Here is a 57,140-nt window from a genome sequence, read left to right as displayed (position 1 = left end):
ATCACCTCGCCAGAAAAGGCCCGTGTGGTGTTGAACGCCACTGGAGCCGACGGCCTGTTGATCGGCCGGGCTGCCCAAGGGCGGCCATGGATCTTTCGCGAGATCGAGCATTACCTGCGCACCGGCGAAACCTTGCCGGCACCGCAGTTGGATGAAGTGGAACGAATTCTGCTGGAGCACCTGGCCGCGCTGCACGCCTTCTATGGCGATGTGATGGGCGTACGCATTGCCCGCAAGCATGTCGGCTGGTATCTGGCAACGCTGCCGGGCGCCAAGGAGTTTCGCGCCCAGTTCAATCGTTTGGACGATACGCAAGCGCAGTGCGCCCACGTTCACGCCTTTTTCCGTGAACGTGAACAAAGCCTTGAGACAGAGGACGGACAAGGGGTGGCCGCATGACGATGATGACCGAGACTTTAGTGAGTGGAACAACGCCCGTGAGCGACAACGTCAACCTGAAACAGCACCTCAACACCCCGAGCGAAGAGGGCCAGACCCTTCGCGGGAGCGTGGAGAAGGCGCTGCACAACTACTTCGCGCACCTCGAGGGTGCTGCCGTCACGGACGTGTACAACCTGGTGCTCTCGGAAGTCGAAGCGCCGTTGCTCGAAAGCGTGATGAACTACGTCAAGGGCAACCAGACCAAAGCCAGTGAACTGCTCGGGCTCAACCGTGGCACGCTGCGCAAGAAACTCAAGCAGTACGACCTGCTCTAAGCATGAATCCAAACCAGAAAAGGCGGCTCCCATTCGATGAGGTCGCCTTTTTTGCTGAAACCACCGCGTTATGGAATCTGAAATGACCGACCAGACCACCCGCCTGCCGATCCGCCGCGCCTTGATCAGCGTTTCCGACAAGACCGGGATCCTTGAATTCGCCCGCGAACTGGAACAACTCGGTGTCGAGATCCTGTCCACCGGCGGCACCTTCAAGCTGCTCCGGGACAACGGCGTTGCTGCAGTCGAAGTCGCCGACTACACCGGCTTCGCTGAAATGATGGACGGCCGGGTCAAGACCCTGCACCCGAAAATCCACGGCGGTATCCTCGGTCGTCGCGGTACCGACGATGCGATCATGGAACAGCACGGGATCAAACCGATCGATCTGGTCGCGGTCAACCTCTACCCCTTCGAAGCCACCATCACCAAGCCAGGTTGCGACCTGCCGACCGCTATCGAGAACATCGACATCGGCGGCCCGACCATGGTGCGTTCGGCGGCCAAGAACCACAAAGACGTCGCCATCGTGGTTAACGCCAGCGATTACGCCAGCGTCCTGGAAAACCTCAAGGCCGGCGGCCTGACATACGCTCAGCGTTTCGACCTGATGCTCAAGGCCTTCGAGCACACCGCAGCCTACGACGGCATGATTGCCAACTACATGGGCACCATCAACCAGTCGGCGCAAACCCTGACCACCGAAGGCCGCAGCGAATTCCCGCGCACCTTCAACAGCCAGTTCGTAAAAGCCCAGGAAATGCGCTACGGCGAGAACCCGCACCAGAGCGCGGCGTTCTACGTTGAAGCCAAGCCAGCCGAAGCCAGCATCTCGACGGCCGTACAGCTGCAAGGCAAAGAGCTGTCGTACAACAACGTGGCCGACACCGACGCCGCGCTGGAGTGCGTGAAGAGCTTCGTCAAGCCGGCCTGCGTCATCGTCAAGCACGCCAACCCGTGCGGCGTGGCTGTCAGCCCTGAGGGCGGTATTCGCCAGGCCTACGAACTGGCCTACGCCACCGACACCGAGTCGGCCTTCGGCGGCATCATCGCCTTCAACCGCGAGCTGGACGGCGAAACCGCCAAAGCCATCGTCGAGCGTCAGTTCGTCGAAGTGATCATCGCCCCAAGCGTCAGCGACGAAGCCCGCGCCGTGGTTGCAGCCAAAGCCAACGTGCGCCTGCTGACCTGCGGCGAATGGCCTGCCGAGCGCGCTGCCGCCTGGGACTACAAGCGCGTCAACGGCGGCCTGCTGGTGCAGAGCCGCGACAATGGCATGATCTCGGCCAACGACCTGAAAGTCGTGACCAAGCGCGCGCCGACCGAACAGGAAATCAACGACCTGATCTTCGCCTGGAAAGTGGCCAAGTTCGTCAAGTCCAACGCGATCGTCTACGCCAAGAACCGTCAGACCATCGGTGTTGGCGCAGGCCAGATGAGCCGCGTCAACTCCGCGCGCATTGCTGCGATCAAAGCTGAGCACGCCGGCCTGCAGGTGCAGGGTGCGGTCATGGCCTCGGACGCGTTCTTCCCGTTCCGTGACGGCATCGATAATGCAGCTAAAGTGGGTATCACTGCCGTGATCCAGCCAGGCGGCTCGATGCGCGATGCAGAAGTCATTGCTGCCGCTGACGAAGCCGGCATTGCAATGGTCTTCACCGGCATGCGCCACTTCCGCCACTAAGCGCTCAGGCGCCGGCGTTGTCAGCGATACAGGCCGCGTGCAGTCCCCAGGGCTGCAGCGCGCCCATCGCCACAACGCTGGCTCCCGCAGTTTCCAGAATTAGCGTCATCGAGGTTTTGACATGAAGGTTTTGATTATTGGCAGCGGCGGTCGTGAACACGCCCTGGCCTGGAAAGTTGCCCAGGACCCACGCGTCGAGAAAGTCTTCGTCGCCCCAGGCAACGCCGGTACCGCTACCGAAGCCAAGTGCGAGAACGTCGCCATCGACGTCACCGCGCTGGAGCAGTTGGCTGACTTCGCCGAGAAAAACGTCACCCTGACCATCGTCGGCCCGGAAGGCCCGCTGGTCGCTGGCGTCGTCGATCTGTTCCGCAGCCGTGGTCTGGACTGCTTCGGCCCAACCAAGGGTGCCGCCCAACTGGAAGGCTCCAAGGCGTTCACCAAGGACTTCCTGGCACGCCACAAGATTCCGACCGCCGATTACCAGAACTTCACTGAAATCGAACCGGCACTGGCCTACCTGCGCGAAAAAGGCGCACCGATCGTGATCAAGGCCGACGGCCTGGCCGCGGGCAAAGGCGTGATCGTTGCCATGACCCTGGCAGAAGCCGAAGACGCCGTACGCGACATGCTCGCCGGCAACGCCTTCGGTGAAGCCGGTTCGCGCGTAGTGATCGAGGAATTCCTCGATGGCGAAGAAGCCAGCTTCATCGTCATGGTCGACGGCAATAATGTGCTGCCGATGGCCACCAGCCAGGACCACAAGCGCGTCGGCGACGGCGATACAGGCCCGAACACCGGCGGCATGGGTGCCTACTCGCCAGCACCGGTCGTAACCGCCGAGGTGCATCAGCGGGTCATGGACCAGGTGATCTGGCCGACCGTTCGCGGCATGGCCGAGGAAGGCAATGTCTACACGGGCTTCCTCTATGCCGGTCTGATGATCGACAAAGCGGGCAACCCGAAGGTCATCGAGTTCAACTGCCGTTTCGGCGACCCGGAGACCCAGCCCGTCATGCTGCGCCTGGAGTCGAGCCTGGTGCTGCTGATCGAAGCCGCATTCGCCAAGGCGTTGGACAAGGTCGAAGCACAGTGGAACCCGCAGCCAAGCCTGGGCGTGGTCTTGGCAGCTGGCGGCTACCCGGGCGACTACACCAAAGGTGCACCGATCCACGGCCTGGACGCTGCTGCCCAACTGACCGGCAAGGTGTTCCACGCGGGTACCGCACTCAAGGATGGCGCAATCGTCGCCACCGGCGGTCGTGTACTCTGTGCCACAGCGCTGGGCGAAACCGTTGAAGCCGCACAGCAGCAAGCGTACCGCCTGGCCCGTGAAATCAGCTGGGAAGGCAGCTTCTACCGCAACGACATTGGCTACCGTGCCATTGCCCGTGAGCGCGGTGAACATCAGCAGTAAAACGAGACCACGGGTACGCCTGGCGTACCCGACCAGACGACAAGGCCCCGCGCGGGCCTTGCCTTCGTCTCGGCCCGCCGCGCATAGTGGTACCCCGGCATTCAGCTAAGGAAGGGATTTCGTCGTGCGTTGGCTCAGGATTGCCATTGGCCTCACCGTCAGCCTGCTGACCCTGTTCTGCCTGTTTCCGGCGTCTGCCGAACATAGCGGTGGATGGGCCGTTTTGCTTGACGAGCAAGCCAACCTGCAACTGAGCGATGTACGCTCCGAACGCTACCGAAACCAGTTCAGTCCTATCCAGATCAGCCGACTCAACGCTGCCGCCCCCAATCACGCACTGTGGTTGCACTATCGGCTACCCCCGGGCGAGAACGAACAACTGTTGCGTGTCTTCGCTCCGGACTTGTCCAGCCTTGATCTGTATGTGCTGGATGGCAACGTGCTGCTCAAGCAGTCTCTCAACGGCCGCGTCGGTGACACCAGCGAACCCGTGCTGCGTAGCAGTGACCACTTGTTACGACTGCCCAACAGTGCAAAGCCACTGGATGTCTATCTACGGCTGGTTTCCGAACACCAGTTGCGCCCCGACATAACCCTGCAACCTGCTGCCGAAGCCGCCGCCGACCAGCGTGAAGCCGTAATGTTCGGCCTGCTGTTCGGTTGCATTGGCATGCTGATACTGCACAACCTCGCCCGTTTCGCCTATTCACGCTCAACCACCAGCCTGGCACTGGCCGCGTATCAGGGCCTGATGCTGTTCAGCGCACTGATTCTGCTGAACCTCGGCAGCCCCTGGATCAACCTCTGGCATTCTGCCCAAACCCCTGCGGCGTACCTGACAGCGCTGTTGGCAACGCTGTGCGGCCTGGTCTTTACCGCTCGTTTTTTCAATGGCTTCGATCAGCCTCGCCTGACTCGCCTGCTGCAGGCAGACCTGCTCCTGATCAGCCTCTGCGGCCTGGTGCTGCTGTTTGTCGATACCCTGCCGCTGAACCTGATGACCTACGCCCTGATGGCGTTAGGCAGCCTGAGCATGCTGTTGGTGGCCAGCTATCAATGCTACAAGGGGTATGCGCCAGCCAGGCTGCTCACCCTGGCCATGCTGGTGTTCAACATCGGCTGCCTGGTTGTGCTCCCGGCCCTGCTGGTGCTCACACGTACGCCGACCCAATGGTTACTGTTCATCCTGCTCGGGCTGACCGCGCTCAGTGGCTTGCTGCTGAACATGGCCGTCAGTGAGCGCTTGCGTACCATCAGAGAAGCGCGCTTCAGTGCCAGCCGCGCATTGGCCGCGAGCAATGCAGAGGTCAACGCCAAGGCCGAGTTTCTCGCCAGGATCAGCCATGAAATCCGCACGCCCATGAACGGTGTGCTGGGCATGACTGAACTGCTGCTGGGCACTCCGCTGTCGGTCAAGCAACGTGACTACGTACAAACCATTCATAGCGCCGGCAACGAACTGCTTACCCTGATCAACGAAATCCTCGACATCTCCAAGTTGGAGTCCGGGCAGATCGAACTCGACGACGTGCAGTTCGACCTCAATGCCCTGATCGAAGATTGCCTGGGTATCTTCAGGGCCAAGGCCGAACAGCAGAATGTGGAGTTGATCAGCTTCACCCAGCCGCAAGTTCCCCGGGTTATCAGTGGCGATCCGACACGCCTGCGCCAGGCCCTGCTGGGCCTGTTGGAGAATGCGCTGAAGACGGTCGATCAGGGCGAAATTCTACTGGTGATCGCCCTGGACCAACGTACTGACACTCCTCGCTTGCGCATTGCCGTACAGGACAGCGGCCAACCGATGGCCGACAGTGATCGCGATGCCTTGCTGCAAGCCGAGCTGAACAGCCGGCACTACCTCTCCGAAAGCAAGCTGGGCGGGCATCTGGGCCTGGTCATCGCCAAGCAGTTGGTCACCTTGATGCACGGCGAGTTCGGCATCAAGACCAGCCCCAATCAGGGCAACACCCTCTGGATAACCCTGCCGCTGGATCCGCAGCGCCTGGAACAACCCGCCGCCGACCTGGACGGCCCGTTGCGTGACGCCCGCGTGCTGGTGGTGGATGACAACGACACTTGCCGAAAAGTACTGGTACAGCAGTGCAGTGCCTGGGGCATGAACGTCAGTGCCGTGCCATCAGGCAAGGAAGCACTGGCCCTGCTGCGCACCAAGGCCCACCTGCGGGACTACTTCGATGCAGTACTGCTCGACCAGAACATGCCAGGCATGACCGGGATGCAACTTGCCGCCAAAATCAAGGAAGACCCGAGCCTGAACCACGACATCCTGTTGATCATGCTCACCGGCATCAGCAATGCGCCAAGCAAGATCATCGCGCGCAACGCCGGGGTCAAGCGGATCCTGGCCAAGCCTGTGGCCGGCTATACCCTCAAGACGACCCTGGCCGAGGAACTCAGCCAGCGGGCCAAAGGGCCACACCTGCCGCACGCCGCATCGTTCAGCCATCAGCCACTCCAGATGCCCAGCGACTTTCGCATCCTGGTTGCCGAAGACAACAGCATTTCGACCAAGGTCATTCGGGGCATGCTGGGCAAGCTCAACCTGGAGCCCGATACGGCCAGCAATGGTGAAGAGGCTTTGGCGGCAATGAAAGCGCAGCGCTATGACCTGGTCCTGATGGATTGCGAAATGCCCGTGCTGGACGGTTTTTCCGCCACCCAGCAGTTACGCGCCTGGGAAGCCAACACCCAACGCAAACGCACGCCAGTGGTCGCCCTGACCGCGCATATCCTTGCCGAACACAAGGAACGTGCACGCCTGTCGGGCATGGACGGGCATATGGCCAAGCCCGTTGAGCTGTCACAACTGCGTGAACTGATCGAACAATGGGTGGCCCGCCGAGAACAAGAGGCCAGCCAGGCGACAGGCACTGATACACTTCGTTGAGTCCATCAGCCGCGAGCCCACGCCATGCTTCATGAGTTGTTCAGCGTTTACCTGAAAATGCTCGTGCTCTACAGCCCGTTCTTTGTTCTGTCCTGTTTCATCAGCCTGACCCGTGGCTACTCCAGCAAGGAGCGCAAGCACCTGGCCTGGAAAGTCGCCATTGGCGTGCTCGTCTCCAGCGTTCTGCTGTACCTGTTCGGACGGGTAATCTTCGGCATCTTCGGTATCACCGCCGATGCCTTTCGCATTGGTGCGGGCAGCGTGCTGTTCATTTCCGCACTGGGCATGGCACAGGGCAAGTCTGCGGTGCAGACCGACAGCGTGCAGCAGGACGTCACCATCGTGCCACTGACCATACCGCTGACGGTCGGCCCTGGCACCATTGGTGCGCTGCTGGTGATGGGGGTTGGTCAACCGCACTGGGACGACAAACTGCTGGCCATCGTCAGTATCGCTGCAGCCAGCCTCACGGTCGGCCTGGTGCTCTACCTGTCCAACCGCATCGAACGCCTGCTCGGCGACCAGGGCCTGCAGATCGTCAGCCGGTTGATGGGGCTGTTCGTCTGCGCCCTGGCGGCGCAAATCATCTTTACCGGGATAAAGGGCTACCTGTTACCCGGCTGAGACTGACCGCGCACAAGCATGATGTACTGCCGAGATGCTTCCGCCATTTTGCGAGCGACAACAGCGCGTCGCTCCTGCCGGAACAAGCGGGTATTGAACCGCACCAACTCGACACGCGGTTGAAAAACCTCGACCAAGCTGGAACGCTGCAGAAAGAGAAACCCCTGCTGCTTTTGCGGCACCCGGATTTCCTGATGAAAGAGCACCAAGTCGACCTGCCCAGCTTTGCTCTGCATACAGGGCAGCAGTTGAAAGCGCACCTCATCACGGGAACGGGCACTGCTTTCGAACAAGGTAAGCGCCTTGTCATCATTGGCAAGCCGCTTCACTGCAAGATCGCAAGCCTGTGCATAGTGCTCGCGCCCATCCTGACCGATCATGGCCAGCGCCGCGTCCACCACTCGCTCACGGTCCGGGCCAGGCAGCGGGGTATCTGCAGGGGGCGTAGCGTCCCACCCGAGGTACTTGAGCGTGTTCTTGTAATAGGCAAACCAGTCCTCGATCTGACCTTTGTTGAAAAGATCCCGAGTCACCCGCTGCGCATACAAGTTAGCCAGCAGGACGTCCTCCCGATCATCGCCCATAACGCCTGGCAGAAACGTTGCTACGCTTCCGTCCACCACGACGGCGCTATCCTCTCGCTTATCCAGCATGTTCATACTCCCATCCTTGTGAAGTACCGTTAGACGTCTATCGACGTCATTGAGCTATCGCGTTCCGAACGCATCATCATGGCCAAGTCTTCCCGGATCGTTGCAAAGGTGCTCTCGTGAAGCTCAGCCGTGTAAAGCGACGTGTGGATGCTGCCCTTCAAGAGCCCCAAACACAGGTCTTGAAAGGTTTGAGAACTCTCCAGGAGCAAGTTGCCTCCAAGCAGAACAGGCCCAGGTTCGACAACCACAATGCCCAGCGCCAACTGGCTGCAACCCTTCGTTGATTGACTGCCTGAACGGATTAGCGACTGCTTGACGTGGTGTTGAGTCGGTAACTCGATAAAGCGCTGTAGCACGTCCCTGACGCGGCACCTTGATAAGGTCGAAACGAGCGCTACCAGCGCCTCCGTAAAGTCCTCGACAGGCTTGGATACACCGCAGTAGACATCCCTCTCGATGCGATAGCGCTGCGCTGATACAAGCCAGCCTAACGCTGATTGCGCCTCTCGATGTACCGCTAGCCAGCCTTCATAGTCGAGAAACATCGAGCACTCGCTGTCGGCCTTTAACCGGGCAAAAAGCTGCGTATCCAGCACATCACTGCGTTCTTGCTTCGACAACGCGCGGGACAGCAGCAACAACGTACTACCACAGAGAAACTCTTCGTACTCTATTTGCATGTCAGCGCTCCCTGCTAACAAGGAGGGGGGCAATACGTCCCCCCCTCCGTTGGCGGATATCAACGCTTGAGCTTGAGGCTCAACAGGGTTTTCCGGGCGTTGTCAGCTACCTCACCCTCGACCACGTCTTTGTTACGCTCATACAGCGAGCGGTGGAAAGTGAAAGCAGCAGAACCGGTATACGTCTCGGCATTGCTGCCGCTCCAGCTGAAAAACAGCAAGCCGGTTTTCTTGTCTGGCGTTTGGTTTACCTGCACGGCACCAACGGTCATGATCACCTCACCGTTAGGCTGCTCCATGCAAGACGCCACACTCAGGCTGGTACCTTGCTTGCTCACCGCATTACGGGAAATCACACTGATAGCCTCGTCAGCCTTGTCCAGTGCCTTCAGGGCATTGCCTGCAACAACCGGCAAAACAGAAGCACTGGTACCGCCGGAGCCCAGAAGGCTCACAGCACCCGCCAGAGCGTGAACCATAAGACCATCCATGGTGAACTCACGGTTGCTGGACTTCTCCTTGCTGTAGGTGTACTTGATCGAAACCCAGCCGCAGGCCTGCATGGTTTGAATGTAAACCTCAAACCACTTCTGCCCTTCCTCATTCGGGTGATGAGCGGCGGTGGCTGCCTGGCTTGCAAACAGATGGCAGTACTTGGCTGCTTCGCGGTTGCTCAGCGACATGCCTTTGACAAACGAAAGTACTTCTCCACTTGCTACTTCTGCAACATCGCTGGAGGTGTCCAAGATTGGGTTGTTCATGATTGATTCGTCCTTGATCGTTAGTGGTAACAGAGCCAGTGGTGACTCTGCGCCCACACTAAGACAACGATCCAGGTCATTCAGGACAGAAACACTTCCCGGGTGATCCCGCTCAGCTAGCTGGCTTGTCGCCATACCAGCGTGGCGTGTACACCCATTGGCCGCCCTCAGGACGAGGGAACACGCAGGTGGTGGACGACCCCACCAACACCATGGTGCGCATGTCCACCTGCTCAGGGGTCAGCTCCCCCAGGGTAATGGCGCGCAATGTTTGCCCCGGCCTACCGATATCACGGCCAAGGACTACAGGCGTCTGCGCCGTACGGTGCTGACGTACGATTTCCAGGGCACGCCCCAGTTGCCAAGGCCGCGAACGCGAAATCGGGTTATAGAAAGCCAGCGCCAGATCTGCCTGAGCCGCCAGGTCGAGGCGTTTCTCGATAATCGACCACGGCTTGAGGTTGTCCGACAGCGACAGTACACAGAAGTCATGGCCCAATGGCGCACCCGCTTGAGCGGCGGTGGCCAGCGAGGCTGAAACCCCCGGCAGGATCTCCAGGTCAACCGCATGCCAGGCCGGGTCGTCTGACTCATGAAGGGCTTCCAGTACCGCTGAGGCCATGGCGAACACGCCGGGGTCACCCGACGATACCACCACCACCGAACGGCCCTGGACCGCCAACTCGAACGCGTGACGCGCGCGCTGCATCTCTTCGCGGTTATCGGTGCAATGCAGCACCTGATCGTCGCGGAACGGGCCGGCCATACGCACGTAGGTCTCGTACCCCAGCACATCGTTGGCGCGGGCCAACTCGGCCTTGACCGCCGGCACCATGAACTGCGCAGCACCTGGCCCCAGGCCAATCACCGCCAGTCGACCACGGGCACGGCCGATCGACTGAACGTCGATAGGCTGACTGGCCACGGCAATCGCAATGCCGTCACCCATCGCCTGAGGCAGCAGCAGTTGAGGCAGGGCCTGTGCCGCCAGTGCCACAACACTGTCAGCCGCCGGGGCGAAACGCAAGGCAACGCCCAACTCAGCCGCGGCATCACGCAGCGCCGGGCTGCTCATCTCGCTGTCTGCCGCCAACAGGCAGGCCAGCGCGGGCTCGGCAATCTTCGCCGCCTGCAGGGCAGCGCGCACGGCCTGAGCCGGTTCAGGCACTGTTGCGCTGATTGCCACCAATACGCAGCGCGGATGGATCAACAGCTCATGGGGCGAAGGCTCACGGGCTTCACAGCCGACATGGATCGAACGCTGCGCCTGTTCATCGTGCGGCAGTTGGGCTTGAGCCAACCAAGGCGCCGCCCCTTCAATACGCACCGGCTCACCAGCCAGCAGGTCGGAGACAAAGCGCTTACCCAGCTCAAGATCAGCCAAGGCATAACCACTGGGCGGGTTGAGCAGGCAGGTGCCAAAGCGCAACTCTCCACTGGTGGTGATCGCCGCCGCAACGCCCAGGCCGGCGGCAATTTCACGGGCCATTACGTTGACGCCACCCAGCCCCCCCAGCAACGGCACCACGGCGCTGCCATCTTCGGCCACGGCCAGCACCGGAGGCTCAGCGCCCTTTTCCAGCAACAGATCGGCCAAGGTACGGATAACAATACCAGCGGCGCACAGGGCGATAATCGGCGTGTCCTGCTGATACAGCTGGCGCAGGGTCTGGCCGAACGCCTGATAACTCAGGTCGGCACCCTCGACCCGGCCCGCGAGGCCATGGATAAGGGCGTCGGGATACACCTGCTGGATTTTCCGGGCAGTGGCCAGGCTGCCCTTGCCGAGAATCACGATGGCCGGAGCCTTGCGCGCCATCACCCTTGCCACCTCTCACCCGGCACGATAATCAGCGAGAAATAAGGTGACGATTGCGGGTCGACCTCATCCAGCGCGACGATCTTCTGATTGGCCATGGTCGCCCGCTCGACATACAACGCACGCTCGGCCAGCCCCAGTTCGCTCAGCACCTGACGGACCTTGGGGAAGTTGCGCCCCAGCTTCATGATCACTGCCGCATCGGCATCGGCCAGGCGGCGCTTGAGTTCTTCGTGTGGCAACACGCCCGAGAGAACCGACAGGCTCTGGTTGCGATACACCAGCGGCGCGCCCAACACAGAAGCACCGCCCAGCATCGAGCAGACACCCGGCACCACCTGCGCGTCGTAACGCTCGGCAAGGCGGTCGTGCAGGTACATGTATGAGCCGTAGAAGAACGGATCGCCTTCGCAGATCACCGCCACATCGCGACCGGCATCCAGGTGCGCCGCCACGTCAAGGCTGGCCTGATCGTAGAAATCGCTGATGACCTGCTCATAGGACAATGGCGCTGGCAGTGCTTCGGTGGTCACCGGATAGACCAGTGGCAACAGGGTCTGGGCATCCTGCAAATGCGCTTCGATAATGCCGAATGCGTTGCCACGCTTACCCTTGGCAACAAAGTACGCCACCACCGGCGCCTCGCGCAGCAGGCGCAAAGCCTTGACGGTGATCAGCTCCGGATCACCCGGGCCGACGCCCAGGCCAAGCAAACGTCCACGAGCCTGCATCACTCCACCTCCGTGGCCAGGGCGTTGACCGCCGCTGCGGCCATGGCGCTGCCGCCACGGCGGCCTTCGACGATCACAAACGGCACGCCACGGCTATCGGCGGCGAGCATGGCCTTGGACTCGGCAGCACCGACAAAGCCCACCGGGAACCCCAGGATCAGCGCGGGCTTGGGCGCCCCGGCATCAATCATTTCCAACAGGTAGAACAAGGCGGTGGGGGCATTGCCAATCACCACCACACTGCCTTCCAGGTAAGGGCGCCACAGCTCCAGCGCCACCGCCGAGCGGGTGTTGCCCAGCTCGCGGGCCAGGTCCGGCACGCTGTCGTCCTTGAGGGTGCAGATCACCTCGTTGTTAGCCGGCAGGCGCGCACGGGTAATGCCTTCGGCAACCATCCGCGCATCACAGAGAATCGGCGCACCCGCCGCCAGCGCATCGCGCCCGGCCTTGCCCGCGCCCGGGGAGAAACGCAGGGCATCAACCACCTCGACCATGCCGCACGCGTGAATCACCCGCACCGCGAGCTTTTCCAGGTCAGCCGGAATCCGCTCAAGACGGGCTTCCTGGCGAATGATGGCGAAGGAGTTGCGATAAATCTCCTGGCCGTCGCGGATGTAATCAATCATCGATGTTGCTCCATAAGCGGGTGTCCAGATAAACGCCCGCTTCTTCTATTGTCAGATTGCGCCCGCTGAGGACGCCCAGGCCCGGCTGCGCCGGGTCGTGAAAATACAGGTCGTAATGACCGGGGCCCACGGCCAGCAGCGTGGCTGGCGCGGCATGGGCCATGGCACAGGAGCGCTGGCAGCCGCTGAGGTGAACAGCACCAAGCGGGCCCGATCGGGATAGCAGCGGGGCCAGCCGCTGGGCATCGCCCTTGGTGTCGGACAGCGCCTTGGCACAGCCCGTCGAACCGGTGCACGCGACTAGTCGGGCCATGGGTTCACGCACGTCACACAGCAACCCCAGTGCGCTCAAACCGGCCAAGGCCGCCGAGGCCTGCTCCACGGCGACGTTCGGCAACAGCACACCCTGCCATGGCGTCATGCGCAGGCTACCGTCACCCCACTCGCGCGCAAGCCGCGCAACACCACGCAATTGCTCGGCACTCAACCGCCCCAAAGGGGCCACTGCACAGACGGCCGCATGATCGGGCTGATGCTGTGGGTAGACTCCCAGCGGCTGGGCAAGGTCACCCACGCCCCTGCGCCATTGGCGAACGGCAACATCGCGCCGTAGCGTCAGGGGCAAACGGGCAACGAACGCCTCCACGTCCATTGTCGCCAACAACTGGCGCATACGCGCCTGCTCGGGCGAGGCCAGATCAAGAAAGGTGTTCAGTACCGCCAGCACCAGCGCATGCCCTTGTGCCAACGGCACCGCGCCCAATGCGGCGTCCTCACTCGGGCACCCTGCCAGCCCGAATGCCAGCCAGGGCTGACCTTCCAGGCTCAGTGCCGATAGCCACAGGTCATGAGGGTGACGGAGCATGGCCATCGCTTCACCGCCATCCAGCTGCACGGCGAACTTGGGTGAGAGTTGCTGAAAACGTGGGCTGCTTTGCAACGAATCGAGAATCTGCCGGGCCAATGGCCGGGTATCGAACAGCATGGCGCGGTCCAGGCCCGCCGTTGGGCTGAGCATCAGGTTGCGCACATCATCACCGGCCATCTGGGTCGGCCCCAGGCCCGCCGCGAGCAAACAGGCAATCAACGCGTCGCGCTCGGTGCCGATGCCGCGAATCTGCAGGTTGCTGCGGTTGGTCAGCTCGATCACTCCGATGGCAAAACGCTCGGCCGCCTCGGCCACCGCATCAGCCTGGCCGGCACTGATTTCGCCGCCATTGAGCTTGATCCGGGAAATACCGCCATCCAGCGCCTGGACGATGCGCCACAACCCCGGACAGGCCGAGGGGCGTAACGCAGGGGACGGCTGTAGCTCGTTCAAAAGATCACCCGATAATCGTCAAAAGGCGCTGGTCGTTGGAAGGCGCGGTATTATGCCTGCTTTGTCCGGCAGCAGGATAAGCCTGCTGGTCGGATTGGCAGTGTAGAGGATGCGGCATGGCCCCCTGGCTCACCCTGGTAGGAATCGGCGAAGACGGCTTCAACGGCCTCGGCAAGCAAGCCCGCAGGGCGCTGCTCGGCGCTGCGCGGGTGTTTGGCAGCCCACGGCAGTTGGCCTTGCTGCCACGCTGCATCGGCGCTGAACGCGAGCCCTGGCCCAGCCCGTTTTCCTTGACGCCGTTGTTGGCGCTGCGCGGTGAAGCGGTGTGTGTATTGGCCAGTGGCGACCCCATGCTGTATGGCGTGGGCGCCAGCCTGGCACGCCAGGTCGCGGCCAGTGAAATGACCGTGCTACCGGCACCGTCTTCCTGTTCGCTGGCGGCGGCCCGGCTCGGCTGGGCGCTGCAAGACGTTGTCACCCTCTCGGTCGTCGCTCGCCCGGTCGCCGCGGTGGCCGCTCACCTCTATACCGGTCAGCGCCTGCTGGTGCTGAGCAACGACGCCAGCAGCCCTGCAGCGCTGGCCGAACTGCTGCGTGCCAGAGGCTTTGGCGCCAGCCGCATGGTGGTGCTGGAGCACTTGGGAGGCCCGCTGGAGCGCCAACACGAAGGGCATGCCAATACCTGGTCCAACCCGGACGTCGCAGCACTGAATGTCGTTGCCATCGACTGCCAGGCCGACCCCGACGCGCCGCGCCTGTCGCCCTTGGCCGGCCTGCCGGATTCCGCCTTTCGTCATGATGGCCAGATCACCAAGCGCGATGTACGCGCCATCACCCTCGCCCGGCTCGCCCCGCAACCTGGCGAACTGCTCTGGGACGTTGGCGCCGGCAGCGGCTCCATCGGCATCGAATGGATGCGCGCGCACCCCAGTTGCCGGGCTCTGGCCATTGAGGCCGACGAAGGCCGCCAACAGTTGATCGAACACAACCGCGATGCACTCGGCGTACCCGGCCTGCAACTGATCCGTGGGCGCGCACCGCACGCGCTGGCAGGCCTGGAGCAGCCCGATGCGATCTTCATCGGCGGCGGTGTCACCCGTGAGGGTGTGCTGCAGCACTGCTGGAATCAGTTGCGCCCCGGGGGCCGTCTGGTCGCCAACGCCGTGACCCTGCAAAGCGAGGCCACCCTGGCCGACTGGCGTGAGCGCCACGGCGGCGAACTGACCCGCATTCACATCGCCCAGGCGCAGCCGCTGGGTGAGTTCGACACGTGGCGCCAGGCGCTCCCCATTACCCTGCTCGATCTGGTCAAACCCCTCGATGCGTGACGAAACGGCCGAACAACCCGCGCCACTGCGCAGTGGCCTGACCACCGGTAGCTGCGCCACAGCCACCAGCCTGGCGGCGGCTCGCCTGCTGCTGACGGGGCAAGCCAGTGATGCGGTGCAGATCACCCTGCCCAAGGGCAAGGTAGTGCAGATGCGCCTGGAGTTCTGCCGCTTGCTCGACGACGGCGCCGAAGCTGGAACGCTCAAGGATGCCGGTGACGACCCGGATGTCACCCACGGTGCGCTGCTCTACAGCCGCGTTCGCCTGCAAGCACAGCCGGGCGTACGGTTTGTCGCGGGCAGCGGCGTCGGCACCGTGACCCGCCCCGGGCTGGTGCTGGCGGTGGGCGAGCCAGCCATCAATCCTGTGCCTCGGAAGATGATGACTGAACACCTGCAACGGCTGGCAGAGGAAGCCGCCTACGCCGGAGGGTTTGAAGTGACTGTGAATGTCCGCGATGGCGAAAACCTCGCCTTGAAAACCATGAACCCACGCCTGGGGATTATCGGCGGGCTGTCGATTCTCGGCACCAGCGGCATCGTCCGACCGTTTTCCTGCGCAGCCTACATCGCCTCGATTCATCAAGGCATCGATGTCGCCAGAACCAACGGTTACCTGCACATCGCAGCCTGCACCGGCAATGCCAGTGAAGACACCATGCGCCAGTACTACAACTTGCCGGAAATCGCCCTGATCGAAATGGGCGACTTCGTCGGTGCGGTGCTCAAGCACCTGCGCAAGGTGCCTGTGGACAAGCTGAGTATCTGCGGGGGGTTCGGCAAGATCAGCAAGCTGGCCGCCGGGCACATGGACCTGCACAGCCGCCACTCCAGTATCGACCTGCCACAGTTGGCCGGGTGGGCCGCTGCCATTGGTGCCGACGCCGAGCTACAGGCGGCCATCATCCAGGCCAACACCAGCCAGCAGGCGCTGGCGCTGGCTCACGCGGCGGGCGTAGCCTTGGGCGATGCCGTCTGCGCTCATGCCCGGGCCTTCGCGCAAACCATCGTCCCACCCCAGGTGCAGGTGGAAGTCTTCGCCATCGACCGCCAAGGCGGCATTGTCGGCCAGGCGGGTGTGCAATGAGCCCACGTATCCTGCTGCTCGGAGGCGTCACCGAAGCCTTGGCCATTGCGCGTCAACTGGGCCCCGAGCACGTCTACAGCCTGGCGGGGGTTGGGCGCGTACCGCAGGACCTGCCCTGCCAGGTACGTGTTGGCGGGTACGGCGGCGCGCAAGGGCTGGCGGCGTACCTACAGGCAGAAGGCATCCGCCTGCTGATCGACGCCACGCACCCGTACGCCGCACAAATCAGCCACAACGCGGTTCTCGCGGCCAAGCAGGTGGGCATCCCGTGCTGGGCACTGCGTCGCACGGCCTGGCAAGCACAACCTGGAGATGACTGGCGTGAAGTGGCCGACTGGGGCGAACTGATGCAGGCGCTGGCCCCCTTCCAGCGCCCGCTGTTCACCCTGGGCCGCGAGCCGTTGCAGCACCTGGACGAGATACCATCGCAGCAATTCTGGACCCTGCGCGCACTGGAGAGCTGCCCCGGCAACGAGCGCTGCGAAATCATCGGTGCACGCGGGCCGTTCTGCATCGACGACGAACGTGCCTTGTTTGAGCGTCGGCAGATCGACGTGCTGATCAGCAAGAACAGTGGCAGCAGCGCCACCGAGCCCAAACTGGACGTGGCGCGCGAGCGCGGGGTGCCGGTGTTGATTCTCGAGCGCCCGGCATTGCCGGAGGCAGACCGCCTGTTCTGGTCGACACAGGCATTGCTGGAGGCGCTGCATTAAACGCCCGGTCAGTCCGGCAGGCTCAGCCTGCGGCACTTCATCGCACCCGGGCTTTTGTACTTATACTGGCACTTCTGGCTAAATGGCCAACACTCACGATTCCTGACCGGATCTTTCCATGCCACGACAACGGCTTGCCTATGCCTGGATCGCCTGCATCGCCGTATTGGTGAACATGCTGGCGATGCCGTTGTCCGCGGCCGCGCCGAAGGGGCAAGCCGAGCAACTGCTCTGGGGGGCGTTCTGCTCTGGTAGCGGTACGCAGTTGGTAGCGATTTCGCTGGGCCAGACCGAGCCCGGGCCGGCGAATGACGATCATTCCGTGATGCAGCACTGCTGGTGCTGCTCCGGATCGGCACCCGTGCTGGCGCTACCGGCACAGGCACCGCAGCTGCTGTTGCCCGAACAGGCGTTCGGCATACCGCAACCCCTGTTCAGCACGCTTCAGCCAACACCGCGGCAATTGTGGCCCGCCCTCAATCCTCGTGCCCCACCTCTGGTTTGATTCTCTACGCTATCCGTTGCGAAACCGAATCGACTGGAGAACTACCATGCTATTGAAAGCCTTTGCCCTGGCCGCCCTGCTGCTGCCGGTGACGTTTGCCAACGCCCATGAATACACCAAGGGCGATCTGCACATCGCGCACCCATGGTCGCAAGAACTACCGCCCAACGCGCCCAATGTGGCGGCCTATTTCGTTGTTCACAACAAGGGCAACAGTGCCGACCGCCTGCTCAGCGTCGCATCCCCCATCAGCGACAATGCCGAGCTGCACGAGCACCTGATGAAGGACGGCCTGATGAAGATGCAGCAGGTGCCTAGCGTCGTCGTTCCCGCCGGCAGCGACCTGGTCTTCGCCCCAGGCGCCTATCACGTCATGCTCATGCAGCCCAAGGACCGCAGCCTGCTGCGCGACGGCAAGCGTTTCCCGCTCACGCTGCATTTCGAGAAGGCCGGCGATATCACGGTTGAGGTCGCGGTACAGAAGCAGCCGCCCGAAGAGGCTGCCCACAGCCATTGATCGCTGACGCGTCCCCGCGATGAGCACCTTGCGCCAACGCCAGATCCGGCCCGCATCACCTCGCGGCAGCTGGCTGAGCCTGTTCGCCATGTTGATGATCTTCATCGGCCCACTGATTTCTCAGTCGATGCCGATGGATCATCGTGCCTCCATGCCTGCAGGGATGGAGATGGGCATGGAGATGGCCTGTCACGAGGGTGCTCAGGCGACCGGTGAACACAGGGACTCACCGTCACTGCACGTCCTGTGGGAGAAGTGCGGCTACTGCAGCCTGTTCTTCCACTGCCCGGCCCTGCCCCAGACGCACAGCCTGCTGGAAAGCGCCGTCACACCGGCCAGCACAGGGCTGATCGTCCAGCCTCGCCAAGGCCATGCCCGCCAAGCGATCTTCCCTGGCGCCCGAACCCGCGCTCCGCCTACCCCGTTTTCAGTCTGAACCCACTTGTTATCGAACTCGGCCCGGGCGTCTGCCCGAAGGTCGACGTCTGCCTTTGACTGAAAAACGTTGGAATGATTATGTCTGGCTGCACCGCTATGTTTCGTCTGTCCCTGCGCGGCACTATCGCCGTGGCCTGTGGCTCCCTGCTCAGCCCGTTCATCCTGGCCGCCGAGCAAGGCCATGAGAACCACACTCAAGACCCAGCCGAACTGAGCCCCACGGTCATCACCGCTGTGGCGCCCAGCTCACCGCTTACCGTGGTCACCAACCCCAAGGACCCTCGCCAGCCCGTACCCGCCAGCGACGGTGCCGACTACCTGAAGACCATCCCCGGGTTCTCCGCCATTCGCGCAGGCGGCACCAACGGCGACCCGGTGCTGCGCGGCATGTTCGGCTCACGCCTGAACATCCTCACCAACGGCGGCGTAATGCTCGGCGCTTGCCCAAGCCGTATGGATGCGCCGACGTCCTACATCGCACCGGAAACCTACGACCGCCTGACCGTGATCAAAGGCCCGCAGACCGTCCTCTGGGGGCCGGGCGCATCAGCAGGAACCATCCTTTTCGAGCGCGAGCCCGAGCAATTCGGCGAGCTTGGCAGCCGGGTCAACGCCAGCGTGCTGGCCGGCTCCAACGGCCGCTTCGACAAGGTGCTGGACGCGGCGGCAGGCGGCCAATTGGGCTATGTACGTGTCATCGGCAACCAATCGCACTCGGATGACTACGAGGATGGTAACGGCGACACGGTGCCGTCCCGCTGGGACAAGTGGAACGGCGACGTCGCCCTCGGCTGGACGCCAGACGCCGACACCTTGCTGGAGCTGACCGCCGGCAAGGGCGACGGTGAAGCGCGGTATGCCGGGCGAGGCATGGACGGGTCGCAGTTCAAACGCGAAAGCCTGGGCCTGCGCTTCGAGAAATCCAACCTTGGCGACGTGCTCGACAAGGTCGAAGCGCAGGTCTACTACAACTACGCCGATCACGTGATGGATAACTACAGCCTGCGTACACCGCCCACCAGCGGCATGATGGCCGGGCCGATGGTCAGCAACGTCGACCGCCGCACCATGGGCGCGCGGATCAAGGCGACCTGGCGCTGGGCCGATGTGACGCTGATCAGCGGTATCGATGCGCAGACCAACGAACACCGCAAACGTGGCGGCATGGGCATCGATGCACACAAGGACAAACCGTGGAGCAAAGATGCCGACTTCCACAACTACGGCGTATTTGGTGAACTGACTTGGGAAACCACCCAGCAGGATCGGCTGATCACCGGCGCACGCCTGGACCGCGCCTCGGCCAAAGACTATCGCAAGACCACGTCAGGCATGATGCCGCGGCCCAACCCCACCTACGGTGACACCCGTGCCGACACCCTGCCCAGCGGTTTTGTACGCTATGAGCACGACCTCGCGGCCATCCCGGCTACCACCTACATCGGCCTCGGGCATGCCCAGCGCTTCCCGGACTACTGGGAACTGTTCTCGCCCAAATCCGGCCCTGACGGCTCGGTGAATGCCTTCGACGCGATCAAGCCGGAGAAAACCACCCAGCTCGACTTCGGTATCCAGTACCAGACCGACGTGGTCGAGGCCTGGGCCTCCGGTTACGTTGGCCAGGTGCGCGACTACATCCTGTTCGACTACACCCAGAACAGCTCCCAGGCCCAGAACATCGATGCACGGATCATGGGCGGTGAACTCGGTGCCGCCTACAAGCTGACCTCCAACTGGAAAGCCGATGCCACCCTGGCCTACGCCTGGGGCAAGAACAGCAGCGATGGCGCGGCCCTGCCACAAATGCCGCCGTTGGAAAGCCGCCTGGGCCTGACCTACAGCCGCGATGACTGGAGTGCCGGCGCGCTGTGGCGCGTGGTAGCGGCGCAGAACCGCATTGATGAAAACAAGGGCAACGTGGTCGGCAAGGACTATGAAAAGAGTGGGGGCTTCGGCGTGTTCTCGCTCAACGGCGCTTACCGCGTGAACAAGAACCTCAAGCTCAGCACAGGCGTCGACAACCTGTTCGACAAAGCCTACGCCGAACACCTGAACCTGGCGGGTAACGCCGGCTTCGGTTATCCGGCCAATGACCCACAAGCGATCAACGAGCCGGGCCGTACGTTCTGGACCAAAGTCGACCTGAGTTTCTGATGCAGCCGGGCGCGGCTGAAAAGCCGCGCCCACACCGCTGGAGCGTGCAATGAAAAAAGTACAACCGTCTTTCTACAACCTGGCCTGGCGCTGGCACTTCTACGCCGGGTTGTTCGTGGCTCCGATTATGATCCTGCTGGCCATCACCGGGATCATCTACCTGTTCAAGCCACAGCTTGATCCGCTGATGTACCGTGACCTGATGGTGGTCGACGCGGGCCATCACCGGCAAAGCGCCGACACCCTGCAACAATACGTACAACACGCCTACCCACAGGGACATGTCGGGCAATACCTGCCAGCCCCGGCGACCGATCGCAGTGCGCAATTCGTGGTGCATGAGGGCGGGCGAGAACTGAATGTATTCATCGACCCCTACACAGGCACTGTACTCGGCGCGCAGGATGCCAAGCGCAACCTGCAAGCGGTGGCCCGTGCGCTACACGGCGAGCTGATGATCGGCACGGTCGGTGACCGCGTGGTTGAATTGGCCGCAGGCTGGGGCATCGTCCTGGTGGTGTCCGGGCTGTACCTGTGGTGGCCACGCGGCAAAGCTTCGGCTGGCGTGCTGTGGCCGCGCCTGGGCGCACGCGGGCGTCTGTTCTGGCGCGACCTGCATGCCGTCAGCGGTTTCTGGGGCTCAGCCTTGCTGTTGCTGATGTTACTCAGTGGCATGACCTGGACCGGCTTCTGGGGCAAACAATACGCCGACCTGTGGAACCGCTTTCCGGCGGCCATGTGGAACGACGTACCGCAGTCCGACCAGCAGGCCCGCACCCTCAACAACGCCAACCGGCAGACCGTGCCTTGGGCCGTGGAAAACACGCCAATGCCACAGTCCGGCGCACACGCTGAACATGCCGGTCACGTGGCCGCCAACTCGGCACCCGCTTTGCCACAGGTAAGCCTGCAACAGGTCGAAGACATCGCCACTGCGCGCCAGGTTGAACCGGGCTACAGCATCACCCTGCCGAGCACGGCCGAAGGTGTTTTCACCATTGCCGTGTTCGCCGACGACCCGCGTAACGACGCCACCCTGCATGTCGACCAGTACACCGGCAAGGTGCTGGTGGATGTGCGCTGGCAGGATTACAACGGCGTTGCCCGAGCCACTGAGCTGGGGGTGATGTTGCACGAAGGCAAATTGTTTGGCCTGGTCAACCAGCTCATCGTGTTGCTGATCTGCCTGATGATCCTGCTAGGCGCGGTCAGCGGGTTGGTGATCTGGTGGAAACGCCGACCTCAAGGTGGGCTGGGCGTACCGCCCCTGCGACATGACCTGCCACGCTGGAAGTCGGCCACCGTGATCATGCTCGGCCTGGGCATTGCCTTCCCGCTGGTGGGTGCCTCGATGCTGGTGGTAGGGCTGCTGGACCGAGGGCTGGGCCGTCGCGTCCTGGCACCCGCAACCTGACCTCGCCCTGCCCGACTCAATACCAGCCATGAGCCATTCCTGTGCAATCGCCCCCGTAACGAGCGTACCGGGGCGTCATCACAGTGCATTCCATTTGCCCCTGAACCTGTAAACACGCAGCCCACCAGCCTGTACACAAGTCGGCACAGCGCTTGCTAACGCTCTCTCCTGAAGTCGCCATCTGCCAAACAGAACAATCGAATTCAATGGAGAGAGCACTATGAAGCGTCGCAGTCTGATCAAGGCCTTTACCCTGAGCGCATCCATCGCCGCGATGGGCTTGAGCTGGAGTATCCAGGCCGCCGAGACCATCAAGGTCGGCATCCTGCATTCGCTGTCGGGAACCATGGCGATTTCCGAGACGTCGCTCAAGGACATGGCGCTGATGACCATCGAACAGATCAACGCCAAGGGTGGGGTCAATGGCAAGTTGCTGGAACCTGTCGTGGTCGACCCGGCCTCGAATTGGCCGCTTTTCGCCGAGAAGAGCCGCCAACTGCTGACCCAGGACAAGGTCGCCGTGGTATTCGGCTGCTGGACATCGGTATCGCGCAAATCCGTGCTGCCGGTTTTCGAAGAGCTCAACGGCCTGCTGTTCTACCCCGTGCAATATGAAGGCGAGGAAATGTCGCCGAATGTCTTCTACACCGGTGCAGCGCCGAACCAGCAGGCCATTCCGGCGGTGGAGTACCTGATGAGCGAAGAAGGCGGCGCGGCCAAGCGCTACTTCCTGCTTGGCACCGATTACGTCTACCCACGCACCACCAACAAGATTCTGCGCGCCTTCCTGCACAGCAAGGGCGTGGCCGACAAGGACATCGAAGAGGTCTACACGCCGTTCGGGCACAGCGATTACCAGACCATAGTCGCCAACATCAAGAAGTTCTCCGCAGGCGGCAAGACCGCAGTGATCTCCACCGTCAATGGCGACTCCAACGTGCCGTTCTACAAGGAACTGGCCAACCAGGGCCTGAAAGCGACCGACGTACCGGTCGTGGCCTTCTCGGTGGGCGAAGAAGAACTGCGCGGCATCGACACCAAGCCGTTGGTCGGGCACCTGGCCGCCTGGAACTACTTCGAGTCGGTGGAAAACCCGGTGAACAGCCAGTTCGTCGCTGACTGGAAAGCCTATGCCAAAGCGAAGAACCTGCCGGGCGCCGACAAGGCCGTGACCAATGACCCGATGGAAGCCACCTATGTTGGCATTCACATGTGGGCACAGGCCGTGGAAAAGGCCAAGTCCACCGACGTCGACAAGGTCCGCGAAGCCTTGGCCGGCCAGAGCTTCAAGGCACCGTCGGGCTTCACCTTGACCATGGACAAGAGCAACCACCACCTGCACAAGCCGGTCATGATCGGCGAGATCCAGGACGACGGTCAGTTCAACGTGGTCTGGCAGACCGAGCAACCGCTGCGCGCGCAACCCTGGAGCCCCTTTATCCCTGGCAACGACAAGCGCCCGGACTATGCAGTGAAGGGCAACTGAGTAGTCCCTCCCTGCAGGTACTGGCACAGCCGGTGCCTGCAGGCCCTCCTCAAGAGACATCACTATGCTCACTGCCGTGTACCGTTTGATCATCGGCCTCGCCTTGCTGCTGCCCCTGGCCGCAGAGGCTGGCGATGCCGACTATTTCGTCGCTGCCAACACTACCGAACAGGCCCGCCTGCTGCAGGCGTGGGCGGCACAACCCGACCCGGCCCGGCTGGCGCTGCTCACGTCGTTGCAGCAAGGCCGCATCAGCCCGGACGACAGCCGCAAGTTGCGCCTGAACAACCGTCTGCGCGGTCTGCTGGATAACGCACTGGCCAGCCATCAACTGCTGGTCGAGGATCCCCGCGTACGGCTCAGTGCCGCGCAACAGTTGCAGAAAAGTGCGCAGCCGGCCCAGGTTGCCTTTCTCGACCGCCGTTTCGCCAGCGAAGCAGACAGCGCCGTGCACGCGGCCCTCGGCCTGGCCTTGGCCAATCTGCAACTGGCCGCCAGCGACCCGGCGGTGCGTCTGGCCGCTGTACGCCTGCTCGGCGAGACCGGCGACCCAATGGCCCGCACCCGCCTGGAGAGCCTGCTTGACCCGGCGGTAGAAACCCATGAGGCCGTGCGCACCGCCGCTGAAACCAGCCTGGCCCAAGTCAAGCGCAAGCTGTTGATCGGTGAACTGCTCGGCCAGGCCTTCAGTGGCCTGTCACTCGGCTCGATCCTGTTGCTGGCAGCGCTGGGCCTGGCGATTACCTTCGGCCTGTTGGGCGTGATCAACATGGCCCACGGCGAGATGCTGATGCTTGGCGCCTACTCGACCTATGTCGTGCAGGTACTCGTGCAGCGCCTGGTGCCCGAGGCACTACCGTTCTATCCGTTGCTGGCACTGCCGGTGGCGTTCTGCGTCAGTGCCGGGGTCGGCATGCTGCTGGAGCGCACGGTGATTCGTCACTTGTATGGTCGCCCACTGGAAACCCTGCTCGCGACCTGGGGCATCAGCCTGATGCTGATTCAAGCGATCCGCCTGCTGTTCGGCGCGCAGAACGTCGAGGTCGCCAACCCGGCCTGGCTGTCTGGCGGGCTGCAGGTATTGCCTAACCTGGTGCTGCCGTACAGCCGCCTGGTGATCATCGGCTTCGCCCTGTTCGTGGTGCTGTTGACCTGGTTGCTGCTCAACCGTACACGCCTTGGCCTGAACGTGCGGGCGGTGACGCAGAACCGCAACATGGCCGCCTGCTGTGGCGTACCCACCGGGCGTGTGGACATGCTCGCCTTCGGCCTTGGTTCGGGCATCGCCGGCCTCGGCGGCGTAGCCCTGAGCCAGATCGGCAACGTCGGCCCGGACCTCGGCCAGAGCTACATCATCGACTCGTTCCTGGTGGTGGTGCTTGGCGGCGTCGGGCAATTGGCCGGCAGCCTCTGGGCGGCCTTCGGCCTGGGCGTGGCCAACAAACTGCTGGAGCCGCAGATCGGTGCGGTACTCGGCAAGATCCTGATCCTTGCGCTGATCATTCTGTTCATCCAGAAACGCCCGCAAGGCCTCTTTGCACTCAAGGGACGGGTAATCGACTGATGAACCAGCCACTCTTGATCCGCGCCACACAGAAAGCCGGGCCGCGCCTCTCGCTGGCCGTCGGCGCTGCGGTACTGCTAACCCTGCTGGCACTGCCGCTGCTGTCACTGCTGCCCGACGGCCACAGCCTGCAGGTGTCGGCCTACACCCTGACCCTGATCGGCAAAATCCTCTGCTATGCCATCGTTGCCCTGGCGCTGGACCTGGTCTGGGGCTATGCCGGCCTGCTCTCCCTCGGTCACGGGCTGTTTTTTGCCCTGGGCGGTTACGCCATGGGCATGTACCTGATGCGCGAAGCGGCCGGTGACAGCCTGCCGGCCTTCATGACCTTCCTGTCCTGGAGCGAACTGCCCTGGTACTGGGCCGGCACCCAGCACTTCGCCTGGGCGCTGTGCCTGGTGGTATTGGCACCCGGGCTGCTGGCGCTGGTGTTCGGCTTCTTCGCGTTTCGTTCGCGCATCAAGGGCGTGTACTTCTCGATCATGACCCAAGCCCTGACGTTCGCCGGGATGCTGCTGTTTTTCCGCAACGAGACCGGCTTTGGCGGCAACAACGGCTTCACCAGTTTCCGCAGCATTCTGGGCTTCGATATCACCGCCCAGGGCACCCGCGCCGTGCTGTTTCTGCTGACCGTCGCGCTGCTGCTGGCCAGCCTCTACATCGGCTGGCGGCTGGCGCACAGCAAGTTCGGCCGGGTTCTGACCGCCCTGCGCGATGCTGAAAACCGCTTGATGTTCTGCGGTTACGACCCTCGTGGTTTCAAACTCTTCGTCTGGGTGCTCAGCGCCGTGCTGTGCGGCCTGGCCGGCGCCCTGTACGTGCCACAGGTGGGCATCATCAATCCCAGTGAAATGTCACCGACCAACTCCATCGAAGCAGCGGTGTGGGTCGCCCTTGGCGGGCGCGGCACCTTGATCGGGCCGCTGCTCGGTGCCGGCCTGGTCAACGGCATGAAGAGCTGGTTCACCGTGGCGTTTCCGGAGTTCTGGCTGTTCTTCCTCGGGGCACTGTTCATTCTGGTCACCCTGTACCTGCCCAAGGGCGTGGTCGGCCTGCTGAAGAAAAGGGGCGAACAATGAGAACGACACCACTGCCGGTGGTTCATCCGGAATTCATGCTCGAGCCCATCCTGGACGCCGGCAGCGGGCGTGATGCCATTGGCCTCGGCCAACGTCGCGGCGAAGGGCTGGAGGTGCGCCACGGCACGGTACTGACACTGGAAGATATCAGCGTCAGTTTCGATGGCTTCAAGGCCCTCAACAGCCTCAACCTGTACATCGGCGTCGGCGAGTTGCGCTGCATCATTGGCCCCAACGGGGCGGGCAAGACCACCTTGATGGACGTGATTACCGGCAAGACCCGCCCCAACACCGGCAACGCCTGGTTCGGCGATACCCTGGACCTGACCCGCATGAGCGAGGTGCAAATCGCTCAGGCCGGCATCGGGCGCAAGTTCCAGAAACCAACGGTGTTCGAGGCGTTGAGCGTGTTCGAGAACCTTGAGCTGGCGCAGAAGAACGACAAATCGGTCTGGGCCTGCCTTGGCGCGCACCTGCGTGCAGAGCAGCGCGACCGGATCGACGAGGTGCTCAAGACCATCCGCCTCGACGGCTCAGCCCTGCGCCCTGCGGGCCTGCTTTCCCATGGTCAGAAACAGTTTCTGGAGATCGGCATGCTGCTGATGCAAGACCCGCAACTGCTGCTGCTCGACGAGCCCGTCGCAGGCATGACCGACGCGGAAACCGAGTTCACCGCCGAGCTGTTCAAGGGCCTGGCGGGCAAGCACTCGCTGATGGTGGTCGAACACGACATGGGCTTCGTCGGTGCCATTGCTGACCACGTCACGGTACTGCACCAGGGCAGCGTGCTGGCCGAAGGCTCACTGGAACAGGTACAGGCCGATGACCGGGTCATCGAGGTCTATCTGGGCCGCTAGGAGATTGCCATGCTGAAAGTCGATTCGCTTCACCAATACTACGGTGGTAGCCACATCCTGCGCGGCCTGTCGTTCGAGGCCAAGGTTGGTGAGGTGACCTGCCTGCTGGGCCGCAACGGTGTCGGCAAGACCACCCTGCTGCGCTGCCTGATGGGCCTGCTGCCGGTTCGTGAGGGCACGGTGCAGTGGGAGCATAACCCCATCACTGCACTCAAGCCGCATCAACGGGTAGAGGCTGGGATTGCCTACGTGCCTCAGGGGCGCGAGATCTTTCCACGCCTGAGCGTGGAGGAAAACCTGTTGATGGGGCTCTCTCGCTTCAGTGCCAAAGAGGCCAAAAGCGTACCGGCGTTCATCTATGAGCTGTTCCCGGTACTGCTACAGATGAAACACCGTCGTGGCGGCGACCTCTCCGGTGGCCAACAACAGCAATTGGCGATTGGCCGGGCGCTGGCCAGCCGCCCTCGCCTGTTGATCCTCGATGAGCCCACCGAAGGTATCCAGCCCTCGGTGATCAAGGAAATCGGTGCGGTGATCCGCACGCTGGCAGCGCGTGGCGACATGGCGATCCTGCTGGTGGAGCAGTTCTATGACTTCGCCGCCGAACTCGCCGATCAGTACCTGGTGATGTCTCGAGGCGAGATCGTCCAGCAGGGTCGCGGCAAAAACATGGAGGCCGAGGGTGTACGCGGGCTGGTAACCATTTAACCTGAACACCTGCCTTACGCCTTGAGAACCTGCCATGACCTACCTGATCCGCGATGCCGTTCACGCCGACCTGCCGGGCATCCGTGATATCTACAACGACGCCGTGCTGAACACCACGGCGATCTGGAACGAACAACCGGTCGACCTGGACAATCGCCAGGCCTGGTACGAGGCGCGCCAAACACAGCAGTACCCGATCCTGGTGGCCGTCGACGCAGCCGGTGAGGTGCTAGGCTACTCATCATTCGGTGACTGGCGTCCTTTCGAGGGGTTTCGCCACACGGTCGAGCATTCGGTCTACATCCGCGCCGATCAACGTGGCAAAGGCCTCGGCCCGGCCTTGATGCAGGCCTTGATCGAACGTGCACGGGCCTGCGGCAAACATGTGATGGTGGCGGCTATCGAAAGCGGCAACCAGGCGTCGATTCACCTGCATGAACGCCTGGGTTTCACCCTGAACGGACACATGCCTCAGGTGGGCGTGAAGTTTGGCCGCTGGCTGGACCTGACCTTCATGCAATTGATCCTCAACCCGGGTGCACAGCCCATGGAGTGACCGCTGATGAACGCTGCCCAGTTACACCGCGTGACCCACGAAAGTTTTGCGCATTACCGCGACGGCCTGGTGGCGCTGTTGCTTGACGCGGTTCGTCAGGGCGCATCGGTTGGTTTTCTCGCGGATATCGACGCCCAGCAGGCCAACAACTACTTCGATGAGGTCAAGGCACGCCTGACAACGGGTGAGTTGCTGCTGTGGGTCGTGAGCAAGGACAAGGATGTGCTGGGCAGTGTTCAACTCGGTTTGTGCCAGAAGCCCAATGGCCTTAACCGTGCCGAAGTGCAGAAGTTGTTGGTGCATGGCAATGCTCGCCGACGCGGGCTGGGCCAGCAGTTGATGCAGGCGCTGGAGCACACGGCGCGCAAGGAGCGGCGCGGCCTGCTGTACCTGGACACCGAGGCGGGCTCAGAGGCCGAGGCGTTTTACCGGTCCCAGGGCTACACCCGTGCCGGTGAAATCCCGGACTATGCCTGTGGGCCGGACGGCACCTACCGACCGACAGCCTTGTATTACAAATTACTGTAACCGGCAGCCTGCGTCGTCGAAGCGCCGACACGGCTGGCGCGACGCCCGGGCAACAAGCTCAGACCTTTAAAAAGCGCCCCAGGCGCTGCCTGAGCATGCTGTTTTCGCTGCGCAACTGCTGCACTTCCTCCAGCAGCTCCAGCGCCAGCGCTACGCCCTCCCACTCCAGGTCAAGGTCGCGCTGCAATTTCGCTGCGCGCCTGGCCAGGACCGACGCCTGTTCGTCGAACAGCCATTCCTCAGGCGTTCGCCCTGACGGTTCAACAATGCCGTGTTCGACTATTTCGATCACATAGGCCGCCGGTAGATCGGCTTCCTGACAAAAGGTCTGCATGTCCAGTTGAACGATCAGGGTGCTCATAATCAGCTACTCCATTGTGCTCTCGGATTGAACCCGGCCTTCTCCGACAGTTTGGTCCACAGTTCGCGGGTGGCGGCATCGGACTGGCTTGGCATCACCACCTTCAACTGCGCATAGAGGTCGCCACGCTCGCCCTGCTTGTTGGCCAGGCCCATGCCCTTGACCCGCAGGCGCTGACCGCTCTGGCTGTCCGGACGAATGGTCAGGTTGATCTTGCCGGTCAGGGTCGGTACGGCCACCTTGGTACCCAGCGCCGCCTCCCACGGTGCCAGCGGCACGGTGATGATCAGGTCATGGCCTTCGACATCGAACAGCGGGTGCGGTGCCATGCGGATGGTCAGGTACAGGTCGCCACTTGCGCCACCACCAATACCCGGCGCGCCCTGGCCCTTGAGGCGGATGCGCTCACCGTCAGTGACACCGGCGGGAATTTTCACGTTCAGCGTCTTGGTGGTGTCACCGGTGCGCTGACCATGGCCGTTGTACTGCGGCACCTTGAAGCTGATCTGCTTCGACTCGCTGGCCAGGGACTCTTCAAGGAAAATTGCCAGTTCCATTTCCACGTCTTGCCCTCGCCTCCCAGCGCTGCGTTGCTGCTGACCACGGCCAAACGGGCTGCCGTTGCCACGCCCGCCAGCACCGAAGATAGAGCTGAAAAACTCGGAGAAGTCGCCACCGGCAAAACCGCCACCGGCCCCGGCACCACCACGGCTTTCCCAACCCGGTGGCCCCTGGAACGGTCGACCATGCTGACCGTACTTGCGCAACTCATCGTACTCGGCGCGTTTTTCCGGGCTGCTCAGCGCCTCGTAGGCCTCGTTGGCCTCCTTGAATTTCTCCTCGGCGTCACGCTCCTTGCTGACGTCAGGGTGATATTTGCGCGCAAGCTTGCGGTAGGCGGTCTTGATCGCCTTGTCATCCGCTGTCGGCTCTACGCCCAAAATCTTGTAATAGTCTTTGAAGTCCATCTAAGGAATCACCATCAGTTATCGAATGCATCACTGCTTATAGAGATTGGGGTCAAGCATAGCCTTTCAAGACGCACTGCGGTTTGCTCCCGGACAGATATTCGGTCTTGATTCTGCCGGTGGCTGGCATAAACTGCGCGGCCGTTTTTCCCCCGGAACCGCATTCCATGAATCACGCATCCCCGGCCCGTGCCTGCGGCATCGACTTCGGCACCTCCAACTCCACCGTCGGCTGGCATCGCCCTGGCGTGGAGTCGCTGATCGCTCTGGAGGACGGCAAGATCACCCTGCCGTCGGTCGTTTTCTTCAACCTTGAAGAACGCCGCCCGGCTTATGGTCGGCTGGCCCTGCACGAGTACCTGGAAGGCTATGAAGGCCGCCTGATGCGTTCGCTGAAGAGCCTGCTGGGCTCCAAGCTGATCAAGCACGACACCAGCGTACTCGGCACTGCCCTGCCGTTCAAAGACCTGCTGGGGATGTTCATTGGCGAGCTGAAGAAGCGTGCAGAGGCCAACGCCGGCCGAGCCTTCGACGAAGTGGTACTGGGCCGCCCGGTGCATTTCGTCGATGACGACCCGGTGGCCGACCAGGAAGCCGAAGACACCCTGGCCGAAGTGGCCCGCAAGATCGGCTTCAAGGAAGTCTCATTCCAGTACGAGCCCATCGCGGCAGCATTCGACTACGAGTCGAGCATCAGCGGTGAAGAGCTGGTGCTGATCGTCGACATCGGTGGTGGTACCTCGGACTTCTCCCTGGTGCGCCTGGCACCGGAGCGGCACATGCTCGATGACCGGCACAGCGACATCCTCGCCACCGGCGGTGTCCATATCGGCGGTACCGACTTTGACAAGCAACTGAGCCTGCAAGGCGTCATGCCGCTGTTCGGTTATGGCAGCCGCATGAAGAGCCAGGCGCTGATGCCTACCAGCTATCACCTGAACCTGGCCACCTGGCACACCATCAACTCGGTGTACTCGCAAAAGTCCCAATTGGCCCTGGGCAGCATGCGCTACGACATCGAAGACACCGGTGGCATCGACCGCCTGTTCAAGCTGATCGAACAGCGCGCCGGACACTGGCTGGCCATGGAAGTGGAAGAAACCAAGATTGAACTGACCCACGCCGACAACCGCCGCGTTGACCTTGGCCGAATTGAATCGGGGCTGGACGTGAACCTCACTCGCGCCCTGTTCGAAGCCTCTATCGAAAACCTGCTGGAGCGCGTGCGTGGCAGTGTCGATGAGCTGCTGGGCAAGGCCGGTGTCAGTGTCGAACAGGTCGATACGGTGTTCTTCACCGGCGGCTCCAGCGGCATCCCGGCGCTGCGCCAAAGCGTGGCCGCGATGCTGCCCAATGCTCGCCATGTCGAAGGCAACATCTTCGGCAGTATCGGCAGCGGCCTGGCGATCGAGGCACGCAAGCGCTACGGCTAACAGGCGCCACACGTACATCAATGCCCAAGGACGGGATCTTCACAAGGAACGGAAAGATGAACATGCGCGCACTGATCCTTGCCTTCACGCTGGCTCTGACCGGCTGCAAGGACACATTCCTGACCCTGCATTTTCAAACGCCGGTACACAGCCACGACCTCTACAAAGCGGTCAATGATACCTATCTCAATTCGCTCTATACCGCGATCAATGCCCGTGGCATTGATCCTGAACAGGTCGAACTGGAGCTGGACGAAAACGACAACAGGGTCATTCATCTGAAGGTGAGCGACTCGCTGGGCGCCGAACAACGTGCGACCCTGCAAGCGTTGTTCGAGGAAATTCCAAAAGCACGCGCAGCCACCTCCTGGGAGGTCGACATGGTGCTGGAGCCGGATGCCAAGGAAGCTGCTGGCTTGAGTACGCAGGAGCGGCAACGGCTGAGCCACTTCACGCAACCGATCGGCCTGACGCTGAAGCTCGATCCGCAACTGAAAATGTACGCCAGTGCCTCAGCGGCGGAGCGTCGACAAGCCCGCCTGAACGGTACTGAAGTGGAAACCGAAATGGACTGCCATTTCTCTGCGGATGTCTCGGGCCCCGCGCCGTTCAAATTGCTGGGAATCACCCAACTGCCCGGCAGCCCACCGGAACGTGCACTGCTGCGCTACTCACGGAACACGGGCTACCCGCCTGCAGAAATTCCCGCACATTTCCTGTTCAAGGACGCTGCCTTGCGGCAAAAGATCGAGCGCGGCGAAGTCAGGCCCTGGCAGGAAACCGTCATACTGGACGCAAACCCAGCGGCCGGTTTCACCTTGTCACTGGAGTACGCCAGGCTCGGCAGGCATCGGCTCTGGCTGGACCAGCGCCCAGATTGGCGGATGTACAGGCTGAGCGAAGACTGCGAAAACATCATCGCCTTCATCGGTCGCCCCTTCTCGCTGTTTGCCGGTAAGGGGATCGACCGGCTTGAGCGAGTCACCACCCCGTAGGCGCGGGCAACATGCCTGCCATGACGACGATCAGACCAGTTCGGCCCGGCGCAGCTCACTCTTCAGGTACGCGTAGTAAATCGGCCCAGCCACCACACCGGGCAGGCCGAACGCGGCCTCGAACACCAGCATAGCCAACAGCAGCTCCCACGACTTGGCACTGATCTGCCCGCCGACGATCCGCGCGTTGAGGAAGTACTCGACCTTGTGAATGACGATCAGGTAACCCAGTGCGGCCATGGCCACCCAGATCGACAGCGACAGACCCACGATGGTGATCAGGGTGTTGGATATCAGGTTGCCAATGACCGGCAACAGCCCCAACAGGAAGGTCAGCACGATCAAGGTCTTGGTCAGCGGCAGGTGCACACCGAACATCGGCAACACCAGGGCCAGGAAGATCCCGGTGAAGAAGGTATTGAGCAGGGAGATCTTGATCTGGGCGAAGACGATGTTGCGAAACGCCTGCACCAGCAGCGCCAGCCGATTGAACAGCGCCGCAGCCAACGGCTTGCGCTTGGAGATGTCGGGAATTTTCTGCAAGGCCACGATAGCCCCCAGGATCATCCCGATCAGCAGGGTGACGAACATATGCGCCGCCCCCTTGCCCACCAGTTGCAGCTCGCCAAGGTGGGTTTTGAGCCACTCGCCGATGGCCACCTTGAATTCGGCGGCGCTGGCCGGCAGGTAGGCATCGATAAAGGGCGGCAGCTGCCCACGCGCCTGGTCCACCAGCAGCATGAACTTGTCCAGCGATGCGCCGGGGTTCTCGGCCTCATGCAGGAGGAAACTGATTGCCCCGGCAAACAACAGGGTCAGGGTGCTGACCACCAGGGTTCCCAACAAGGCGACAGCGAGCCAACGTGCTCGCTGCCCCGCGATCAGGTGCTGCAGTTTCGGGGTCAGCATGTTGACCAGCTCAAACACCAGCAAGCCGGCCAGAAGACTGGGAAGCAGCTTGAGCGGCAACACCAGCAACAGGCCGGAAAACACGATGATCCAACTGGCCAGGGTGACTTGGCGCTGGGTGAACGTCATACAACCTCGTCCGGGTACGGTCACAAAGACGGCAGTCTGCCAGCCTTCGACGGGCAGGCATAGTGACCTGTCACAGGACCTCACCTGAAACCCTTGCCCTCAAGGGGCTGCGCGTAGCGGATCAACCGATAAAGCCAGTGTTATTTCTTCTTCAGGCAATCGCTCATGAAGGCCTTGCGCTCGTCCCCTTTCAACGCTTTTTCACCGGCAACTTTGTTGCACATCGTCATTTTGTCCTGCTGGCTCATGGGCGCAGCAGGTGCCGCCTTGAGGCAGGTGCTCATGAACGCCTTGCGCTCATCGCCCTTGAGGCTCTTGGCAGTCGCCTCGGCGTTGCAAGTCGTCATTTTTTCCTGTTGCGCCGTGGCCGCAAAGCCTTGCGAACACAGCAACAGACCCACCACCAGCAACGGCACGTGCAGCATTTTCATGGAGTCGTCTCCTTGTCGCCGCACCCTGCGCACGGCCTCGCCGAGAGTGTAGACAAGGTTTTTACACGCTTGCGTCCAGCCAAGGGCCGAAGTTACATCCCTGCCGCTTTCAGGCGCGCCGCATGCTCACTGAACAACCGCACGGGTTCAGCACCCTTGCCGACTGCACCGAGCGACTGATTGACGATGTCCAGGTGATCGAACGGGTAATCGTCACGAATGACTTCGCCCAGGTGCGAGCTGTAGCGCCCGACCATGCCGTCACACTGCCCCGCCTCGCGCACAAAGGCTCGGGCGAACAGACGGCAGAAACGGTTACTGCCATCGAAGCGGTTCAAGCCTTGATCGGTGAACCCTGGCTGCAGCGTGCCGGACCAGGAGTAGTAGCGCACGCCATTTACCGAGGACGGCCCGTGCCCGCCCCAGGTGTCCGGCAACCCTTGGGGATACTGCTGATTGAACAGTGCAACGCCAGCCGTGGTCAGTGAATGGTGCGCGGCGTGTACATCAATCGGTAGCCGAGGACCGCGCCAACCGGTTTCCAGCCATACGATCAACACCCCGCAGACGTGCAGGGTAACCTTGAGCAGCCGCGCCCTGACGGAGCCGACGGGATAGCGCGCGTGCAGGTGATCGGCCAGTTCCGAGCCGTGATTGGGCCCGGCAATCGATGTCACCGAGGCCACCCATTCCGGGCGTTTGGCCGCCACATAACGCGCACTCAGCGCACCCTGGCTATGGCCCAGCAAGTTGACCTTTTCCGCGCCCGTCTGGCGCCGAATCGCGTCGATGTGCTGTAACAGTTGCTCACCCTGGACCTCACTGGCATGCAGGGGCGAGACGGGCACTGCAAATACGGTGGCGCCCCCCTGGCGCAGCGCTGGAACAATGCCAAACCAGTAGGGGTAGAGCAGCAGGCGCACAAAACCAAACATGCCCGGCACCAGCACCAGTGGATAACGTGTGGCAAGCGGTTGCGACATCGCATCAGGCTCCTGATCTGTGCACAGGCTTCCACATTACAACCCCGGCAACGACAACCGCAATCGAGTCCCCTAGGGGGCCGAAAACGTGATCTCTTCAGTCTTGCCCGCTTGCATCTGCGCCAGCAGAGGCGTGCATTGGTTGGGCTGATCACCACTGGGAGCGACCAACGCCAGCAAGCCAGCTGCCGGGGCAACCGCCACCCCCAGCGCGACCAGACCGGCACCGCGCAGCATCAACGGCACGGCCTGCACCCCGGCACTCGGCTTGGCGAAGGGCCCGCGCACATACAGCGGTGAGCGCAACGACAACAACCTCACGCCCTTGGACTGAGGGTCGATGTCCAGGTCCAATTGCTCCTCGGCCAGGTTGGCCGTACCCTCGATATTGATGATCGCAGTCTCGGTGTCGAAGACAAACAACCGGCTTGTGGCCAGCCCCTCCTTGATCCCGACATCGGCGGCGGCGCAGTTGATCTTCACTTCCTTGTCGCCAAACAACTTGCCGATCACATAGTTGCCGACGTTGAGGCCGGCGATCTCCATCAAGTCACGGCTGATCGCGCCATCGTTGATGAGCATCTTCAGTTCACCATTGGCAGTGCCCAGCAGGGCCGCCACCGAGTTGCCGCGCCCGCTCAGGTCAGCATCCCCGTTCAGCTCACCAAAACTGGTCTGCAGGGGTTCAAAGCCCGGGAACAACGCTTTCAGCTGGAGGTTGCGGGCACTGAGCTGAGCGCTGCCGTGCATGGGCTCCGTGCGGCCATCGAGATGCACCTTGAGCCGCAGGGAGCCACCGGCCACGCCAAAGCGCAGCGGTTCAAGGCTCAATACGCCATCGTCGAGCAGGACGTGGGTCGACAGGTCGCTGAAAGGGAGCCTCGCACCGTGTTCAATGCGCTTGCCGCTAAAGCTCACGTCGGCATCCATTGCCCGCCAGCGCTCGGTACGGAATGCCTCCACTGGCAGTACCTTGCCGGCGGGTTGCGCACTGGCGCCGCCGCGGGCCTTCTGCGCGGCATTGGAATCTGCACCGATCAGCGGTGCCAGGTCCTTGAACAGCACCTGATTGGACACCAGCGCACCACTGAGCTTGGGCCGTGGCTGACGGGCAACAAAGGTCAGATCACCGTGAATGTCGCTCTCACCGATCGTGCCGTTGAAGCCCTCATAACGGAACACTGCACCACCCGGCTCACGCAACTTGGCGGTCAAATGGCCGTCGGTTGAATAGCCGGGGGAATCGGGCAAGGTCACCCCGGTCAACGGGTACAGGTTGGCCAGACTCGCCCCGGCAAGACGCAAACGCACGTCAAGCGCGCCAAGGTTACGCGGATCAGTCAATGTGCCGGCAAGGGTGACATGGGTGTCGCCGCTACGCAGATCCGCCTGCAGCGGAAACGGCTGGCGCACGTCTTGAAGGGCCAGCAGCCCCCCGACTTTGCCATGCCCGGTCAATGGCTGGCCGTGATAAAGGCCCTCGACCTTGAACCCGAATGCATAGTCCTGGGTGGTGGTCTTCTGCGCTGACGCCTGACCGACGATGTCACTGAAAGGGATAGGCTTACCCAGTGGGTCGATCACCAGGTTCAGTTGAGTCTTGAGGGTCTGATCGTCCAGGCGTACCTGCCCCTTGTCGAAGCCGATGGTCCCGATCTCCAGCGTCCACGCAGAAGGCTCGTCCTGCTCGACCTTGTTGGCCCGCTCAAAGGTCCAGTTCGCGCGCCCGTTGGCCAAGCGCTTGAGGCTGGCGGTCGGCTGCTTCAGGTCAATACGCGGGATGACCACCTGGCGTACCAGCAGTGGCAACAACGACAGACGAAATTCGACACGCTTGAGGCCGATCATTTCAGTACCCGCCAACCAGTCCGGATTGCCCAGGCTCAGGTCTTCGGCAAGGACATGAGGGGTGGGCACCCAGGCATGCCAGCCCTCCAGCTCGGCATCACGCTGCCAGCGAACGGCCAGATTGCCATTGATTGCAAACGGTCGATTCAGGGTTTCGGAAACCCTGGCACTGAGCATCGGTTTGATTCGGTTCCAGTCGAACGTGGCGATGAACACGGCCAACGCGGTCAACACCAGAAACAGGCTGGCGAAGACCCAGGTAAACAGTTTGGCAGGGCGCGTCATTGCACAATTCTCCAGTCACTGCATGGCAAAAAGCGGGCGCTTTGATAGCACTCTTGGATTGGGACCAACGAAATACGCAGGGGTTTAATCCGGCGTGCATGATACCGGCGTTTTTTTCTGACCCGGCTGCCAACTTCACGCCGTACGTCCGTTTGCAACGCGACGCAGCAGGCCGCTCTGCCGTTGCAGCATGGCTGGAAACGCACGGGCTAGAGGGGGCGCGGAGAACTATCAATCCTGTTGATTGTTACCATTAGCTTTATGCACTTTTCCATCTGATTTCCGGGAGTAGCATTGGCGCCGTACTCACTTTCCAATCCTTTCAAGGAGCGCCATCCCATGAAACACCCATTGCTGCTTAGCCTGTCTTTATCCCTTCTGGCTGCCAACGCGTTTGCACTGCCGGCAGTTGAACAAGCCCCGTCCGCCGAAGCACGCTCCAGCAGCGCCGTGATCAGCCAACCTCTGGATACCCTTGCCGAAGGTGGCGCGGACCGTCTGCTCGAACGTAACCGCGTTGCCGAGGGCGGCGCCGACCGCCTGATCGAACGCAACCGTGTTGCCGAAGGCGGCGCCGACCGCCTGCTGCAGCGTGAGCGCGTCGCCGAGGGGGGTGCTGATCGCCTCATCGAAAGAAACCAGCGCGTGAGCTGATGCCTATGCCGAACAACAAGATCACCAAACGCGCGAACACCTCCCCTCCTGGCCCGGTCATTTGAACCGGGCTTTGTTTTTCCGGGCCAAGGCAATACAGTGCAGGGCCGTTTAATTTGCGGATCGACACGTCCCATGCTGCCGCGCGCCGAACAAAAGCAACTGACTCGCCATGCCCTCCTTGATGCGGCTCGCCAACTGATGGAGAGCGGACGCGGCTTTGGCAGCCTCAGCCTGCGTGAAGTCGCCAAAAGCGCCGGCATTGTCCCGACCGGTTTCTACCGGCACTTCAGCGATATGGATGAACTGGGCCTGGCATTGGTCTGCGAGGTGGATGAAACCTTCCGCCAGAGCATTCGTCTGGTCCGACAGAATGAATTCGAACTCGGTGGCATCACCGATGCGTCGGTGCGCATTTTCCTGGATATCGTGGCCGCCAATCGTGCGCAATTTCTCTTCCTTGCCCGTGAGCAGTACGGCGGCTCGCAAACGGTTCGCCAGGCCATTGCCACCTTGCGCGAAGGCATCAGTTCGGACCTCGCGGCCGACCTGGCGCTGATGCCGCGCTGGCACCATCTGGATGCCGCCGCACTGGCCGTCCTTGCCGACCTGGTGGTCAAGACCGTGTTCGCCACCCTGCCGGAACTGATCGACCCTCCGGCCGAACCGCTGGAACACCACCTGACCCCCGAGGCCAAGATCATCCAGCAACTGCGCTTCATCTTCATCGGCGCCAAGCATTGGCAAGGGCTTGGCACGCCAGGGTGAGCACAGCAGAAGCCGGCCACGGTTTCCTGCTACCATGCGCGCAAACGCACCTGCCGCGACGATTTAGACCCATGCCCGACCTGCGCAATGCCCAGCCCGAACTGCCCGCCCTGCTGACTGACGTCCAGCAGCACTTCGCCCAGCGCATCGTGCCACTCTGGCAAGGTCCGGGCTGGAACGCACAGATGGCCTTGCCCTTCGAGGCCTTGAGCCCAGAGCACCAACCACTGCCCGTGCAACGCTACCGCGCCATGGCCTGCGCCCGACAGTTGTACCTGTTCGCCAGCCGTATCGAGCAGCCAGGCGCCCGTGAACACGCCGCCGCGCTGTTTCGCTCGTTGCAACGGCATTTCCACGATGCCGAGCATGGTGGCTGGTTCTACAGCATCGACGCCCAGGGCGCGCCGCTCGACCGTCGCAAGGACCTGTATACCCACGCCTTCATCATCTTCGCCTGCGCCCATTACTGGGGCAAAGTCCGCGAGCCGCTGGTGGAGTCGACCCTCAACGCGGCCCTGAGCGTGGTCAGTGAACACTTCAGCCGCGATGACGGCTTGTACGAAGCCAGCCTGGCCGAAGACTGGTCGAGCCTGGACAGCGGCCCACTGCAAAACCCGCTGATGCATCTGGCCGAGGCGTTTCTGGCGACCCTGAGCATCCGCAAGGACACAGCCGTACAGCGGGCGCTGGAAGCCTTGGCCGAGGCAATGCAGGCCCACTTCATCGACCCTGAACACGGGGTCATGCTGGAAAAACCGCGCGCAGCTGTGGATAACTGGTTCGAGCCAGGCCATCAGTTCGAGTGGTACTACCTGCTGGCGTCATCGCCATTGCTGCGCGGCAGCGCGCTGCACCACTCACTGGAGCGGGCGTTCGACTATGCCGAGCAGTATGGCGTGACGGCCGGGGCGGTGCTGGCGATGCTCACCCCCCAAGGCGAGGTGCGCGACGCTACCCAGCGCATCTGGGCCCAGGCGGAATACCTGCGGGCGCTGGCCTTGCGGCCAGGGGCCGAGGCCAAGGTGCTGGCGCAGCTGAAAGCGCTGCAAGCGCACTTCCTGCATGCGGGCGGCTGGTACGAGTGCCGAGATGCCAGCGGCGAAGTCAGCCGCAACGATATGCCTTCGACCACGCCTTATCATCTGGCGACCTGCCTGGAAGGACTCCAGCGTCAGGTCTGACGCGATCGCGGCCCCCACAGGCATGCTCTACTGACACCTGTGGGAGCGGGCTTGCCCGCGATCAGGCCCTTCAGGCCTTGCCGGAACGATCGATCGAGAACCCTGCCCATGCCTGGCTCACCGGCATCAGCTCCAGGCTGTTGATGTTGATGTGGGCCGGCTGATTCATGATCCAGAAAATGGTCTCGGCGATGTCCTGAGGCTGGATCGGCTCCGCCCCTGCATAAGTGGCGTCATAACGCGCCTGATCGCCACCGAAACGCACCAGCGAGAACTCACTCTCACACAACCCCGGCTCGATGTTGGTAACCCGCACGCCTGTGCCTTGCAGGTCACAGCGCAGGCTCAGGGAGAACTGCCCAACAAACGCCTTGGTGCCGCCATACACGTGGCTGCCGGGATAAGGGTAGTTACCCGCCACGGAACCGACGTTGAGGATAGTCGCACCACGACCATGGGCTATCAGTCGCGGCAGCAACAAACGGGTGCTGTACATCAGCCCCTTGATGTTGGTGTCGACCATGGTGTCCCAGTCATCCAGATCGCACGTCGGCGCCGGGTCGGCGCCCAGCGCCAGGCCCGCATTGTTGATCAGCCCACGCAGCGTGGCGAACGACGGCGGCAGGTTGGCAATGGCCTGTTCCATGGCCTTACGATCACGAACGTCCAGCACCAGGCCCAACACCTCGGTCTGTTTCGACAGCTCAGCGCACAGGGCATCGAGACGCTCCTGGCGGCGACCGGTCAGCACCAGCGACCAACCCGCTTCGGCAAAGCGGCGCGCACAGGCTTCGCCAAACCCCGACGTAGCGCCAGTGATGAAAACGGTGGAAGTCATGCGATTCTCCTTGAGTTGACTTGCCCACAGGCAGGCGGGCGGCAGGGTTTGCAGCATGCCCGCCCAGCCTCAGGGCAGCAAGTCGATTCTACGCCTGTACAAAAAATGAGCAATCACGCAAAAGTACCGTCCCAGAGGGCCTGGCGCGTGTTTTACGCACCTTATCCACAGCCCCTTCCACACACTCTGGGGGCAACTTTCAGCATCGCTGAACAGCTGTGAACAACGTGCAAAGGCTCAACAGAAAGTATTTTCCTTGACGCCCCGCCTGCGAGTTGACCCGCGAGACAATCCGCGAAAAGCACGGTGATGGCGCCAAGCCTGTAGTTCTGCCGGTCGCGTCAGTCTTTCCAGTGCTTACTCACAGAGTTATCCACAGGTTTTTCAGATCTTTTCAGGCGCAATTTCAGTAGGACAAAATCCTTGACAAATGCTATTGAGTAACACTTTAAAAAGACTGATCAAAAAACGACCAGAGCTCTAAACGCCTTGTAATACGTGGGCTGTAGACACCTGCTACCAAGTTACCCACAGCCGCTTCCACACGAAACGTGGACAACTCATCCATCTTGAACTACGGCCAACTGCAGCGACCCGATGTCACGTGCTGTGTACAACCGCCAATGACTTGTCCACATTATCAGCAGACAGCAAAACGCCCCGGGGATACCGGGGCGTTTTGCCAAGCGGCAATCAATGCCCGCCGAGATAGGCGTTTCGCACATCCTCGTTGACCAGCAGCTCCTGACCCGTACCGGTCATGCGAATCTGCCCGTTGACCATCACATAAGCCCGGTCCGAGAGCTTCAACGCATGGTTGGCGTTCTGCTCCACCAGGAAGATGGTCATGCCGGTGTTGGCCAGTTCACGCAGGGTGGCAAAGATCTGCTTGACCACAATCGGCGCCAGCCCCAACGACGGCTCGTCAAGCAACAGCAGCTTCGGTCGGCTCATCAAGGCACGGGCAATGGCAAGCATCTGCTGCTCACCACCGGACATGGTCATGGCCCGCTGGTTACGCCGTTCTTTCAGCCGGGGAAACAGCTCGAACATGCGCTCCATGTCTTCACTGGCGTACTTGTCGCCAATGGGGATGGTGCCCATCATCAGGTTCTCTTCCACCGACATGTCGGGGAACACCCGACGCCCTTCCGGCGACTGCGCAATGCCGTTGGACGCAATGTAGTGGGACGACTTGTGGGTGATGTCGGTACCGCGGTAGATGATCTGCCCGCTGGCCGCCCGTGGCTGGCCAAAGATCGACATCAGCAGGGTCGATTTACCGGCCCCGTTCGAACCGATCAGGCTGACGGTCTCCCCCTCATTGATGTGCATCGAGACTTTCTTCAGCGCCTGGATCGGCCCGTAGAACACATCGAGTTCTTTCAGTTCGAGAATGGGTGCGCTCATACCAGCTCCTCTTCATCAGCACCCAGGTAGGCGGCAATTACCGTCGGGTTGTGGCGAATATCCTGAGGCGCGCCCTCAGCGATGACGTTGCCGTGGTCGAGCACCACGATATGGTCGGAGATGCTCATGACCATGCCCATGTCATGCTCAATCAGCACGACCGTCAGGTCATGCTCATCGCGCAGTACCCGAATCATCTTGCTCAGCGCCTCGGTTTCCTGCGGGTTGAGGCCCGCGGCAGGCTCATCCAGGCAAATGATCTGCGGTCGGGTACACATGGCGCGGGCAATTTCGAGGCGCCGTTGCTGGCCATAGGACAATTCGCCGGCCAGACGGTTGGCGCAATCCACCAGATCGACCACTTCCAACCAGTAGAACGCATGGTCCAGCGCATCACTCTCGGCTTTGCGGTAGGCCTTGGTGTTGAGCACCCCAGACAGCAGGTTACGGTTTACCCACATATGCTGGGCAACCAGCAGGTTCTCCACCACCGACATTTCCTTGAACAGGCGAATGTTCTGGAATGTACGCGCCAGGCCGGCACGGTTCACCAGGTGGGTACCGCCAAACATCTTGTAGAACAGCCGGTTGGCAAAGCGCTTGGGCGAGAAGAAGTCCGCCACCTGAAAGCGCTCACCCAACAGCTGGATCACGTTGGTACGGCTGCCACGCAGGTTCAGCTCAATCTTGCCGCCGCTGGCCTTGTAGAAGCCGGTGAGGCAGTTGAACACCGTGGTCTTGCCTGCACCGTTAGGGCCGATCAGGGCGAAAATGTCATTGCGTTTGACCTTCAGGCTGACATCACTGAGCGCCTTGATACCGCCAAACTGCATCATCAGGTTATCGACCGAGAGAATAACGTCGTCGCTCATGGCGCCACTCCTTTACGCGGGGTCACACCGGTACGGCTGATGCGGATCAGCCCACGCGGTCGCCAGATCATCATCAACACCATCAGCACGCCGAACAGCAGCACCCGGTACTCGGAGAAGCTGCGCAACAGTTCAGGTGCCACGGTCAGGACAAAGGCTGCAATGACCACACCCACCGTCGAACCCATACCGCCCAGTACAACAATGGCGAGGATCAACGCCGACTCGAAGAAGGTGAACGACGACGGGTTGACGAAGCCCTGATAGCTGGCGAAGAACACACCGGCAAGGCCTGCAGTCGAGGCCCCCAGGGTAAATGCCGAGAGCTTGACCAGCACATGGTTGAGGCCCATCGAGCGGCAGGCGATCTCGTCTTCGCGCAGCGCTTCCCAGGCACGGCCGACCGGCATGCGGGTCAGACGGTGCTTGATGTACAGCACGGCCATCACAACGATGAACAGCACGATGTAGATAAACAGGAACTTCACGTTGGGGTTGTAATCGATGCCGAAGAATTCGTGGAATGGCACCCCACCGTCCTTGGCCCGACGGCCGAACTCCAGGCCCATGAAGGTCGGCGATGGCACGGGCATGCCGTTCGGGCCGCCGGTGAACGACAACCAGTTGTTCAGCACCAGACGGATGATTTCACCGAAACCCAGGGTCACGATGGCCAGGTAGTCGCCATGCATTCGCAACACCGGGAAGCCCAGTATGCAACCGGCCATCGCAGCAGCAATCGCCGCCAGCGGCAGCACTGTCCAGAAGCCCAGGCCCAGGTACTGATAGCCCAGCGCAAGGCCGTAGGCGCCGATGGCATAGAACGCCACGTAACCCAGGTCGAGCAGCCCGGCCAGGCCGACCACGATGTTCAGGCCCAGCCCGAGCAACACGTAGATCAGGCCGAGGATGACCACGGTCAGCAGGTACTTGTTGGCAAAGAACGGGAAGACGATGGCAATCACAATCAGCATTGGAATGATCCAGCGCAACCGCGATTTGTAGTCCGGCGCCAGCACATGTACACCGGAACCGCCGCCCTCGAAGCCTTGCAGGATGCTCAGGCCCTTCTCGGTCTGCAGGAACAGGCTGAGCAGGAAACGCCCGGCCATGACACCGGCCACCAGCCAGGCGACACGGGTGGGCTCAAGGTTGAAGCTGTAACCGTCCAGTACCACACCGACGATGGGCCCGAAGACGATCAGGGAAATCAGCCCGGCGAGAATCGCGTCGATCAGGCTGCGCTTGATATCGATAGCAGAGTTATTGGCAGCAGACATACTTACACCTTCGCCACGAGTGGGCGACCCAGCAGGCCTTGGGGACGGAAGATCAGGATCATCACCAGCAGCGAGAAACTGAACACATCCTTGTAGTCGGAGTTGATCAAGCCAGAGAACAGCGACTCGGAGATACCCAGAATGATTCCGCCGAGCATGGCCCCTGGCAGCGAGCCGATGCCGCCAAGTACCGCTGCGGTGAATGCCTTGATGCCAATGATGAAGCCGGCATAGAAGTCGAAGGTGCCGTAGTTCATGGTAATCAGCACGCCAGCCAGTGCAGCCATGACTGCGCCGATGATGAACACGTAGGAGATCACCCGGTCAGTGTTGATCCCCAGGATCGAGGCCATCTTGCGATCCTGCTGAGTCGCACGGCACATGCGCCCCAACTTGGTGAACTTGATGATATAGGTGAGCAGCGCCATACCCACGAAGGCGGCCACCAGAATGAAGATCTTGGTGTAGGTCAACTGCACGAAACCACTGCCCACTTCCAGGCGCCAGGCACCTTCGAGCAGCGTCGGCACACCTTGCTGACGTGCACCCTGACTGATCTGTGCATAGTTCTGCAAGATCAGCGAGATCCCGATGGCACTGATCAAGGGCGCCAGACGGGTGGAGTTACGCAGGGGTTTGTAGGCAATGCGCTCGATGGTCCAACCGTAAACACCGGTGACCACGACCGTGAAGATCAGCGTCCCGAGCATCAGCAGCGGGAAGGATTCGATACCGAAGTACGCCAGCAATGCCAGACTGATCGCCGCCAGGTAAGCGGAGATCATATACACCTCGCCGTGCGCGAAGTTGATCATGCCGATAATGCCATAGACCATTGTGTAGCCGATGGCGATCAGACCATAGACAGACCCGAGGGTCAGTCCATTGATCAGTTGCTGCAGAAAAATACCATCCATAACGCAATCTCACGTATTTGAGATTGCACAAGCGCCGACTACGGTGGGCCCTGGATGAAGCGACCCTCGCAGCGCAGGGTTGTGCAGATCTACGAGAAAAGACAGGTACGGCAATCAAGCGGGTAACGGCCCGGGCAGCCACTGCGGCCCAGGCCGGAAGCCGGTGTTATTTTTGTTTTTCCAGCTGGTGGTACTTGCCGTCCTTGTCCCACTGGTAGACCACATAGTCGGAGACTTTCAGGTCGCCTTTGGCGTCCCAGGTCTTCTCGCCCATGACGGTTTTGACCGGGTTGGCCTTCAGCCACTTGGCGGCGTCTTCACCCTTGTTCGACTTGGCGCCGTTGAAACCGGCGGCCAGGGCCTGGACCGAGGCATAGGCGTACAGGGTGTAGCCTTCAGGTTCGGTGCCGGCCTTGCGGAAGGCATCGACCACCGTCTTGCTGTCTGGCAGCAGGCGCGGGTCGGCACCGAAGGTCATATACACGCCATCGACGTACTGTGGGCCGCCAGCGGTGGTCACCAGTTCGTCGGTCACGATGCCGTCATCGGACATGAACTTCACGTCTTTCAGACCTTGTTCACGCATCTGCCGAACCAGTGGGCCAGCCTCTGGATGCAGGCCACCGAAGTAAACCACGTCGGCTCCCGCAGCACGGATCTTGGTGACCACGGCGCTGAAGTCTTTCTCGCCACGGGTCAGGCCCTCGTACAGCACAGGCTTCACGCCACGTTTCTCCAGTTGGGCCTTCGTTGCGTCAGCCAGACCCTGACCGTAGGTGTCCTTGTCGTGCAGCACGACAACCTTCTTGCCCTTGAGCACGTCAACGATGTAATCACCCGCGACAATGCCCTGCTGGTCATCACGGCCGCACATGCGGAACATCGCACCGAGGCCGCGCTCGGTGACGGCCGGGTTGGTGGAGCCTGGGGTGATTGCAATCACACCTGCTTCGTCATACACCTCGGAAGCAGGAATGGTCGAAGACGAGCAGAAGTGCCCGACGACGCCCGCCACCTTGTCCTGATCGACCAGGCGGTTGGCGACAGCCACGGCCTGTTTCGGCTCGCACGCGTCATCGCCCTTCACCAGCACGATTTTTTCGCCGTTGACCCCACCCTTGGCGTTGATCTCGTCCGCTGCCGCCTGGGCACCTTTCATGTACTGCTCGCCAAACGCCGCGTTGGCACCGGTCATCGGGCCCGCTACACCGATCTTGATGTCGGCCTGAACATACGAAGAAACACCCAGCGCCGTAGCAACGGCAAGGGCCAAGAAGCCTTTCTTGTAAAACGTCTGCGACATGAGGTGGTGCTCCTAGAGTTTTTTTGGTTGGCACTACAACTTTCAGCACTAGCTATGAGCAAGGGCCGTGCCATCGGTTTTACATTCCGAAAAAACTCACGTGCAAAGCAAAGGCTGCGGATTTGCGGCCTTTTTTTACAGGCTGTGCAACCGTCTACATCCGCTTTGGCGCCACCTGAAACCCGGAAAAAGGGCAACCCGCAAGTGCCATCATTGCAACCACCGTTTTGAGTTACGTGCAACCAACCTGTTACAGCATGCGTAACCGAACTGCACATCCTTGGTGCGCGACTGCTACAACGGGCACCATCGCAGGGAGGCTCAATGCTCCGCAACAGACCGTTACCCATAGCCTGCTACCGGTTTTCCCAGCCTTTAGAGAAAAAAGGCTGGCACAATGAACCCATCCTGCGCCCCATCTGGAGCCTTTTATGAGCGAAAGCGCCTTCGCTGATCGCATCGTGCAAAACCTGCTCGACACCGACTTCTACAAACTGACCATGATGCAGGCTGTCCTGCATAACTACCCGAACGTCGATGTCGAATGGGAGTTTCGCTGCCGCAACGGTGAAGACTTGCGCCCCTACCTGACAGAGATCCGCGAGCAGATCGAGCGCTTGCCGGAACTGAGCCTGGGCAACGGGCAGTTGGGCTTCCTTGAGCAGATCAGCTTTCTCAAACCCGATTTCCTGCGCTTTCTCGGACTGTTTCGTTTCGACCTGCGCTACCTGCAATTGGGTATAGAAAACGACCAGCTCTACCTGCGCCTGCGCGGCCCCTGGCTGCACGTGATTCTTTTCGAGGTCCCGTTGCTGGCGATCATCAGCGAAGTACGCAATCGTCACCGGTATCCGCAGGTCAAACTGGAGCAGGCACGCGAACAGCTGTACCGCAAATTCGACTGGCTCAAGGCCAATGCCAGCGCAGACGAGCTGGCCGAGTTGCAGGTGGCCGATTTCGGCACCCGCAGGCGCTTCTCCTACCGCGTACAGGAAGAGGTGGTCCGCGTATTGAAGGAGGACTTCCCGGCCCGTTTCGTCGGCACCAGTAATGTGCATCTGGCACGGAAACTGGATATCAAACCCTTGGGAACCATGGCCCACGAATGGATCATGGCGCACCAGCAGTTAGGGCCTCGGCTGATCGACAGCCAGATCGCCGCACTCGACTGCTGGGTCCGCGAGTACCGCGGGCTACTGGGGATCGCGCTGACAGACTGCATCACCATGGATGCCTTTCTCAACGATTTCGACCTGTACTTCGCCAAGCTGTTCGATGGCCTGCGCCACGATTCGGGCGATCCCATCCTCTGGGCCGAGAAAGCCATCGCCCATTACCGAACACTGGGCATCGACCCGATGAGCAAGACACTGGTGTTTTCAGACGGCCTGAACCTGACCAAGTCGCTGCAGATCTTTCGCGCACTGCGCGGACGGATCAATGTCAGCTTCGGTATCGGCACAAACCTGACCTGTGACATTCCCGGGGTGGCGCCGATGAACATCGTGCTTAAAATGACCGATTGCAACGGCCAGCCTGTCGCCAAGATTTCCGACGAGGCGGCAAAGATCCAATGCCGCGACGAGAACTTCGTCGCCTACCTGCGCCACGTATTCAAAGTTCCCAGCAAGGAGTAACCCATGCAAGCCGTCCAGCTAGAGATTGCGCAGCAGCTCAAGGTGCAGCCGCCGTTCGCCGACGATGCCGCGCTCAAGGCCGAAGTGGCCCGACGCATCGCCTTTATCCAGCAGTGTCTGCAAGCTGCCGGGCTCAAAACCCTGGTACTGGGCATCAGTGGCGGGGTCGACTCGCTGACGGCTGCCCTGCTGGCGCAACGTGCAATCAACGAACTGCGCAGCAAGACCGGTGACGAGCAGTACCGGTTCATCGCGGTGCGTCTGCCTTATCAGGTGCAGCACGATGAACATGACGCCCAGGCCTGCATCGACTTCATTCAGCCCGACGAGTGCCATACGGTGAACATCGGCCCAGCCGTCAAGGCGCTGGCAGCCGAGGTCAAGGCGCTGGAAGGGGGCAAGCCAAGCATGGTCGACTTCGTCCTCGGCAACACCAAGGCGCGCATGCGCATGGTCGCCCAGTACACCATCGCTGGCGCACGCCAAGGCCTGGTGATCGGTACCGACCATGCCGCTGAAGCAGTGATGGGCTTCTTCACCAAATTCGGCGACGGCGCCTGCGACCTGGCACCGCTCAGCGGCCTGGTGAAAAATCAGGTACGGGCAATCGCACGCAGCTTCGGTGCACCGGAATCACTGGTCGAGAAAGTACCAACGGCCGATCTGGAAGACCTCGCACCGGGCAAGCCGGACGAAGCATCCCACGGGGTGACCTACCAGGAGATCGATGCCTTCCTGCATGGCGAGCCGGTAAGCCAGGAAGCCTTCGAGATCATCCGGACAACCTTCGAGAAAACCCACCACAAGCGCGTGGTGCCGTTCGCACCATAAGACGTACGTAGACGCTGACAGCATCGCAGGCAAGCCTGCTCCAACACACTGTTGAAGCGGGTCTTGCCCGCGATGGGGAAGTGGCGTTACTTCAGAACGACAGAGCCTTTCATCATCGCAATGTGGCCTGGGAACGAGCAGAAGAAACCGTACTTCTCACCAGCCGCCAGCTTGGAAACGTCAATCGTCAGCGAGTCTTTCTCGCCAGCGCCGATGACTTTGGTGTGCGCGATAACCCGGGTATCACCTGCTTTCAGGTAGTTATTGTCGAGACCGGCGCCGATGCCGTCGGTAGCAATGGCCTGCATGTCGGCCTCCTTGCTCACCACCAGGTTGTGGCCCATGACGCTCTTCGCCATTGAACCGGAGTGGGTCAGTTCAACCGTGAACTGCTTGCAGCTCTTGTCGATGGCGATTTCCTTGGTATTGAAGGACATCTGGTCGGTGGAGTCGACCGTGACCTTGCATTCAGCGGCCATGACCTGGGCGCTGGCAATGCTCAGCAGGGATACGGCAACAAGTTTGGCAAACATCGTGAATCTCCATGGCAGGGTTTTTTATCGTCTTCAGACTGCCCGATACGCATGGCAAGCCCCGTGATATGGGTCAAGCGCTGCATCGTTAGCCGGGCAGTGAATTTGTTCTATGGTGCTCATCAAGACAATCAACGTGCCCATCATGCCCCTTTGTTGGACGATGAAACAACCGCTTAATTAGGAGTAACTATCATGTCCCTCAATAGTCTGATGCGCAGCCTGCTGGCCGCCTACGCCTGTGGCGCCAGCGGCGCCGCCTGTGAGTTCTCCCGCCCGGAATGACACAGCACTTGGAAGGCACCCAATGGCGCTTTACCCTGTCGCGCTCAACAATCAGGAGAGCGCCATGTCGTTACGTTCCGTTTGTGTGTTTTGTGGTGCCAGTACCGGCGCCAGCCCCGCTTACCGGGCAGCCGCCGAAGCGCTGGGCCAGGCGATTGCCCAACGCGGCCTGACACTGGTTTATGGTGGCGGTGCCGTGGGCCTGATGGGGATCGTCGCCGATGCGGCCCTGGCGGCCGGTGGCGAGGTCGTCGGGATCATTCCCGAGCGCCTGAAAAGTGCTGAAATCGGCCACCCCAACTTGAGCCGCCTGGAAGTGGTCGACGGTATGCACGCACGCAAAGCGCGCATGGCCGAACTCAGTGATGCCTTCATCGCACTGCCCGGAGGCCTGGGTACACTCGAAGAACTGTTCGAGGTCTGGACCTGGGGCCAACTGGGTTACCACGGCAAACCACTCGGTTTGCTGGACGTAAACGGCTTCTACGACAAGCTGACCGGCTTTCTCGACCACATGGTCAGCGAAGGCTTCGTCCGTGAACAACACCGCACGCTGCTACAGAAAAACACCTCGCCTGACGCCCTGCTCGATGCCCTTGAGCACTGGAAGCCGGTAGTGCCACCCAAGTGGGCCGACCAGCAGCCCGCCTGATTTCAAGCCAAGGGGGTGACCGTGACCCGTACTTCCGGGTCATGGCTGCCACCGCCAAGAATCACCCCACGCAGCGGCGAGACATCGGAAAAGTCGCGTCCCCAGCCCAAGGTGATGTGCTCCAACGCAGGCCGCAGGTTGTTGGTCGGGTCAAAATCCACCCAGCCCTGGTCCGGGCAGAACACCGAAACCCAGGCATGCGACGCATCAGCACCGATCAGGCGCGGCTGGCCGGGTGGCGGTCGCGTCAATAGATAACCACTGACATAGCGCGCCGCCAGGCCCCGCGAGCGCAGACAGGCGAGCATCAGGTGGGCAAAGTCCTGGCATACACCACGACGTCGCTCCAGCACCTCCAGTAGCGGCGTGGCAACCTGTGTTGCCGTTGCATCGAAGGTGAACTCGTTGAAGATCTTTTCCATCAACGCCTGCACCGCCAACAGCAATGGACGGCCCGGCACGAAGCAACTATCTGCATAGGCCACAAACCGTTGCTTGAGCCGCACCTGTGGCGACTCGAAGCAATAGCGACAGGCCTCCAGGCGCTCGGCGGAAAACGGTCGACTGCTGTAACTCAGCGCCTCTCGCACCGCCTCCCAGGGTTGCGAGCGAGCCAGATCCGGTAACGCCCTGGCGTACACACAAAGCGTCAGTCGGGTCTCGATGCGCAGTTCGTCGTGCTGGCAATCAAACGCCAGGCGGGTCAACGGGTTGCCAAAGACGTCCAGCGCATCACTGCGCCGGGTCGGCGCCGGGCTGATCTGCATGTCCCGCTCAGTGCAGTGCTGCCAGGCACAGTCGCGCGGCCACAAATGAACCAGTTGCTGGGCCAACGACACCGGGCTGGTGTAGCGATAGAGGGTTTCATGAACCACCTGGTAACGGACACTCATCAGATCGACACCGTCTGCTGGCTAAGATCGTCGACATGCACAAAGTGACGCAACGCCAAACGCTCAGCCACGTGAGCACATGCCGAAGAAATGCCTTCCAGCAAACCAACCAGTTCAGCAAGCGCGACATTGACCGTCGATGCACCTTGCACCGTCGCCAGGTCATAGCGGCGCAACCGTTCAGCCAGGCTAACCAGTTCGGGCTCGAGCGGTGTACCGAGGTCACGGTGCAGGCGGTTGAGCGAGGTCGTCGTGAGCTTGAGCTGAAACAACAGGGCATGCGGGTTCTGCTCATCAAGCACGAGCAGGTCGAGCACCGGCAGTAACTGAGCGACCTCCAGGTAACGCGAGCGGTAAGTGATGCTGCTGTTGCCCAGCTCCAGCAAGGCCTCCAGCCCGGCCTGGTCAAACACTGCCGGGCCACTCAAGAACAGTGCCAGGTTGTCGCTCAAGGCTTGCAGCCGCTCCAGTCGGCGCCCGATCATCAGGAAGCGCCAACCCTCATCACGGGTCATGTCGTCCAGGGCGAAGCCCGACAGCGCCGCCAACGACATGACCAGACGGTCGAGGGTTTCCAGCAGCTCACCGAAGCCCGCCTCCGCGTTCTCCAGCACTCGCGCTTGCCGCTGCAACTCCTGCAGCGCCTGCCAGTTTTCCCGTGAGAGCTTGCCGCGCACCTGAGCGGCTGCGCCCTGCAAGCGCTGCAGGTTGGCGCGCAAACCGAAGCCCCATTCGGCATCCAGCAATGCAGCACGCAAACGTTCGGGCAGGCTTGCGCCCTCTGGCAGTAATGACAAGCCGTCCGCCAACGCCACAGCCCCCTCCAGCGCCAGTGGACTGTCATCGTCCAGGTAACGGGTCAACAGAATGCGCAACAAGCGCGCCCCCACATCACAGCGCTCACAGTAACGGCCGAACCAGAACAAGTTTTCCACCACCCGCGAGGGCAAGTACGGGTCGCGACGAATCAGGTCCGCCACGCCAATACTGTGCCGCGCCCGCCACTGCTCACCGGCGCAGGCCTGCTCACCCAACACCCAGGCATCCTTGCTGGCACCACCACGCTGCATCGAGATCACGTCGGCATCGGCCTGTGCCGACACCCGCACCAGCCCGCCAGGCAACACCCGATAGCCATCGGCACAGGCCACGGCGTAAACACGCATACCTACCGAACGGGATTGCAGTGCACGTTGATCGACCTGCCAGACCGGCGCCTGGGACAACTGCACCCGCTCTTGGGCAACATAGACAGCCGGTCGCGCACCGATACGCGACGCCAGCGCCTGCTGTTGTTCAGCATCAAGTGCGCCTCCCAACACGGGCGTGAACCGCTGCGAAGGAAACGCTGGCTTGAACACCAGGTCTGGCAGTTTCTCCAGCGCCTGTGCCAATGCCGGAGGCTCGCCGCACCACCAACTGGCAACGGAGGGCAGGCTCAAGGCCTCGCCGAACAGGTGCTCATTGATAGCGGGCAAAAAACCAAGCAGGCCGGGTGACTCCAGCACACCGCAGCCCAAGGCATTGGCCACCAGCACGCGCCCTTGACGCACGGCATCGAGCAAACCAGGAACGCCCAATGCCGAATCCGTGCGCAACTCCAGCGGGTCGCAGAAGTCATCGTCAAGACGCCGCCAAATGCCGTGAACACGACGCAAACCATCCAGTGTCTTGAGGTACACGGTGGCATCGCGCACCGTCAGGTCGCTACCCTCGACCAAGGGGTAACCCAGTTGCCGCGCCAAATACAGGTGTTCGAAGTAACTCTCGTTGAATCGCCCGGGGGTCAGCAGCACCACCAGCGGCGCCTCCCCTTCACTCGGTGCCGTCTCGGCGAGAGTCTGCTGCAAGGTTCGAAAGAAACCCGCCAGGTGCTGTACATGGAGGCTGCGGTAGAGCTCCGGCCAGGCCCGCGAAAGAATTGTGCGGTTCTCAAGGGCATAGCCAGCACCAGAAGGCGCCTGGGTACGGTCTGCAGTGATCCACCAGCGCCCATCCGGCGCGCGTGCAAGGTCAGCGGCGTAGACATGCAGGTAGGTTCCGCCAGGCACTTCGATACCTTGGCAGGGCCAGAGAAAATTGTTGTGCCCGTAGATCAGTTCCGGAGGTAAAAGCCCGTCGGCCAGCAGCTGTTGCGGTCCGTAGGTATCGGCCAGTACCGCATTGAGCAGACGAGCACGCTGAGCGATACCGGCGGCCAGTGGCTGCCATTCCTCGGCAGACAACACGTGCGGCAACAGATCCAGCTCCCACGGGCGATCAGCGCCCTTGGGGTCGGCGTAGATGTTATAGGTGACACCATTTTCCTGAAGCTGGCGGGTCAACAGCGCCTGACGCTGCGCCAACTGCTCGGGGCTGCTTCGCTGCAACTGCGCGAACAGCGCCTGCCAGTGCGGGCGTACCGCTCCGTCGCCCTGCAACAGTTCATGGTAGGAGTCAGGCTGGTCAGGCATGGCAGCGCTCAAGGGCCAAGGTCAACCCTGAAGCGCGCAAGAGTTGTGCCATGAGCGGCTACGCCGTGCCTGCGCACGGCTTAGCCTATTGGCGCACCAGAATCGTGCCTTGCCACGGGCAACGCACCACCCCGGCGCGCGGGCCAAGGCCAGGTTAGCGCGGCAGTACCGGCTGACGCGGCTTCTTCTTGCCTTTGCCCTTGGCGGCGTCTTTGCGCGCCTTGGCCGCATCCTGGTTACGGGCGAACGCTGCCGCCTTGGCCTCTTCGCGCTTGTCCCACGGCTTGCCACCATCGCTGCCACGCGGCGGCAGGCCAGTGTGCTGAGTCAGGATCTTTTGATCCTTGGCGACCTTGTGGCTGCCTGCCGGTGTCGAGTTCTTGCGTCGCGCACTCTGGTAGCTGTCGGTTGCAGGCTGGTGCAACGGGATCAACTGGTGCTTGCCCGGGCCGATCAGGTCGCTACGGCCCATACGCTCCAGCGCCTCACGCAGCATCGGCCAGCCCTTCGGATCGTGATAGCGCAGGAATGCCTTGTGCAGGCGACGCTGTGCCTCGCTCTTGACGATCGTGACCGGGTCACTCTTGTAGGTGACCTTGCGCAGCGGGTTCTTGCCCGAGTGGTACATGGCGGTAGCCGACGCCATTGGCGATGGATAGAACGCCTGTACCTGGTCAGCACGGAAGCCATTGCCCTTGAGCCAAAGGGCCAGGTTCATCATGTCTTCATCGGTAGTGCCCGGGTGCGCCGCAATGAAGTACGGGATCAGGTACTGTTCCTTGCCCGCCTCTTTCGAGAATTTCTCGAACATACGCTTGAAGCGGTCATAGGTACCGATACCCGGCTTCATCATCTGATTCAGCGGGCCTTCTTCGGTGTGCTCCGGCGCAATCTTCAGGTAACCGCCAACGTGGTGAGTCACCAGTTCCTTGACGTACTCCGGCGACTCTACCGCCAGGTCATAACGCAGGCCCGAGGCGATCAGGATCTTCTTCACACCCGGCAAGGCACGCGCACTGCGGTACAACTGAATCAACGACGAGTGGTCGGTGTTCAGGTTCGGGCAAATGCCGGGGAACACGCACGACGGCTTGCGGCACGCGGACTCGATTTCCGGGCTCTTGCAGGCGATTCGGTACATGTTCGCGGTAGGGCCGCCAAGGTCGGAGATGACACCGGTAAACCCAGGCACCTTGTCGCGAATCTCTTCGATCTCACGAATGATCGACTCTTCAGAGCGGTTCTGGATAATCCGGCCTTCGTGCTCGGTGATCGAGCAGAAGGTGCAGCCACCAAAGCAGCCGCGCATGATGTTGACCGAAAAACGGATCATGTCGTAGGCCGGGATTTTCTCCTTGCCATACGCCGGGTGCGGCACGCGCGCATAGGGCATGCCGAACACATAGTCCATTTCCTCAGTAGTCATCGGAATGGGCGGAGGGTTGAACCAGACGTCCACGTCACCGTGTCTCTGCACCAGCGCCCGGGCGTTGCCTGGGTTGGTCTCCAGGTGCAGCACACGGTTGGCGTGAGCGTAGAGCACCGCGTCGCCACGGACCTTCTCGAAGGACGGCAGGCGAATCACGGTCTTGTCGCGGGTCATCCGCGGGCTCGCCAGCAACTGGACGACCTTCGGTTCATTCGGGTCTTCAACCGGGCCTTTTTCTTGCTCGATGGCGCAGGCCTGAGTGTCCTGGGTATTCACGTACGGGTTGATGATCTTGTCGATCTTGCCCGGACGGTCGATACGTGTGGAGTCGACCTCGTACCAGCCTTCAGGGGTGTCCCGACGAACAAATGCCGTGCCACGAATGTCGGTAATGGTTTCGATTTTCTCGCCGTACGACAGGCGCTGGGCCACTTCGACAATGGCCCGCTCGGCATTGCCGTAAAGCAGGATGTCGGCACAGGCGTCGATCAGGATCGAATGACGCACCTTGTCCTGCCAGTAGTCGTAATGTGCGATCCGGCGCAGCGAAGCCTCGATGCCACCCAGCACGATCGGTACATGCTTGTAGGCTTCCTTGCAGCGCTGGCTGTAGACCAGGCTGGCGCGATCCGGACGCTTGCCGGCCAGGCCACCCGGCGTATAGGCGTCGTCGGAACGGATCTTCTTGTCGGCGGTGTAGCGGTTGATCATGGAGTCCATGTTGCCCGCAGCGACACCGAAAAACAGGTTCGGCTCACCCAGCTTCATGAAGTCGTCTTTCGACTGCCAGTTCGGCTGGGCAATGATCCCCACCCGGAACCCTTGGGCTTCCAGCAGACGGCCGATGATGGCCATACCGAACGACGGGTGATCGACATAGGCGTCACCGGTCACAATGATGATGTCGCAGGAATCCCAGCCGAGCTGATCCATCTCCTCCCTGCTCATCGGCAGGAACGGTGCTGGTCCGAAGCATTCGGCCCAGTACTTGGGATAGTCGAAAAGTGGTTTGGCTGCTTGCATGTCAGTGACCGGTTCTGAAGTACAGGAAAATCGCGGGCGCGGACTATAGCACAAATTTTGACCAATTCCGACGCTGCAGCTCGGAATTGGCGCTGCGAAAATTACTCGTCGTCGTCGAAGTTGTAGCTACCCGGCGCCAGGTTCTCGAAGCGCGTGTATTTACCGATGAACGCCAGCCGGACAAAGCCGATCGGGCCGTTCCGCTGCTTGCCGATAATGATTTCGGCAATGCCTTTGTGTTCGGTTTCCGGATGGTAGACCTCATCGCGGTAGACGAACATGATCACGTCAGCATCCTGCTCGATCGCTCCGGATTCCCGCAAGTCGGAGTTCACCGGGCGCTTGTTCGGCCGCTGCTCAAGGGAACGGTTAAGCTGCGACAGGGCGATGACCGGGCAGTTGAACTCTTTGGCCAGCGCCTTGAGCGAGCGGGAGATCTCGGAGATCTCGTTGGTACGGTTGTCACCGCTGGAGCCCGGGATCTGCATCAACTGCAGGTAGTCGATCATGATCATGCCGATCTCGCCATGCTCGCGCACCAGACGACGGGTACGGGCACGCATTTCCGACGGGCTGATACCGGCCGTATCGTCGATGAACAGCTTGCGATCATTGAGCAGGTTGACAGCCGACGTCAGGCGCGGCCAGTCATCGTCATCAAGCTGACCGGAACGGATCTTGGTCTGGTCGATACGCCCGAGCGACGAGAGCATACGCATGATCAGCGATTCGCCTGGCATCTCGAGGGAGTACACCAGTACCGCCTTGTCACTGCGCAGCACCGCATTCTCCACCAGGTTCATGGCGAAGGTGGTCTTACCCATCGACGGACGGCCGGCGACGATGATCAGGTCAGCGGGCTGCAGACCGCTGGTCTTCTCATCCAAGTCGGTATAACCCGTGGAAATACCGGTGATATCGCTGTCGGAGTTGAACAGGGTATCAATACGGTCAATGGCCTTGGT

At 61.5% G+C, this 57,140-nt stretch carries 52 protein-coding genes and 1 pseudogene (2 of these 53 cut by a window edge); 29 read left to right on the top strand and 24 right to left on the bottom strand.

What is annotated here, in order from left to right; all coding sequences use genetic code 11:
- From dusB to ACZ9H3_RS18210, 6 genes are all read left to right on the top strand, one after another.
- Positions 1–399 carry the 3' end of a tRNA dihydrouridine synthase DusB gene (dusB, locus tag ACZ9H3_RS18235; protein WP_065757942.1) on the top strand. 615 nt of this gene lie to the left of the window's left edge, so only the last 399 of its 1,014 coding nucleotides appear in the window; its start codon lies beyond the left edge, outside the window; it ends in the stop codon at positions 397–399.
- Entirely contained in the window at positions 396–716 is a 321-nt protein-coding gene (gene fis / locus ACZ9H3_RS18230; RefSeq protein WP_003186237.1) for a DNA-binding transcriptional regulator Fis, read from the top strand. Before dusB ends, fis begins: the two co-directional genes overlap by 4 nt.
- 82 nt (positions 717–798) lie before the next feature.
- Positions 799–2,400 (top strand): bifunctional phosphoribosylaminoimidazolecarboxamide formyltransferase/IMP cyclohydrolase, encoded by a 1,602-nt coding sequence (purH, locus tag ACZ9H3_RS18225; RefSeq protein ID WP_065757941.1) that lies wholly within the window; start codon positions 799–801, stop codon positions 2,398–2,400.
- 121 nt (positions 2,401–2,521) lie between these two features.
- The gene (purD, locus tag ACZ9H3_RS18220) at positions 2,522–3,817 is read left to right on the top strand and encodes a phosphoribosylamine--glycine ligase (RefSeq protein ID WP_065757940.1); all 1,296 of its coding nucleotides are present in this window, start codon (positions 2,522–2,524) and stop codon (positions 3,815–3,817) included.
- A gap of 124 nt (positions 3,818–3,941) precedes the next feature.
- Positions 3,942–6,725 carry a hybrid sensor histidine kinase/response regulator gene (locus tag ACZ9H3_RS18215; protein WP_330522331.1) on the top strand — a complete coding sequence of 928 codons (2,784 nt, stop codon included), beginning with the start codon at positions 3,942–3,944 and terminating at the stop codon, positions 6,723–6,725.
- Between the two features lie 24 nt (positions 6,726–6,749).
- Positions 6,750–7,349: a MarC family protein gene (locus ACZ9H3_RS18210; protein WP_099773433.1), complete on the top strand. Its 600-nt coding sequence runs from the start codon at positions 6,750–6,752 to the stop codon at positions 7,347–7,349.
- On the opposite strand, the gene ACZ9H3_RS18205 is transcribed toward ACZ9H3_RS18210, so the two are convergent.
- From ACZ9H3_RS18205 to cobG, 7 genes are all read right to left on the bottom strand, one after another.
- Positions 7,331–8,008: a hypothetical protein gene (locus tag ACZ9H3_RS18205; protein ID WP_476221838.1), complete on the bottom strand. Its 678-nt coding sequence runs from the start codon at positions 8,006–8,008 to the stop codon at positions 7,331–7,333. The two genes, ACZ9H3_RS18210 and ACZ9H3_RS18205, sit on opposite strands and share 19 nt — an antisense overlap.
- A 23-nt stretch (positions 8,009–8,031) precedes the next feature.
- Positions 8,032–8,682, bottom strand: a complete 651-nt coding sequence (locus tag ACZ9H3_RS18200) for a hypothetical protein (RefSeq protein ID WP_099773431.1) — start codon at positions 8,680–8,682, stop codon at positions 8,032–8,034.
- Positions 8,683–8,741: 59 nt separating this feature from the next.
- Positions 8,742–9,443, bottom strand: coding sequence for a hypothetical protein (locus ACZ9H3_RS18195; protein ID WP_099773430.1), 702 nt, complete (start codon positions 9,441–9,443; stop codon positions 8,742–8,744).
- Between the two features lie 112 nt (positions 9,444–9,555).
- Positions 9,556–11,262: a precorrin-3B C(17)-methyltransferase gene (gene cobJ, locus ACZ9H3_RS18190; RefSeq protein WP_476221835.1), complete on the bottom strand. Its 1,707-nt coding sequence runs from the start codon at positions 11,260–11,262 to the stop codon at positions 9,556–9,558.
- On the bottom strand, positions 11,262–11,993 hold the full coding sequence (locus ACZ9H3_RS18185; protein WP_065757934.1) for a precorrin-2 C(20)-methyltransferase: 732 nt from the start codon (positions 11,991–11,993) through the stop codon (positions 11,262–11,264). Before ACZ9H3_RS18185 ends, cobJ begins: the two co-directional genes overlap by 1 nt.
- Positions 11,993–12,619, bottom strand: a complete 627-nt coding sequence (locus tag ACZ9H3_RS18180; RefSeq protein WP_163934925.1) for a precorrin-8X methylmutase — start codon at positions 12,617–12,619, stop codon at positions 11,993–11,995. The genes ACZ9H3_RS18185 and ACZ9H3_RS18180 overlap by 1 nt, the downstream gene beginning before the upstream one ends.
- Entirely contained in the window at positions 12,612–13,940 is a 1,329-nt protein-coding gene (cobG, locus tag ACZ9H3_RS18175; protein ID WP_476221833.1) for a precorrin-3B synthase, read from the bottom strand. The genes ACZ9H3_RS18180 and cobG overlap by 8 nt, the downstream gene beginning before the upstream one ends.
- Before the next feature lie 116 nt (positions 13,941–14,056).
- Between cobG and cbiE the strand changes: the two genes are divergently transcribed.
- From cbiE to ACZ9H3_RS18100, 15 genes are all read left to right on the top strand, one after another.
- Positions 14,057–15,268, top strand: coding sequence for a precorrin-6y C5,15-methyltransferase (decarboxylating) subunit CbiE (cbiE, locus tag ACZ9H3_RS18170; RefSeq protein WP_476221831.1), 1,212 nt, complete (start codon positions 14,057–14,059; stop codon positions 15,266–15,268).
- Positions 15,261–16,355 carry a cobalt-precorrin-5B (C(1))-methyltransferase gene (locus ACZ9H3_RS18165; protein ID WP_476221829.1) on the top strand — a complete coding sequence of 365 codons (1,095 nt, stop codon included), beginning with the start codon at positions 15,261–15,263 and terminating at the stop codon, positions 16,353–16,355. Before cbiE ends, ACZ9H3_RS18165 begins: the two co-directional genes overlap by 8 nt.
- Positions 16,352–17,068 (top strand): cobalt-precorrin-6A reductase, encoded by a 717-nt coding sequence (locus ACZ9H3_RS18160; RefSeq protein WP_476221827.1) that lies wholly within the window; start codon positions 16,352–16,354, stop codon positions 17,066–17,068. Before ACZ9H3_RS18165 ends, ACZ9H3_RS18160 begins: the two co-directional genes overlap by 4 nt.
- A gap of 118 nt (positions 17,069–17,186) precedes the next feature.
- Complete coding sequence (locus ACZ9H3_RS18155; RefSeq protein WP_476221825.1) at positions 17,187–17,573, top strand: DUF2946 domain-containing protein; 387 nt, start codon at positions 17,187–17,189, stop codon at positions 17,571–17,573.
- A 46-nt stretch (positions 17,574–17,619) separates the two neighbouring features.
- The gene (locus ACZ9H3_RS18150) at positions 17,620–18,090 is read left to right on the top strand and encodes a copper chaperone PCu(A)C (protein ID WP_330522323.1); all 471 of its coding nucleotides are present in this window, start codon (positions 17,620–17,622) and stop codon (positions 18,088–18,090) included.
- Between the two features lie 19 nt (positions 18,091–18,109).
- Entirely contained in the window at positions 18,110–18,526 is a 417-nt protein-coding gene (locus ACZ9H3_RS18145; RefSeq protein ID WP_476221823.1) for a DUF2946 domain-containing protein, read from the top strand.
- Between the two features lie 80 nt (positions 18,527–18,606).
- A complete protein-coding gene (locus ACZ9H3_RS18140; RefSeq protein WP_476221821.1) occupies positions 18,607–20,682 on the top strand; it encodes a TonB-dependent copper receptor in 2,076 nt (691 codons plus the stop codon).
- Between the two features lie 49 nt (positions 20,683–20,731).
- On the top strand, positions 20,732–22,096 hold the full coding sequence (locus ACZ9H3_RS18135; RefSeq protein WP_476221819.1) for a PepSY-associated TM helix domain-containing protein: 1,365 nt from the start codon (positions 20,732–20,734) through the stop codon (positions 22,094–22,096).
- A 220-nt stretch (positions 22,097–22,316) separates the two neighbouring features.
- Positions 22,317–23,582 (top strand): urea ABC transporter substrate-binding protein, encoded by a 1,266-nt coding sequence (urtA, locus tag ACZ9H3_RS18130; RefSeq protein WP_065757923.1) that lies wholly within the window; start codon positions 22,317–22,319, stop codon positions 23,580–23,582.
- 64 nt (positions 23,583–23,646) lie between these two features.
- Positions 23,647–25,146 (top strand): urea ABC transporter permease subunit UrtB, encoded by a 1,500-nt coding sequence (urtB, locus tag ACZ9H3_RS18125; RefSeq protein WP_476221817.1) that lies wholly within the window; start codon positions 23,647–23,649, stop codon positions 25,144–25,146.
- Complete coding sequence (gene urtC / locus ACZ9H3_RS18120) at positions 25,146–26,225, top strand: urea ABC transporter permease subunit UrtC (RefSeq protein ID WP_476221816.1); 1,080 nt, start codon at positions 25,146–25,148, stop codon at positions 26,223–26,225. Before urtB ends, urtC begins: the two co-directional genes overlap by 1 nt.
- Complete coding sequence (gene urtD, locus ACZ9H3_RS18115; RefSeq protein ID WP_065757920.1) at positions 26,222–27,082, top strand: urea ABC transporter ATP-binding protein UrtD; 861 nt, start codon at positions 26,222–26,224, stop codon at positions 27,080–27,082. The genes urtC and urtD overlap by 4 nt, the downstream gene beginning before the upstream one ends.
- A 9-nt stretch (positions 27,083–27,091) precedes the next feature.
- Entirely contained in the window at positions 27,092–27,790 is a 699-nt protein-coding gene (gene urtE / locus ACZ9H3_RS18110) for an urea ABC transporter ATP-binding subunit UrtE (protein WP_065757919.1), read from the top strand.
- Between the two features lie 34 nt (positions 27,791–27,824).
- Positions 27,825–28,346 (top strand): GNAT family N-acetyltransferase, encoded by a 522-nt coding sequence (locus tag ACZ9H3_RS18105; protein ID WP_409277298.1) that lies wholly within the window; start codon positions 27,825–27,827, stop codon positions 28,344–28,346.
- Positions 28,347–28,352: 6 nt separating this feature from the next.
- A complete protein-coding gene (locus tag ACZ9H3_RS18100; protein ID WP_330522315.1) occupies positions 28,353–28,874 on the top strand; it encodes a GNAT family N-acetyltransferase in 522 nt (173 codons plus the stop codon).
- A 58-nt stretch (positions 28,875–28,932) separates the two neighbouring features.
- Here ACZ9H3_RS18100 and ACZ9H3_RS18095 read toward each other — a convergent pair whose 3' ends face one another.
- Both ACZ9H3_RS18095 and cbpA read right to left on the bottom strand, forming a co-directional pair.
- Positions 28,933–29,238: a chaperone modulator CbpM gene (locus ACZ9H3_RS18095; RefSeq protein ID WP_330522369.1), complete on the bottom strand. Its 306-nt coding sequence runs from the start codon at positions 29,236–29,238 to the stop codon at positions 28,933–28,935.
- Positions 29,238–30,203 (bottom strand): curved DNA-binding protein, encoded by a 966-nt coding sequence (gene cbpA / locus ACZ9H3_RS18090; RefSeq protein WP_065757915.1) that lies wholly within the window; start codon positions 30,201–30,203, stop codon positions 29,238–29,240. Before cbpA ends, ACZ9H3_RS18095 begins: the two co-directional genes overlap by 1 nt.
- Positions 30,204–30,370: 167 nt before the next feature.
- Between cbpA and ACZ9H3_RS18085 the strand changes: the two genes are divergently transcribed.
- Positions 30,371–31,636, top strand: a complete 1,266-nt coding sequence (locus ACZ9H3_RS18085) for an Hsp70 family protein (protein WP_065757914.1) — start codon at positions 30,371–30,373, stop codon at positions 31,634–31,636.
- A gap of 56 nt (positions 31,637–31,692) precedes the next feature.
- Positions 31,693–32,631: a hypothetical protein gene (locus ACZ9H3_RS18080; RefSeq protein ID WP_476221812.1), complete on the top strand. Its 939-nt coding sequence runs from the start codon at positions 31,693–31,695 to the stop codon at positions 32,629–32,631.
- Positions 32,632–32,661: 30 nt separating this feature from the next.
- Here ACZ9H3_RS18080 and ACZ9H3_RS18075 read toward each other — a convergent pair whose 3' ends face one another.
- The 4 genes from ACZ9H3_RS18075 to ACZ9H3_RS18060 form a co-directional block, all read right to left on the bottom strand.
- Positions 32,662–33,669: an AI-2E family transporter gene (locus ACZ9H3_RS18075; RefSeq protein ID WP_065757912.1), complete on the bottom strand. Its 1,008-nt coding sequence runs from the start codon at positions 33,667–33,669 to the stop codon at positions 32,662–32,664.
- A 140-nt stretch (positions 33,670–33,809) separates the two neighbouring features.
- Positions 33,810–34,100, bottom strand: coding sequence for a PsiF family protein (locus ACZ9H3_RS18070; protein ID WP_065757911.1), 291 nt, complete (start codon positions 34,098–34,100; stop codon positions 33,810–33,812).
- A gap of 92 nt (positions 34,101–34,192) precedes the next feature.
- Positions 34,193–35,083: an esterase/lipase family protein gene (locus tag ACZ9H3_RS18065; RefSeq protein ID WP_065757910.1), complete on the bottom strand. Its 891-nt coding sequence runs from the start codon at positions 35,081–35,083 to the stop codon at positions 34,193–34,195.
- 72 nt (positions 35,084–35,155) lie between these two features.
- The gene (locus tag ACZ9H3_RS18060) at positions 35,156–37,216 is read right to left on the bottom strand and encodes an AsmA family protein (protein ID WP_476221809.1); all 2,061 of its coding nucleotides are present in this window, start codon (positions 37,214–37,216) and stop codon (positions 35,156–35,158) included.
- 339 nt (positions 37,217–37,555) lie between these two features.
- Between ACZ9H3_RS18060 and ACZ9H3_RS18055 the strand changes: the two are divergent.
- The 3 genes and pseudogenes from ACZ9H3_RS18055 to ACZ9H3_RS18045 all read left to right on the top strand — a co-directional run.
- Positions 37,556–37,867: pseudogene (locus tag ACZ9H3_RS18055) on the top strand (phage infection protein); the annotation flags it as partial.
- Positions 37,868–38,005: 138 nt separating this feature from the next.
- A complete protein-coding gene (locus ACZ9H3_RS18050; protein WP_065757907.1) occupies positions 38,006–38,638 on the top strand; it encodes a TetR family transcriptional regulator in 633 nt (210 codons plus the stop codon).
- Between the two features lie 71 nt (positions 38,639–38,709).
- Positions 38,710–39,819 (top strand): AGE family epimerase/isomerase, encoded by a 1,110-nt coding sequence (locus tag ACZ9H3_RS18045; protein WP_330522311.1) that lies wholly within the window; start codon positions 38,710–38,712, stop codon positions 39,817–39,819.
- A 70-nt stretch (positions 39,820–39,889) separates the two neighbouring features.
- On the opposite strand, the gene ACZ9H3_RS18040 is transcribed toward ACZ9H3_RS18045, so the two are convergent.
- From ACZ9H3_RS18040 to ACZ9H3_RS18015, 6 genes are all read right to left on the bottom strand, one after another.
- The gene (locus ACZ9H3_RS18040; RefSeq protein WP_065757906.1) at positions 39,890–40,657 is read right to left on the bottom strand and encodes an SDR family oxidoreductase; all 768 of its coding nucleotides are present in this window, start codon (positions 40,655–40,657) and stop codon (positions 39,890–39,892) included.
- A 693-nt stretch (positions 40,658–41,350) separates the two neighbouring features.
- Positions 41,351–42,067 carry an ABC transporter ATP-binding protein gene (locus ACZ9H3_RS18035; protein WP_065757905.1) on the bottom strand — a complete coding sequence of 239 codons (717 nt, stop codon included), beginning with the start codon at positions 42,065–42,067 and terminating at the stop codon, positions 41,351–41,353.
- Complete coding sequence (locus ACZ9H3_RS18030; protein ID WP_065757904.1) at positions 42,064–42,939, bottom strand: ATP-binding cassette domain-containing protein; 876 nt, start codon at positions 42,937–42,939, stop codon at positions 42,064–42,066. Before ACZ9H3_RS18030 ends, ACZ9H3_RS18035 begins: the two co-directional genes overlap by 4 nt.
- A complete protein-coding gene (livM, locus tag ACZ9H3_RS18025; RefSeq protein ID WP_065757903.1) occupies positions 42,936–44,219 on the bottom strand; it encodes a high-affinity branched-chain amino acid ABC transporter permease LivM in 1,284 nt (427 codons plus the stop codon). The genes ACZ9H3_RS18030 and livM overlap by 4 nt, the downstream gene beginning before the upstream one ends.
- 2 nt (positions 44,220–44,221) lie before the next feature.
- Positions 44,222–45,136: an ABC transporter permease subunit gene (locus ACZ9H3_RS18020; RefSeq protein ID WP_065757902.1), complete on the bottom strand. Its 915-nt coding sequence runs from the start codon at positions 45,134–45,136 to the stop codon at positions 44,222–44,224.
- A gap of 166 nt (positions 45,137–45,302) precedes the next feature.
- A complete protein-coding gene (locus ACZ9H3_RS18015; protein ID WP_330522310.1) occupies positions 45,303–46,439 on the bottom strand; it encodes a branched-chain amino acid ABC transporter substrate-binding protein in 1,137 nt (378 codons plus the stop codon).
- A gap of 431 nt (positions 46,440–46,870) precedes the next feature.
- Between ACZ9H3_RS18015 and pncB the strand changes: the two genes are divergently transcribed.
- Both pncB and nadE read left to right on the top strand, forming a co-directional pair.
- Entirely contained in the window at positions 46,871–48,076 is a 1,206-nt protein-coding gene (gene pncB / locus ACZ9H3_RS18010) for a nicotinate phosphoribosyltransferase (protein ID WP_476221805.1), read from the top strand.
- Positions 48,077–48,079: 3 nt separating this feature from the next.
- A complete protein-coding gene (gene nadE, locus ACZ9H3_RS18005) occupies positions 48,080–48,907 on the top strand; it encodes an ammonia-dependent NAD(+) synthetase (protein ID WP_065757899.1) in 828 nt (275 codons plus the stop codon).
- Between the two features lie 86 nt (positions 48,908–48,993).
- On the opposite strand, the gene azu is transcribed toward nadE, so the two are convergent.
- A complete protein-coding gene (azu, locus tag ACZ9H3_RS18000) occupies positions 48,994–49,440 on the bottom strand; it encodes an azurin (RefSeq protein WP_476221802.1) in 447 nt (148 codons plus the stop codon).
- A 349-nt stretch (positions 49,441–49,789) separates the two neighbouring features.
- Here azu and ACZ9H3_RS17995 point away from each other — a divergent pair, with 349 nt between their 5' ends.
- A complete protein-coding gene (locus ACZ9H3_RS17995; RefSeq protein ID WP_065757974.1) occupies positions 49,790–50,377 on the top strand; it encodes an LOG family protein in 588 nt (195 codons plus the stop codon).
- Positions 50,378–50,379: 2 nt separating this feature from the next.
- Here the strand turns inward: ACZ9H3_RS17995 and ACZ9H3_RS17990 are convergent, their stop codons facing one another.
- From ACZ9H3_RS17990 to dnaB, 4 genes are all read right to left on the bottom strand, one after another.
- Entirely contained in the window at positions 50,380–51,270 is an 891-nt protein-coding gene (locus ACZ9H3_RS17990) for a transglutaminase family protein (protein WP_476221800.1), read from the bottom strand.
- Entirely contained in the window at positions 51,270–53,723 is a 2,454-nt protein-coding gene (locus tag ACZ9H3_RS17985; RefSeq protein ID WP_476221798.1) for a circularly permuted type 2 ATP-grasp protein, read from the bottom strand. The genes ACZ9H3_RS17990 and ACZ9H3_RS17985 overlap by 1 nt, the downstream gene beginning before the upstream one ends.
- 154 nt (positions 53,724–53,877) lie before the next feature.
- On the bottom strand, positions 53,878–56,175 hold the full coding sequence (locus tag ACZ9H3_RS17980; RefSeq protein ID WP_065757895.1) for a YgiQ family radical SAM protein: 2,298 nt from the start codon (positions 56,173–56,175) through the stop codon (positions 53,878–53,880).
- A gap of 101 nt (positions 56,176–56,276) precedes the next feature.
- Positions 56,277–57,140, bottom strand: partial view of a replicative DNA helicase gene (gene dnaB / locus ACZ9H3_RS17975; RefSeq protein WP_065757973.1) — the 3' portion only. The gene runs 534 nt beyond the window's last position; 864 of the gene's 1,398 nt are visible here — the last part of the coding sequence; its start codon lies off the right edge, out of view; the stop codon is at positions 56,277–56,279.

It is taken from the genome of Pseudomonas sp. TE3910 (assembly GCF_056279025.1).
The sequence above is the reverse complement of the archived record's forward strand: the minus strand, read 5'-3'. Positions and strand labels throughout refer to the sequence as shown.

Excerpts from the sequence above, each read along its gene's own strand:
- fis (WP_003186237.1), top strand. The coding sequence starts at position 396 with ATGACGATGATGACCGAGACTTTAGTGAGTGGAACAACGCCCGTGAGC.
- purH (WP_065757941.1), top strand. The coding sequence starts at position 799 with ATGACCGACCAGACCACCCGCCTGCCGATCCGCCGCGCCTTGATCAGC.
- purD (WP_065757940.1), top strand. The coding sequence starts at position 2,522 with ATGAAGGTTTTGATTATTGGCAGCGGCGGTCGTGAACACGCCCTGGCC.
- ACZ9H3_RS18210 (WP_099773433.1), top strand. The coding sequence starts at position 6,750 with ATGCTTCATGAGTTGTTCAGCGTTTACCTGAAAATGCTCGTGCTCTAC.
- ACZ9H3_RS18205 (WP_476221838.1), bottom strand. The coding sequence starts at position 8,008 with ATGAACATGCTGGATAAGCGAGAGGATAGCGCCGTCGTGGTGGACGGA.
- ACZ9H3_RS18200 (WP_099773431.1), bottom strand. The coding sequence starts at position 8,682 with ATGCAAATAGAGTACGAAGAGTTTCTCTGTGGTAGTACGTTGTTGCTG.
- ACZ9H3_RS18195 (WP_099773430.1), bottom strand. The coding sequence starts at position 9,443 with ATGAACAACCCAATCTTGGACACCTCCAGCGATGTTGCAGAAGTAGCA.
- cobJ (WP_476221835.1), bottom strand. The coding sequence starts at position 11,262 with ATGGCGCGCAAGGCTCCGGCCATCGTGATTCTCGGCAAGGGCAGCCTG.
- ACZ9H3_RS18185 (WP_065757934.1), bottom strand. The coding sequence starts at position 11,993 with ATGCAGGCTCGTGGACGTTTGCTTGGCCTGGGCGTCGGCCCGGGTGAT.
- ACZ9H3_RS18180 (WP_163934925.1), bottom strand. The coding sequence starts at position 12,619 with ATGATTGATTACATCCGCGACGGCCAGGAGATTTATCGCAACTCCTTC.
- cbiE (WP_476221831.1), top strand. The coding sequence starts at position 14,057 with ATGGCCCCCTGGCTCACCCTGGTAGGAATCGGCGAAGACGGCTTCAAC.
- ACZ9H3_RS18165 (WP_476221829.1), top strand. The coding sequence starts at position 15,261 with ATGCGTGACGAAACGGCCGAACAACCCGCGCCACTGCGCAGTGGCCTG.
- ACZ9H3_RS18160 (WP_476221827.1), top strand. The coding sequence starts at position 16,352 with ATGAGCCCACGTATCCTGCTGCTCGGAGGCGTCACCGAAGCCTTGGCC.
- ACZ9H3_RS18155 (WP_476221825.1), top strand. The coding sequence starts at position 17,187 with ATGCCACGACAACGGCTTGCCTATGCCTGGATCGCCTGCATCGCCGTA.
- ACZ9H3_RS18150 (WP_330522323.1), top strand. The coding sequence starts at position 17,620 with ATGCTATTGAAAGCCTTTGCCCTGGCCGCCCTGCTGCTGCCGGTGACG.
- ACZ9H3_RS18145 (WP_476221823.1), top strand. The coding sequence starts at position 18,110 with ATGAGCACCTTGCGCCAACGCCAGATCCGGCCCGCATCACCTCGCGGC.
- ACZ9H3_RS18140 (WP_476221821.1), top strand. The coding sequence starts at position 18,607 with ATGTCTGGCTGCACCGCTATGTTTCGTCTGTCCCTGCGCGGCACTATC.
- ACZ9H3_RS18135 (WP_476221819.1), top strand. The coding sequence starts at position 20,732 with ATGAAAAAAGTACAACCGTCTTTCTACAACCTGGCCTGGCGCTGGCAC.
- urtA (WP_065757923.1), top strand. The coding sequence starts at position 22,317 with ATGAAGCGTCGCAGTCTGATCAAGGCCTTTACCCTGAGCGCATCCATC.
- urtB (WP_476221817.1), top strand. The coding sequence starts at position 23,647 with ATGCTCACTGCCGTGTACCGTTTGATCATCGGCCTCGCCTTGCTGCTG.
- urtC (WP_476221816.1), top strand. The coding sequence starts at position 25,146 with ATGAACCAGCCACTCTTGATCCGCGCCACACAGAAAGCCGGGCCGCGC.
- urtD (WP_065757920.1), top strand. The coding sequence starts at position 26,222 with ATGAGAACGACACCACTGCCGGTGGTTCATCCGGAATTCATGCTCGAG.
- urtE (WP_065757919.1), top strand. The coding sequence starts at position 27,092 with ATGCTGAAAGTCGATTCGCTTCACCAATACTACGGTGGTAGCCACATC.
- ACZ9H3_RS18105 (WP_409277298.1), top strand. The coding sequence starts at position 27,825 with ATGACCTACCTGATCCGCGATGCCGTTCACGCCGACCTGCCGGGCATC.
- ACZ9H3_RS18100 (WP_330522315.1), top strand. The coding sequence starts at position 28,353 with ATGAACGCTGCCCAGTTACACCGCGTGACCCACGAAAGTTTTGCGCAT.
- cbpA (WP_065757915.1), bottom strand. The coding sequence starts at position 30,203 with ATGGACTTCAAAGACTATTACAAGATTTTGGGCGTAGAGCCGACAGCG.
- ACZ9H3_RS18085 (WP_065757914.1), top strand. The coding sequence starts at position 30,371 with ATGAATCACGCATCCCCGGCCCGTGCCTGCGGCATCGACTTCGGCACC.
- ACZ9H3_RS18080 (WP_476221812.1), top strand. The coding sequence starts at position 31,693 with ATGAACATGCGCGCACTGATCCTTGCCTTCACGCTGGCTCTGACCGGC.
- ACZ9H3_RS18075 (WP_065757912.1), bottom strand. The coding sequence starts at position 33,669 with ATGACGTTCACCCAGCGCCAAGTCACCCTGGCCAGTTGGATCATCGTG.
- ACZ9H3_RS18070 (WP_065757911.1), bottom strand. The coding sequence starts at position 34,100 with ATGAAAATGCTGCACGTGCCGTTGCTGGTGGTGGGTCTGTTGCTGTGT.
- ACZ9H3_RS18065 (WP_065757910.1), bottom strand. The coding sequence starts at position 35,083 with ATGTCGCAACCGCTTGCCACACGTTATCCACTGGTGCTGGTGCCGGGC.
- ACZ9H3_RS18060 (WP_476221809.1), bottom strand. The coding sequence starts at position 37,216 with ATGACGCGCCCTGCCAAACTGTTTACCTGGGTCTTCGCCAGCCTGTTT.
- ACZ9H3_RS18050 (WP_065757907.1), top strand. The coding sequence starts at position 38,006 with ATGCTGCCGCGCGCCGAACAAAAGCAACTGACTCGCCATGCCCTCCTT.
- ACZ9H3_RS18045 (WP_330522311.1), top strand. The coding sequence starts at position 38,710 with ATGCCCGACCTGCGCAATGCCCAGCCCGAACTGCCCGCCCTGCTGACT.
- ACZ9H3_RS18040 (WP_065757906.1), bottom strand. The coding sequence starts at position 40,657 with ATGACTTCCACCGTTTTCATCACTGGCGCTACGTCGGGGTTTGGCGAA.
- ACZ9H3_RS18035 (WP_065757905.1), bottom strand. The coding sequence starts at position 42,067 with ATGAGCGCACCCATTCTCGAACTGAAAGAACTCGATGTGTTCTACGGG.
- ACZ9H3_RS18030 (WP_065757904.1), bottom strand. The coding sequence starts at position 42,939 with ATGAGCGACGACGTTATTCTCTCGGTCGATAACCTGATGATGCAGTTT.
- livM (WP_065757903.1), bottom strand. The coding sequence starts at position 44,219 with ATGTCTGCTGCCAATAACTCTGCTATCGATATCAAGCGCAGCCTGATC.
- ACZ9H3_RS18020 (WP_065757902.1), bottom strand. The coding sequence starts at position 45,136 with ATGGATGGTATTTTTCTGCAGCAACTGATCAATGGACTGACCCTCGGG.
- ACZ9H3_RS18015 (WP_330522310.1), bottom strand. The coding sequence starts at position 46,439 with ATGTCGCAGACGTTTTACAAGAAAGGCTTCTTGGCCCTTGCCGTTGCT.
- pncB (WP_476221805.1), top strand. The coding sequence starts at position 46,871 with ATGAGCGAAAGCGCCTTCGCTGATCGCATCGTGCAAAACCTGCTCGAC.
- nadE (WP_065757899.1), top strand. The coding sequence starts at position 48,080 with ATGCAAGCCGTCCAGCTAGAGATTGCGCAGCAGCTCAAGGTGCAGCCG.
- azu (WP_476221802.1), bottom strand. The coding sequence starts at position 49,440 with ATGTTTGCCAAACTTGTTGCCGTATCCCTGCTGAGCATTGCCAGCGCC.
- ACZ9H3_RS17995 (WP_065757974.1), top strand. The coding sequence starts at position 49,790 with ATGTCGTTACGTTCCGTTTGTGTGTTTTGTGGTGCCAGTACCGGCGCC.
- ACZ9H3_RS17990 (WP_476221800.1), bottom strand. The coding sequence starts at position 51,270 with ATGAGTGTCCGTTACCAGGTGGTTCATGAAACCCTCTATCGCTACACC.
- ACZ9H3_RS17985 (WP_476221798.1), bottom strand. The coding sequence starts at position 53,723 with ATGCCTGACCAGCCTGACTCCTACCATGAACTGTTGCAGGGCGACGGA.
- ACZ9H3_RS17980 (WP_065757895.1), bottom strand. The coding sequence starts at position 56,175 with ATGCAAGCAGCCAAACCACTTTTCGACTATCCCAAGTACTGGGCCGAA.